43 protein-coding genes, 6 tRNA genes, 3 rRNA genes and 2 pseudogenes (1 of these 54 running past the window's edge) are annotated in these 57,671 nt (G+C 36.5%); 40 read left to right on the top strand and 14 right to left on the bottom strand.

Annotated features, from left to right (window positions below; genetic code table 11):
* The 8 genes from A9G40_RS09315 to A9G40_RS09350 form a co-directional block, all read left to right on the top strand.
* Positions 1-1,442 (top strand): 16S ribosomal RNA (locus A9G40_RS09315); the annotation flags it as partial.
* A gap of 58 nt (positions 1,443-1,500) precedes the next feature.
* Positions 1,501-1,577, top strand: a tRNA-Ile gene (locus A9G40_RS09320).
* Positions 1,578-1,629: 52 nt separating this feature from the next.
* Positions 1,630-1,705, top strand: a tRNA-Ala gene (locus A9G40_RS09325).
* 260 nt (positions 1,706-1,965) lie between these two features.
* Positions 1,966-4,864: ribosomal RNA gene (locus tag A9G40_RS09330) — 23S ribosomal RNA — on the top strand.
* Positions 4,865-5,034: 170 nt separating this feature from the next.
* A 5S ribosomal RNA gene (gene rrf, locus A9G40_RS09335) occupies positions 5,035-5,150 on the top strand.
* Positions 5,151-5,187: 37 nt separating this feature from the next.
* Positions 5,188-5,264, top strand: a tRNA-Asp gene (locus tag A9G40_RS09340).
* 9 nt (positions 5,265-5,273) lie between these two features.
* A tRNA-Trp gene (locus A9G40_RS09345) sits at positions 5,274-5,349 on the top strand.
* 132 nt (positions 5,350-5,481) lie between these two features.
* Positions 5,482-5,820, top strand: coding sequence for a DUF413 domain-containing protein (locus tag A9G40_RS09350; RefSeq protein WP_065582815.1), 339 nt, complete (start codon positions 5,482-5,484; stop codon positions 5,818-5,820).
* Between the two features lie 4 nt (positions 5,821-5,824).
* On the opposite strand, the gene A9G40_RS09355 is transcribed toward A9G40_RS09350, so the two are convergent.
* The 3 genes from A9G40_RS09355 to znuC form a co-directional block, all read right to left on the bottom strand.
* Entirely contained in the window at positions 5,825-7,348 is a 1,524-nt protein-coding gene (locus A9G40_RS09355; protein ID WP_065582816.1) for a YifB family Mg chelatase-like AAA ATPase, read from the bottom strand.
* A 122-nt stretch (positions 7,349-7,470) separates the two neighbouring features.
* Entirely contained in the window at positions 7,471-8,271 is an 801-nt protein-coding gene (gene znuB / locus A9G40_RS09360) for a zinc ABC transporter permease subunit ZnuB (protein WP_065582817.1), read from the bottom strand.
* Positions 8,268-9,047 carry a zinc ABC transporter ATP-binding protein ZnuC gene (gene znuC, locus A9G40_RS09365; RefSeq protein ID WP_065582818.1) on the bottom strand — a complete coding sequence of 260 codons (780 nt, stop codon included), beginning with the start codon at positions 9,045-9,047 and terminating at the stop codon, positions 8,268-8,270. The genes znuB and znuC overlap by 4 nt, the downstream gene beginning before the upstream one ends.
* Positions 9,048-9,140: 93 nt before the next feature.
* On the opposite strand from znuC, the gene znuA reads away from it, so the two are divergent.
* From znuA to A9G40_RS09405, 8 genes are all read left to right on the top strand, one after another.
* Positions 9,141-10,094 carry a zinc ABC transporter substrate-binding protein ZnuA gene (gene znuA, locus A9G40_RS09370; protein WP_065582819.1) on the top strand — a complete coding sequence of 318 codons (954 nt, stop codon included), beginning with the start codon at positions 9,141-9,143 and terminating at the stop codon, positions 10,092-10,094.
* 27 nt (positions 10,095-10,121) lie between these two features.
* Positions 10,122-11,477 carry a murein DD-endopeptidase MepM gene (gene mepM / locus A9G40_RS09375; protein ID WP_065567796.1) on the top strand — a complete coding sequence of 452 codons (1,356 nt, stop codon included), beginning with the start codon at positions 10,122-10,124 and terminating at the stop codon, positions 11,475-11,477.
* Positions 11,478-11,609: 132 nt separating this feature from the next.
* The gene (gene mrcB / locus A9G40_RS09380) at positions 11,610-13,952 is read left to right on the top strand and encodes a bifunctional glycosyl transferase/transpeptidase (RefSeq protein ID WP_065582820.1); all 2,343 of its coding nucleotides are present in this window, start codon (positions 11,610-11,612) and stop codon (positions 13,950-13,952) included.
* 12 nt (positions 13,953-13,964) lie between these two features.
* A complete protein-coding gene (gene mutM, locus A9G40_RS09385) occupies positions 13,965-14,774 on the top strand; it encodes a bifunctional DNA-formamidopyrimidine glycosylase/DNA-(apurinic or apyrimidinic site) lyase (protein WP_065582821.1) in 810 nt (269 codons plus the stop codon).
* A 416-nt stretch (positions 14,775-15,190) separates the two neighbouring features.
* Positions 15,191-16,486 carry a Tol-Pal system beta propeller repeat protein TolB gene (tolB, locus tag A9G40_RS09390; RefSeq protein ID WP_065580071.1) on the top strand — a complete coding sequence of 432 codons (1,296 nt, stop codon included), beginning with the start codon at positions 15,191-15,193 and terminating at the stop codon, positions 16,484-16,486.
* Between the two features lie 169 nt (positions 16,487-16,655).
* The gene (gene pal / locus A9G40_RS09395; RefSeq protein ID WP_065582822.1) at positions 16,656-17,135 is read left to right on the top strand and encodes a peptidoglycan-associated lipoprotein Pal; all 480 of its coding nucleotides are present in this window, start codon (positions 16,656-16,658) and stop codon (positions 17,133-17,135) included.
* Positions 17,136-17,199: 64 nt separating this feature from the next.
* Positions 17,200-17,916, top strand: coding sequence for a tol-pal system protein YbgF (gene ybgF / locus A9G40_RS09400; RefSeq protein ID WP_065582823.1), 717 nt, complete (start codon positions 17,200-17,202; stop codon positions 17,914-17,916).
* A 128-nt stretch (positions 17,917-18,044) separates the two neighbouring features.
* Positions 18,045-18,120 (top strand) — tRNA-Lys (locus tag A9G40_RS09405).
* 182 nt (positions 18,121-18,302) lie between these two features.
* Here the strand turns inward: A9G40_RS09405 and pepT are convergent.
* Positions 18,303-19,535, bottom strand: a complete 1,233-nt coding sequence (pepT, locus tag A9G40_RS09410; RefSeq protein ID WP_065582824.1) for a peptidase T — start codon at positions 19,533-19,535, stop codon at positions 18,303-18,305.
* A gap of 23 nt (positions 19,536-19,558) precedes the next feature.
* Complete coding sequence (locus tag A9G40_RS09415) at positions 19,559-21,118, bottom strand: AbgT family transporter (protein WP_065582825.1); 1,560 nt, start codon at positions 21,116-21,118, stop codon at positions 19,559-19,561.
* Positions 21,119-21,452: 334 nt separating this feature from the next.
* Between A9G40_RS09415 and murJ (A9G40_RS09420) the strand changes: the two genes are divergently transcribed.
* The 3 genes from murJ (A9G40_RS09420) (at position 21,453) to A9G40_RS15035 (ending at position 24,244) form a co-directional block, all read left to right on the top strand.
* Positions 21,453-22,991: a murein biosynthesis integral membrane protein MurJ gene (murJ, locus tag A9G40_RS09420; protein ID WP_065582826.1), complete on the top strand. Its 1,539-nt coding sequence runs from the start codon at positions 21,453-21,455 to the stop codon at positions 22,989-22,991.
* Between the two features lie 347 nt (positions 22,992-23,338).
* Positions 23,339-23,962, top strand: coding sequence for a hypothetical protein (locus A9G40_RS09425; RefSeq protein WP_176700477.1), 624 nt, complete (start codon positions 23,339-23,341; stop codon positions 23,960-23,962).
* A 129-nt stretch (positions 23,963-24,091) separates the two neighbouring features.
* Entirely contained in the window at positions 24,092-24,244 is a 153-nt protein-coding gene (locus A9G40_RS15035; protein WP_176700478.1) for a hypothetical protein, read from the top strand.
* Positions 24,245-24,436: 192 nt separating this feature from the next.
* On the opposite strand, the pseudogene A9G40_RS15890 reads toward A9G40_RS15035, so the two are convergent.
* Positions 24,437-24,589: pseudogene (locus A9G40_RS15890) on the bottom strand (AbgT family transporter); the annotation flags it as partial.
* 9 nt (positions 24,590-24,598) lie between these two features.
* Here A9G40_RS15890 and murJ (A9G40_RS09435) point away from each other — a divergent pair.
* Positions 24,599-25,367 (top strand): annotated as a pseudogene (murJ, locus tag A9G40_RS09435) (murein biosynthesis integral membrane protein MurJ); the annotation flags it as partial.
* 525 nt (positions 25,368-25,892) lie between these two features.
* Positions 25,893-27,557: a hypothetical protein gene (locus A9G40_RS09440; protein ID WP_141675240.1), complete on the top strand. Its 1,665-nt coding sequence runs from the start codon at positions 25,893-25,895 to the stop codon at positions 27,555-27,557.
* A 342-nt stretch (positions 27,558-27,899) separates the two neighbouring features.
* Here A9G40_RS09440 and dusC read toward each other — a convergent pair whose 3' ends face one another.
* The 6 genes from dusC to A9G40_RS09470 all read right to left on the bottom strand — a co-directional run bounded on the left by dusC (position 27,900) and on the right by A9G40_RS09470 (position 32,868).
* Positions 27,900-28,862: a tRNA dihydrouridine(16) synthase DusC gene (gene dusC, locus A9G40_RS09445; RefSeq protein WP_065582831.1), complete on the bottom strand. Its 963-nt coding sequence runs from the start codon at positions 28,860-28,862 to the stop codon at positions 27,900-27,902.
* The gene (locus A9G40_RS09450; RefSeq protein ID WP_065582832.1) at positions 28,859-29,632 is read right to left on the bottom strand and encodes a molybdopterin-synthase adenylyltransferase MoeB; all 774 of its coding nucleotides are present in this window, start codon (positions 29,630-29,632) and stop codon (positions 28,859-28,861) included. The genes dusC and A9G40_RS09450 overlap by 4 nt, the downstream gene beginning before the upstream one ends.
* A 78-nt stretch (positions 29,633-29,710) precedes the next feature.
* A complete protein-coding gene (locus A9G40_RS09455) occupies positions 29,711-31,030 on the bottom strand; it encodes an amidohydrolase (RefSeq protein ID WP_065582833.1) in 1,320 nt (439 codons plus the stop codon).
* A 20-nt stretch (positions 31,031-31,050) separates the two neighbouring features.
* Positions 31,051-31,500, bottom strand: a complete 450-nt coding sequence (locus A9G40_RS09460; protein WP_065582834.1) for a hypothetical protein — start codon at positions 31,498-31,500, stop codon at positions 31,051-31,053.
* Entirely contained in the window at positions 31,500-32,294 is a 795-nt protein-coding gene (locus tag A9G40_RS09465; protein WP_065582835.1) for a DUF3100 domain-containing protein, read from the bottom strand. The genes A9G40_RS09460 and A9G40_RS09465 overlap by 1 nt, the downstream gene beginning before the upstream one ends.
* Positions 32,295-32,322: 28 nt before the next feature.
* Positions 32,323-32,868 (bottom strand): cysteine hydrolase family protein, encoded by a 546-nt coding sequence (locus A9G40_RS09470; RefSeq protein WP_065582836.1) that lies wholly within the window; start codon positions 32,866-32,868, stop codon positions 32,323-32,325.
* Positions 32,869-33,152: 284 nt separating this feature from the next.
* On the opposite strand from A9G40_RS09470, the gene aspS reads away from it, so the two are divergent.
* The 5 genes from aspS (at position 33,153) to A9G40_RS09495 (ending at position 38,708) form a co-directional block, all read left to right on the top strand.
* Positions 33,153-34,910, top strand: coding sequence for an aspartate--tRNA ligase (gene aspS / locus A9G40_RS09475; protein ID WP_065582837.1), 1,758 nt, complete (start codon positions 33,153-33,155; stop codon positions 34,908-34,910).
* Positions 34,911-34,919: 9 nt separating this feature from the next.
* Positions 34,920-35,372 carry a dihydroneopterin triphosphate diphosphatase gene (gene nudB, locus A9G40_RS09480; RefSeq protein ID WP_065580139.1) on the top strand — a complete coding sequence of 151 codons (453 nt, stop codon included), beginning with the start codon at positions 34,920-34,922 and terminating at the stop codon, positions 35,370-35,372.
* Positions 35,373-35,383: 11 nt separating this feature from the next.
* Entirely contained in the window at positions 35,384-35,686 is a 303-nt protein-coding gene (locus A9G40_RS09485; RefSeq protein WP_065582838.1) for a hypothetical protein, read from the top strand.
* 115 nt (positions 35,687-35,801) lie between these two features.
* Positions 35,802-37,265, top strand: coding sequence for a 4-hydroxy-3-polyprenylbenzoate decarboxylase (ubiD, locus tag A9G40_RS09490; protein WP_065582839.1), 1,464 nt, complete (start codon positions 35,802-35,804; stop codon positions 37,263-37,265).
* Positions 37,266-37,643: 378 nt separating this feature from the next.
* The gene (locus A9G40_RS09495) at positions 37,644-38,708 is read left to right on the top strand and encodes an SEL1-like repeat protein (RefSeq protein WP_065582840.1); all 1,065 of its coding nucleotides are present in this window, start codon (positions 37,644-37,646) and stop codon (positions 38,706-38,708) included.
* An 18-nt stretch (positions 38,709-38,726) separates the two neighbouring features.
* On the opposite strand, the gene ppc is transcribed toward A9G40_RS09495, so the two are convergent.
* Positions 38,727-41,372 carry a phosphoenolpyruvate carboxylase gene (gene ppc / locus A9G40_RS09500; RefSeq protein WP_065582841.1) on the bottom strand — a complete coding sequence of 882 codons (2,646 nt, stop codon included), beginning with the start codon at positions 41,370-41,372 and terminating at the stop codon, positions 38,727-38,729.
* Between the two features lie 350 nt (positions 41,373-41,722).
* Between ppc and A9G40_RS09505 the strand changes: the two genes are divergently transcribed.
* From A9G40_RS09505 to A9G40_RS09560, 12 genes are all read left to right on the top strand, one after another.
* Complete coding sequence (locus tag A9G40_RS09505) at positions 41,723-42,214, top strand: NADH-quinone oxidoreductase subunit J (RefSeq protein ID WP_065582842.1); 492 nt, start codon at positions 41,723-41,725, stop codon at positions 42,212-42,214.
* A gap of 1 nt (position 42,215) precedes the next feature.
* Entirely contained in the window at positions 42,216-42,518 is a 303-nt protein-coding gene (gene nuoK, locus A9G40_RS09510; protein ID WP_065580136.1) for an NADH-quinone oxidoreductase subunit NuoK, read from the top strand.
* A gap of 107 nt (positions 42,519-42,625) precedes the next feature.
* Positions 42,626-44,362 (top strand): NADH-quinone oxidoreductase subunit 5 family protein, encoded by a 1,737-nt coding sequence (locus tag A9G40_RS09515; protein WP_065582843.1) that lies wholly within the window; start codon positions 42,626-42,628, stop codon positions 44,360-44,362.
* Positions 44,363-44,379: 17 nt separating this feature from the next.
* Positions 44,380-45,924, top strand: a complete 1,545-nt coding sequence (locus tag A9G40_RS09520; RefSeq protein ID WP_065582844.1) for a complex I subunit 4 family protein — start codon at positions 44,380-44,382, stop codon at positions 45,922-45,924.
* A gap of 6 nt (positions 45,925-45,930) precedes the next feature.
* Positions 45,931-47,637, top strand: a complete 1,707-nt coding sequence (locus tag A9G40_RS09525; protein WP_065566192.1) for an NADH-quinone oxidoreductase subunit N — start codon at positions 45,931-45,933, stop codon at positions 47,635-47,637.
* Between the two features lie 185 nt (positions 47,638-47,822).
* A complete protein-coding gene (gene yajC / locus A9G40_RS09530) occupies positions 47,823-48,152 on the top strand; it encodes a preprotein translocase subunit YajC (RefSeq protein ID WP_065566193.1) in 330 nt (109 codons plus the stop codon).
* 59 nt (positions 48,153-48,211) lie between these two features.
* A complete protein-coding gene (secD, locus tag A9G40_RS09535; RefSeq protein ID WP_081302223.1) occupies positions 48,212-50,068 on the top strand; it encodes a protein translocase subunit SecD in 1,857 nt (618 codons plus the stop codon).
* Between the two features lie 15 nt (positions 50,069-50,083).
* Positions 50,084-51,076: a protein translocase subunit SecF gene (gene secF, locus A9G40_RS09540; RefSeq protein ID WP_065566199.1), complete on the top strand. Its 993-nt coding sequence runs from the start codon at positions 50,084-50,086 to the stop codon at positions 51,074-51,076.
* 125 nt (positions 51,077-51,201) lie between these two features.
* Positions 51,202-51,277: transfer RNA gene (locus tag A9G40_RS09545), tRNA-Ala, on the top strand.
* 184 nt (positions 51,278-51,461) lie between these two features.
* Positions 51,462-52,712 (top strand): integrase domain-containing protein, encoded by a 1,251-nt coding sequence (locus tag A9G40_RS09550; protein ID WP_065582935.1) that lies wholly within the window; start codon positions 51,462-51,464, stop codon positions 52,710-52,712.
* Positions 52,713-53,470: 758 nt separating this feature from the next.
* Positions 53,471-53,869, top strand: coding sequence for a terminase small subunit (locus tag A9G40_RS09555; RefSeq protein WP_065582846.1), 399 nt, complete (start codon positions 53,471-53,473; stop codon positions 53,867-53,869).
* 417 nt (positions 53,870-54,286) lie between these two features.
* Positions 54,287-55,282: an Abi family protein gene (locus A9G40_RS09560; protein ID WP_065582847.1), complete on the top strand. Its 996-nt coding sequence runs from the start codon at positions 54,287-54,289 to the stop codon at positions 55,280-55,282.
* 241 nt (positions 55,283-55,523) lie between these two features.
* On the opposite strand, the gene A9G40_RS09565 is transcribed toward A9G40_RS09560, so the two are convergent.
* A complete protein-coding gene (locus A9G40_RS09565) occupies positions 55,524-56,252 on the bottom strand; it encodes a phage baseplate protein (protein ID WP_065582848.1) in 729 nt (242 codons plus the stop codon).
* Positions 56,253-56,437: 185 nt separating this feature from the next.
* Between A9G40_RS09565 and A9G40_RS09570 the strand changes: the two genes are divergently transcribed.
* Together A9G40_RS09570 and A9G40_RS09575 are read left to right on the top strand one after the other, a co-directional pair.
* On the top strand, positions 56,438-57,454 hold the full coding sequence (locus A9G40_RS09570; RefSeq protein WP_034914933.1) for a hypothetical protein: 1,017 nt from the start codon (positions 56,438-56,440) through the stop codon (positions 57,452-57,454).
* A gap of 204 nt (positions 57,455-57,658) precedes the next feature.
* Positions 57,659-57,671, top strand: the 5' portion of a protein-coding gene (locus tag A9G40_RS09575; protein ID WP_065582849.1) for a helix-turn-helix transcriptional regulator. 188 nt of this gene lie beyond the right edge of the window; only the first 13 of its 201 coding nucleotides appear in the window; its start codon is at positions 57,659-57,661; its stop codon lies beyond the right edge, outside the window.

Below are 57,671 nucleotides of genomic sequence, written 5' to 3' on the forward strand. Positions count from 1 at the left end.
AGTGGCGGACGGGTGAGTAAAGTATGGGGATCTGCCGAATGGAGGGGGACAACAGTTGGAAACGACTGCTAATACCGCATAAAGTTGAGAGACCAAAGCATGGGACCTTTGGGCCATGCGCCATTTGATGAACCCATATGGGATTAGCTAGTAGGTGGGGTAAAGGCTCACCTAGGCGACGATCTCTAGCTGGTCTGAGAGGATGGCCAGCCACACTGGAACTGAGACACGGTCCAGACTCCTACGGGAGGCAGCAGTGGGGAATATTGCACAATGGGGGGAACCCTGATGCAGCCATGCCGCGTGTATGAAGAAGGCCTTCGGGTTGTAAAGTACTTTCGGTGATGAGGAAGGTGTTGTATCTAATAGGTGCAACAATTGACGTTAATTACAGAAGAAGCACCGGCTAACTCCGTGCCAGCAGCCGCGGTAATACGGAGGGTGCGAGCGTTAATCGGAATGACTGGGCGTAAAGGGCATGTAGGCGGATAATTAAGTTAGGTGTGAAAGCCCTGGGCTCAACCTAGGAATTGCACTTAAAACTGGTTAACTAGAGTATTGTAGAGGAAGGTAGAATTCCACGTGTAGCGGTGAAATGCGTAGAGATGTGGAGGAATACCGGTGGCGAAGGCGGCCTTCTGGACAGATACTGACGCTGAGATGCGAAAGCGTGGGGAGCAAACAGGATTAGATACCCTGGTAGTCCACGCTGTAAACGATGTCGATTTGGAGTTTGTTGCCTAGAGTGATGGGCTCCGAAGCTAACGCGATAAATCGACCGCCTGGGGAGTACGGCCGCAAGGTTAAAACTCAAATGAATTGACGGGGGCCCGCACAAGCGGTGGAGCATGTGGTTTAATTCGATGCAACGCGAAGAACCTTACCTGGTCTTGACATCCACAGAATCCTGTAGAGATATGGGAGTGCCTTCGGGAACTGTGAGACAGGTGCTGCATGGCTGTCGTCAGCTCGTGTTGTGAAATGTTGGGTTAAGTCCCGCAACGAGCGCAACCCTTATCCTTTGTTGCCATCGGTTTGGCCGGGAACTCAAAGGAGACTGCCGTTGATAAAGCGGAGGAAGGTGGGGACGACGTCAAGTCATCATGGCCCTTACGACCAGGGCTACACACGTGCTACAATGGCGTATACAAAGGGAGGCGACCTCGCGAGAGCAAGCGGACCTCATAAAGTACGTCTAAGTCCGGATTGGAGTCTGCAACTCGACTCCATGAAGTCGGAATCGCTAGTAATCGTGAATCAGAATGTCACGGTGAATACGTTCCCGGGCCTTGTACACACCGCCCGTCACACCATGGGAGTGGGTTGCACCAGAAGTAGATAGCTTAACCTTCGGGAGGGCGTTTACCACGGTGTGGTTCATGACTGGGGTGAAGTCGTAACAAGGTAACCGTAGGGGAACCTGCGGTTGGATCACCTCCTTACGAAGAGCTCGTAAGTGTTCACACAGATTGTTTGTTTAGAAGAAAGAGTCACTTTATTGGGTCTGTAGCTCAGGTGGTTAGAGCGCACCCCTGATAAGGGTGAGGTCGGTGGTTCAAGTCCACTCAGACCCACCAATTCTACTTATTAAGCTGATTTTAGTTTGATTGGTTGATGAAGTGAGACAATGGGGCTATAGCTCAGCTGGGAGAGCGCCTGCCTTGCACGCAGGAGGCCAGCGGTTCGATCCCGCTTAGCTCCACCATTAAAGGTACCTCTACTATTCGATGATGAAAAATTATGTTTGTATTTACTTGGTTTAGTGTTTGAGTGAATAGAAAGATAAAGCTCTTTAACAATTAGGAACAAGCTGAAAGAAACGAGTTCTCGTTTTTACGGAAAGCTTTTATTTTTGGTTTAATGATATATTTGATAAAAATTGAGTTAAGCTGATTAAATTAAAAGTATTGAAGTAAAAAAGAGAAAAAAGCGTAAATTGAAAACCAAGATAACTGTGAGTTGTAAGGTTAAGAAATTAAGCGTACACGGTGGATGCCTAGGCAATCAGAGGCGAAGAAGGACGTGTTAATCTGCGAAAAGCGACGGTGAGCCGATAAAAGGCGCTATAGCCGTTGATGTCCGAATGGGGAAACCCAGTGTAGGTGACTACACTATCATATAATGAATTCATAGTTATATGAGGCGAACCGGGAGAACTGAAACATCTAAGTACCCCGAGGAAAAGAAATCAACCGAGATTCCCTAAGTAGCGGCGAGCGAAAGGGGAGTAGCCCAAGCGGGTAGCATGATGTATTAGTGGAAGCGTCTGGAAAGTCGCACGATAGAGGGTGAAAGTCCCGTACATGAAAATGCATGATGTGGAAGCTTATAGAGTAGGGCGGGACACGTGATATCCTGTCTGAAGAAGGGGGGACCATCCTCCAAGGCTAAATACTCCTGATTGACCGATAGTGAACCAGTACCGTGAGGGAAAGGCGAAAAGAACCCCGGGAGGGGAGTGAAATAGACCCTGAAACCGTGTACGTACAATCAGTGGGAGCTGTTACCGTTGGGTAATAGTGACTGCGTACCTTTTGTATAATGGGTCAGCGACTTATATTCTGTAGCGAGGTTAACCGAATAGGGGAGCCGAAGGGAAACCGAGTATTAACTGTGCGTTAAGTTGCAGGGTATAGACCCGAAACCCGGTGATCTAGCCATGGGCAGGTTGAAGGTTGGTTAACACTAACTGGAGGACCGAACCGACTAATGTTGAAAAATTAGCGGATGACCTGTGGCTGGGGGTGAAAGGCCAATCAAACCGGGAGATAGCTGGTTCTCCCCGAAAGCTATTTAGGTAGCGCCTCATGAATGACTGTTGGGGGTAGAGCACTGTTTCGGCTAGGGGGCCATCCCGGCTTACCAACCCGATGCAAACTCCGAATACTGACAAGTTGAATCATGGGAGACACACGGCGGGTGCTAACGTTCGTCGTGAAGAGGGAAACAACCCAGACCGCCAGCTAAGGTCCCGAAGTCATAGTTAAGTGGGAAACGAAGTGGGAAGGCTTAGACAGCTAGGATGTTGGCTTAGAAGCAGCCATCATTTAAAGAAAGCGTAATAGCTCACTAGTCGAGTCGGCCTGCGCGGAAGATGTAACGGGGCTAAAACTATGCACCGAAGCTGCGGCAGTGCACGAAAGTGTATTGGGTAGGGGAGCGTTCTGTAAGCCGTAGAAGGTGTGTTGTGAGGCATGCTGGAGGTATCAGAAGTGCGAATGCTGACATAAGTAACGATAAAGCGGGTGAAAAGCCCGCTCGCCGGAAGACCAAGGGTTCCTGTCCAACGTTAATCGGGGCAGGGTGAGTCGACCCCTAAGGAGAGGCCGAAGGGCGTATCTGATGGGAAACGGGTTAATATTCCCGTACTGGTTATAACTGCGATGGGGGGACGAAGAAGGCTAGGTTTACCACCTATTGGATGGTGGGTTAAGCATGTAGGCGTGTGATTAGGCAAATCCGGTCACTGAGACGCTGAGGTGTGATGACGATGCACTAAGGTGCAGAAGTAATTGATGCCCTGCTTCCAGGAAAATCCTCTAAGCTTCAGGTTATAATCAATCGTACCCGAAACCGACACAGGTGGTCAGGTAGAGAATACTCAGGCGCTTGAGAGAACTCGGGTGAAGGAACTAGGCAAAATGGTGCCGTAACTTCGGGAGAAGGCACGCTGATGGTAATTGAAGTCCCATGCGGATGGAGGTGAAATCAGTCGAAGATACCAGCTGGCTGCAACTGTTTAATAAAAACACAGCACTGTGCAAACACGAAAGTGGACGTATACGGTGTGACGCCTGCCCGGTGCTGGAAGGTTAATTGATGGGGTTATGCTTATGCAGAAGCTCTTGATCGAAGCCCCAGTAAACGGCGGCCGTAACTATAACGGTCCTAAGGTAGCGAAATTCCTTGTCGGGTAAGTTCCGACCTGCACGAATGGCGTAATGATGGCCAGGCTGTCTCCACCCGAGACTCAGTGAAATTGAAATTGCCGTGAAGATGCGGTGTACCCGTGGCAAGACGGAAAGACCCCGTGAACCTTTACTATAGCTTGACAGTGAACATTGAGCCTTAATGTGTAGGATAGGTGGGAGGCAAAGAAGCATGCACGCCAGTATGCATGGAGTCGACCTTGAAATACCACCCTTTAATGTTTGATGTTCTAACCTATACTTCTGAATCGAGGTAAGGGACACTGTCTGGTGGGTAGTTTGACTGGGGCGGTCTCCTCCCAAAGAGTAACGGAGGAGCACGAAGGTTAGCTAATCCTGGTCGGACATCAGGAGGTTAGTGCAATGGCAAAAGCTAGCTTGACTGCGAGAGTGACGGCTCGAGCAGGTACGAAAGTAGGTCATAGTGATCCGGTGGTTCTGAATGGAAGGGCCATCGCTCAACGGATAAAAGGTACTCCGGGGATAACAGGCTGATACCGCCCAAGAGTTCATATCGACGGCGGTGTTTGGCACCTCGATGTCGGCTCATCACATCCTGGGGCTGAAGTAGGTCCCAAGGGTACGGCTGTTCGCCGTTTAAAGTGGTACGCGAGCTGGGTTTAGAACGTCGTGAGACAGTTCGGTCCCTATCTGCCATGGGCGTAGGAAAATTGAGAGGGTTTGCTTCTAGTACGAGAGGACCGAAGTGAACGCACCGCTGGTGTTCGGGTTGTGATGCCAATTGCATTGCCCGGTAGCTACGTGCGGAATAGATAAGTGCTGAAAGCATCTAAGTACGAAACTAGCCTCGAGATGAGTTTTCCCTGAAGAGATTCAGTAAGGTCCGTTTGAGACTAAGACGTAGATAGGTCAGGTGTGTAAGTGTAGTGATACATTGAGCTAACTGATACTAATGAACCGAGAGTCTTAACCTTACAACTCGGAGTTGTTTTGGAGTTACGCGATTGGATGATTGAAGTTGATATATTTAGAGAGATTGACTTTAAATTGTTTAATAAATGAGAGAGCAGTTTGTTCCGGATTGAGCAATTGCTGTGGATATGAGATAATACATGGTAATTGAGAGAAGAGAAGACAGGATATGTCTGGCGGTAATAGCGCGGTGGTCCCACCTGACCCCATGCCGAACTCAGAAGTGAAACGCCGTAGTGCCGATGGTAGTGTGGGTATTACCCATGTGAGAGTAGGGTGCCGCCAGACTTTTAAATTTTATTTATATTAACATACCAAATACGGTGGAGCGGTAGTTCAGTTGGTTAGAATACCTGCCTGTCACGCAGGGGGTCGCGGGTTCGAGCCCCGTCCGTTCCGCCACTTCCATTTAGGGGCGTAGTTCAATTGGTAGAGCACCGGTCTCCAAAACCGGGTGTTGGGAGTTCGAGACTCTCCGCCCCTGCCACAAGATAACATTTATGTTTTAATTTTAGCCAATTAACCGATTTTATCTGTATAAATAAAAGAATTTTGTTTACAGATTAACTTTGTCAATTATAATTCCCGCCAACTACTTTTACAATCTAGAGGATAGAACATGGCTGAGAGTTTTATTAGTCAACAACGTTTTTTCGATAATAAGAATTATCCAAGAGGATTTTCTCGCCACGGCGATTTTACTATTAAAGAAGCTATGATTTTAGAAAAGCATGGTTGTGCTTTTAAAGATCTTGACACAGAAGCTAAAAAGCCTACCACTGCAGAAGAAAAATCATTTGTAGCGGTTTGCAAAGGTAAAAAAGAGCCATCAACTGATTTTGAAAAAACATGGTTGAAGTATCTTTCTCGTATAAATAAGCCAAAACGTTTTCATACATTATCTGGTGGAAAACCACAGGTTGATGTAACAGACGATTTTGTAGATAGTGATGACTAATTCTTTAACCAATATTTTTGTGTAATTGAATTAGTAACCGATCCATAGAGCGATAACTTAATGCTTCTGAAACATGTTTTCGTTCTATGGTTTCTGATAAATCTAAATCTGCGATTGTGCGCGATACTTTTAGTATTCGGTGCCATGAACGAGCAGAGAGACCTAATTTAATTAAAGCTTGCTCTAAATATTCATTATTTTCATTTGATAATTGGCAATAGCATTGAATTTCATTTGTGCTTAATTGGCTATTTAGTTTGCTGCTTCTTTTTAATTGAGTATTTCTTGCTGTTAGAACTCGTTGTTTTACTGTTTCAGTTGATTCTGCTGAAGTTACTTTTTGGCTTAGAGCACCTTTAGGTAGTAAAGGAACTTCAATAGAAATATCGAACCTGTCAAGAAATGGTCCTGAAAGCCGATTCAAATAGCGAATAGTTTGCTGTGGTGTTGTTCTATTATGTGTGCCTTGATAATGTCCTGTTGGACTTGGATTCATTGCCGCTATTAACTGAAATCTAGCGGGAAATTTTATTTTTGCATTTGCCCTTGAAATGATAATTTCTCCCGATTCAATGGGTTCTCTTAACGCGTCTAATACTTTTCGATTAAATTCTGGTAATTCGTCTAAAAATAATACGCCGTTATGGGCTAGAGAAATTTCTCCAGGTCTAGGGATTGTTCCTCCGCCAACAAGAGCTGCAGTTGATGCGCTATGGTGAGGCGCTCTAAAAGGTCTTTTACGCCAATTTTTTACTGATCCATATGAACTGACAAGGCTTGTTATTGCCGCACTTTCAAGTGCTTCATCATCAGATAATTGAGGTAATAAAGAGGTTAAACGCGTTGCTAACATAGTTTTACCTGTACCTGGAGGTCCAATTAATAATAAATTATGCCCTCCCGCTGCTGCAATTTCTAATGCTCTCTTGGCGTGTTCTTGCCCAATTATATCTTGTAAACTAGCTGGGTTATTGTTACCGCCTTGATATTCACGATATTGAACTGTTGGTAAATCAATTTCTTTATATAAATATTGGCATAATTCTAGTAAATTACTGGTGATTAATGTGTTGCTTTGGTGAATTAAAGAAATTTCTGATTGGTTTTCGGCGGAAATAATTAATCTGCGATTTTTCTTTTTAGAGGAAATTGCAGCTGGTATTGCGCCTTTTACGGCTCTAATATTTCCTGAAAGAGCTAATTCACCCAAAAATTCATAATGTAATAAATCTTCTGTTGGAATTTGCTCTGTTGCGGCAAGTATCGCAATAGCTATTGGTAAATCAAAGCGGCTTCCTTCTTTGGGTAAATCTGCTGGAGATAAGTTTACCGTTATTTTTTTAGCTGGAAAGGTAAAACCACTATTAATAATGGCACTTCTAACTCGATCTTTAGCTTCTTTAACGGTTGCTTCAGGAAGACCAACTAATACAAAGCCTGGTAACCCATTGCTAATATGAACTTCAACGTTTATTAATGGTGATTGTATTCCAATAGAGGCTCGAGTATAAATAATTGCAAGTGACATAGTTTTTAATTATTAATATGTTTAATTTTATTATTATCATATTAGAAAATATCGAAAAAACCATTAAAGCCATTTATTAATGGGATATAACACGCAATAAATAATACGATTTTGCAGTGATTTTAATTTGTTTTATTTAAAATGCGTTTTGAAATAAGTAATGATATAAAAAATAGACAAGTATTACTTAATACTATAGAGGGACCTGTTGGGGTGTCATAAACAAATGAGAATAGCACTCCAGCAACTACCGATAGCATCCCTACTATTATTGCAATTAACGCCATTGTTTCGGGTGTTTTTGAATAATATTTTGCTGTTGCGGCAGGAATGATAAGTAAAGATGTAATAATTAGCGCTCCAACAAATTTCATTGACAGACCTATGGTTAATGCTAGTAGTAAAGTCAAAAGCAATTTTGTGAGCTGTACATTAATGCCATGGCTAAAAGCTAATTCTTCGCTTACAGTGATAAATAAAATGTTATTCCATTGCCAAAATAATAAAGCACCAATGAATACTACACAAATAATAATCTGATAAAGATCTAAATATGTTACTGATAAAAGATCGCCAAATAAATATCCCATTAAATCGATACGGATATTGTCCATTAAACTAATTACTACTAAGCCTAGTGATAAGGCACTATGAGCTAAAATACCAAGTAATGTATCAATTGGTAATTGTTTTTGTGCTTCTAACCAAAGTAATCCGATAGCTAGTAAGAGTGTGACAAAAATGACTGCATAAAATAAATTGATATCCAACAAAAAGCCAAATGCGATACCAAGTAAAGCAGCATGTGATAAAGTATCGCCAAAATAAGACATTCTTCGCCAAACAACGAAAGTGCCTAAAGGCCCAGTTATGCTAGTTAAACATAATCCCGCTAATAAAGAAGGTAATAGTAATTCAATCATTGTTTTTTCCTTCTATAACTAGGCAAAACAATACGCTTATTTTGCTCAATAGATTGTTTACAACAATCATGTTGGTGATTGTGATGATGTTTATAAATAGCGAGTTGCGAGGTTTCATGTTGTCCAAAAAGAGAAATAAACTCTGGATCATTAGAAACAATTGCTGGTGTGCCAGAACAGCATATATGATGATTTAAGCAGATTACTTCGTCGGTTTTTGCCATGACCAAATGAAGATCATGGGAAACCATTAACACGCCACAATTGAACTGTTTTTTTGCATCAGCGATTAAATCATATAATAGTACTTGGCCATTGACATCTACCCCTTGAGTAGGTTCATCAAGAATCAGTAATTGAGGGCGCTTAACTAAAGCTTGAGCGAGCAAAACACGTTGCAATTCACCACCTGATAATTGATGCATAGATTCATTGATTAAATATTCAGCTTTTACCATTGATAATATATTAAAAATATCCTTTTTATTTAACTGTCTATTAAGACACATAAAACGTCTAACAGTAATAGGTAGTGTTGGATTTAAGTTGATTGACTGCGGCACATAACCAATCGTTAAGTTAGGTAAGCATGTGATTGTTCCTGAGGTGTATGGCATTAATCCTAAAATAACTTTCACCAGTGTCGATTTACCCGCTCCATTAGGACCAAGTACTGTAATAATTTGATTAAGATGAATGACTAACGAAACATCATATAATATTTTTTGATGGTCAATTTGCACCGAAACATTATCAAGCGAAATGAGTGGAGTCATTTTGTTAATCACCCTTGTCTATAAATATGTTATGTTATATTATAACAATAATTAACTCTATTTTACCATACATAATAAATATAGGAAAATTGTATGAAAAAATATATTCTACTAAATAGTAAAAAATTAGTTTTCTTAATGATACTTGGTTCATTAATGTTTATTCAAAGTATTGTTAATTATGCTAATGCGAAAGTTATTTCGTCTGTAAAGCCAATAGGATTTATTGTCGAAGCAATCGCTTCAGGAGTAACTGATAATGATATTTTACTTCCTGATGGCGCATCTCCACATAGTTATTATTTAAAACCATCTGATTTGGCTAAAGTTAAATCAGCTGAACTTGTGGTTTGGGTTGGCGAAGATATGGAAGCTTTTATGCCAACAATATTAAAAAGTATTGATAAGCAAAAACAAATTGAATTAATGGCAATACCAGAGATTAAAGTATTGCTTCGAACAGGTCATGAGGATCATGAACATGAAGATACTCACTCCCATCCTATACCTGCTAATGGTCATCATGGTGAATATGATGAACATATTTGGCTTTCACCTAAAATTGCCAAGGTGATTGCGCAGTCAATCCATGATCGACTTATTACCCTGTATCCAGATAAAAACGCATTGATTGATGCAAATCTAAACGAATTCATCATAAAACTTGCAGAAACAGAACAAAACATTGCAAAAAAACTCATTAACGTACAGAATAGAGGGTATTTTGTGTTTCATGATGCTTATGGGTATTTTGAATCGCAGTTCGGATTAAAGAATTTAGGCAGTTTTACTATAAATCCAGCAATTCAGCCGGGTGTTCAAAAGGTTTATGCAATTCAACAGGCGCTCAAAGAGCACCGAGCAGTATGTGTATTTCGAGAGCCACAGTTTAGCCCTGCAGTTATTGAAAAAATAGTGAATGGAACAGATGTACGTATTGGAGAGCTAAATCCATTAGGAACGGGTATTTCTCTTTCTAAAGATGCATATTCACAATTTTTAGCAAAATTAACAGAGCAACTGTTGGATTGTTTAGATAAAGACTAGTTTTAGAATAAATAGTTAAGGTTAATTTTGGCAAGACAAATAAAATCACCTGATATTGAAAAAAATAATTTTAGAAATACCTATTTTTCAATATTAGGTGTTCTTTTCATTGTTATCTTATTTATCGTTCTGTGGAATCCACTCAATTTGAATCGAACGGTTTATGTTCCTTTAACGCCTCAAGCTGAAACGACTGTAAATGATAACACCCATTCTTCTGTTGTTATCGATGATGGAAAAGTTGAGATGGTAAATGGGAAACCTTCTACAGTTACTGAATCATCAGATATTCCTGAAGATGAGATTGTTAAAGATGAATTAGATGACATTGTTGATGATAAAGATAATACTGTGCAATACACTATTGCACGAGGGGATACCCTGCATGATATCTTGATTCGTTATAACGTTAATCGAAATGACATCTATCAGTTAACGACAAAATTTAAACAACTTGCAAATTTGAGAATAGGTCAACAAATTAGTTGGACGACTGATGATAATCATAATTTGCAAACTTTTAGTTGGACAATCTCCAGTAATAATATTCGAATTTATGAAAAATCGGGCGATAAATTTGTAGAAAGTTCAGAAACAGTTGAAAGTGTACCACAAAATATTGTGATAAAAGGTGATATTAAAAGTAGCTTTGTTGCAGATGCTCGCAAAAATGGATTAACCAGTAATGAAATTGGCGTAATTACTCGTGCTTTACAATGGCGTTTAGATTTTCGTCGATTGCAAGTTGGTGATAAATTTTCAGTTGTTTTAACCAGAGAGATGCATGGCAATCGTTTATCTAATAGTCAGTTGTTAGGTGTACGCATTAAAAATGGTACCAAAGATTATTATGCTATTTTAGCAGATGATGGTAAATATTATGATATTAATGCGAACAGTTTGTCGCAAAGTTTTTTCCGTTATCCATTAGCAAAGCAAGCTAGAGTTTCCTCTGGTTTTAACCCTCGTCGCTTACATCCTGTTACCGGTGCGATAACTCCACATAATGGTGTTGATTTTGCAGTGTCTCGTGGTACACCAGTTTTATCAGTTGGTAATGGTGAAGTAGTCATTGCAAAGTATAGTGGTTCGGCTGGTAATTATATTGCTATTCGACACGGGCGTCAGTATATGACAACTTATATGCATTTGGATAAGATTTTAGTCAAACCAGGTCAGCAAGTTAAACAAGGTGATAAGATTGGGTTATCTGGAAATACAGGCCGTTCTACAGGACCTCACCTGCACTTTGAGCTACACATTAATAATAAGCCGGTTAATCCATTGACAGCAAGTTTACCTATTTCGGAAGGGTTGACAGGTAAGTCAAAAAAAGCGTTTTTGTCGAAAGTTAAAACTATTAGCTCACAGCTAGATTTTTAAATTCATACACTTGTTTTATGCTTCAAAATCGATTTTACCTGAAACTTTTTTACAAAAAGAAGACCGCAATATTCTTAAAAAATTATGTTATGATAAGCTAATTTTTATTGAATAATAAATATTAGGTGCAGTTTGAACACGTCAACTAAAACATCAAAAAAACGGTCTCCCAAAAATTCTCCAAAAAATAAAAAAAATAAGAAGTCTACACTTTGGCGCCGGTTTTTGACCTTATTATTTAAGCTATTTCTTGTCATTGTGGCTGTAGCTATTGTTTACGGCGTTTATCTTGATCAACAAATCAAGGAGCGAGTTGATGGTAACGTGTGGGAGTTGCCAGCGGCAGTTTATGGACAAATTATAGATCTTGAGCCTGATAGTGAATATAGTCTAAATGATGTAGTGACAATGTTAGAGGGTGCACAATATCGTCAGCAAGATACAAAAGCCAGCCGCCCAGGTGAGTTTATTGTAAGTAATAATGCTGTTGATGTTTATCGACGACCTTTTACATTTCCTGATGGTGAAGAGCCGTCATTTAGAGTTAGCATTACTTTTTATGAAAATCGTATAGATCGCATTACTAATCTAGAAACTGGGCGCGATTTTGGATTGCTAAAAATTGATCCTAAATTAATTACCATGATGCATTCTCCAAATGGCGAGCAACGATTATTTGTTCCATTGAAGCAGTTTCCTGATTCGTTATTGCAAACATTGGTTGCTACAGAAGATAAGCGTTTTTATGATCATCATGGTGTAAGCTTATATTCTATCGGTCGTGCTATTTTCGTTAATTTGACTACAGGCCGCATCGAAGGAGGCAGTACCTTAACCCAGCAAACTGTTAAAAACCTTTTTCTGACTAATGAACGTAGTTTAAGCCGTAAAATACGCGAAGCCTATATGGCTTTGATTTTAGATGGTCGTTATAGTAAAGAACGTATTTTAGAGCTTTATCTAAACGAAGTTTATTTTGGGCAAGCGGGAGGAGAAGAGATTCATGGTTTTCCATTGGCAAGTCTTTACTATTTTGGGCGACCAGTTAATGAACTTACATTAGATCAGCAAGCGGTACTGGTTGGTATGGTAAAAGGCGCTTCGTTATATAATCCGTGGACACAACCTCAACAAGTTATTGAGCGCCGTAACGTGGTGTTAAAACTTGCTCAGCAACAAGGCATAATTGATGATGAGTTGTATAACTTATTAAGTCAGCGCCCACTATCAGTGCTACCCAAGGGGGGGGTGATTTCACCGCAACCAGCATTTATGCAAGTTGTACGTAGTGAACTGCGAAGACAATTGGGTGATAAAGCAGATCATTTGTCAGGTATGAAGATTTTTACCACTTTTGATCCGGTAGCTCAATCTGCAGCTGAGCAAGCGGTGACTAACGAAATTGACAAATTACGCAAATCAACGAAAAAAGAATTACAATCAGCAATGGTTGTAGTTAGTCGAGAAACAGGGGAAATTCGCTCAATTATTGGTAGTGCAGACCCACGTTACCCTGGTTATAACCGTGCTTGGCTAATGCAAAGAGCGATTGGTTCATTAGCTAAACCATCAACGTATTTAACTGCACTTGGGCAACCTGATTATTACCAACTTAATACATGGCTTAATGATAGCCCATTATCGGTTAAGCTTGATAGTGGCGGGTATTGGCAGCCTAAAAATTACGATCGTAAATTCCGTGATCGTGTTATGTTAGTGGACGCTTTGGCACTTTCATTAAATGTACCAACGGTTAATTTAGGTATGGAATTAGGACTGGATGCAACGAAAAATACTTTACAAGCATTAGGAGTTCCTACAGATCGTATACCTAATTTACCATCAAGATTGCTTGGTGCATTAGAATTAACACCATTAGAAACAGCTCAGATGTTTCAAACTATCACTAATAATGGGCAACGTTCTCCGCTTACTATTTTAAGATATGTATTGACTGATAAAGGTAAGCTAGTTTATCAAAGCTATCCACAACAACTTCAGGCAGTGTCTCGACAATCAGCTTATTTGACAACTTATGCTATGCAACAAGTTGTTAGTTCGGGCACATCTCGTTCATTAAAAGCTAAATACGGTTCGTTTAATTTAGCTGCTAAGACGGGGACAAGCAATGATTCTCGTGATAGCTGGTTTACAGGCGTTGACGGCAGGAATGTTGCTGTTATTTGGATTGGTTTAGATGATCATTCACCAATGAAATTAACTGGAGCTACAGGAGCGCTGAAAATTTATAGTGAATATTTACAAAACAATCCACCAAAGAAATTGGTATTGCCGATACCGCAAAATGTTTTTATGGTACCAATTGATAGTAATGGTCAGTGGCTATGTAATGGCGATGGTGTGCGTACTTTACCCGTATGGACCATTAACCCTAAGGATTTATGTTCTGGAAATAACCAAATGATGGCCACTGAACAGGTACCCAATTGGGTTACAGACCTATTAAATAATTAAGAGGGGAATAATATGCCTGAATTACCCGAAGTTGAAACAAGTCGTAGAGGCATTTTGCCATATTTAAAAGGACAGATTATACATAAAATTATTGTTAGACAACCTAAATTACGCTGGCCTGTTGATAGCGCTATAAGTAATGCACATGGACAGGTTATTTTAGATATACAGCGTCGAGCTAAATATTTATTGCTACAGCTATCTAATAACTGGATCGTAATTCATTTAGGTATGTCAGGTAGTTTACGTATTTTACCAAAGCCTCAAAAAGCACAAAAGCATGATCATATAGACCTCATTTTAGAAAATAGTGTTACATTGCGTTATACTGATCCTAGGCGTTTTGGATCTTGGCTCTGGGCAAATTCGCTAGACGAAATACTGCAATTACAACATTTAGGTCCAGAACCGTTAAGTCATGAGTTTTCAGCTATATATTTATTCGAAAAAGCCAAAAATAGACAGGTTTCCATTAAAAGTTGGATTATGGATAACCATATTGTGGTTGGCGTTGGCAATATTTACGCTTCTGAGTCATTGTTTATGGCGAAAATCAATCCTAACCGTAAAGTAAGCTCATTACAATTAAATGAATTTGAAAGGCTTGTTGCTGCTATTAAGCAAGTTCTTAGCAAATCCATTGAACAAGGAGGGACAACGCTCAAGGATTTTCTTCAATCTAATGGAAAACCAGGGTATTTTGCACAAGAGCTACAAGTTTATGGGCGCAATGGCGAGCGATGTCTAATTTGTGGTGCAGAGATAAAATCGCAAAAAATAGGACAACGCAATACCTTTTATTGTGAATATTGCCAAATATAGCAACGTTAGCTCTACCAAATTATTATTTTTTGTGATTAGTTGCTAAGAATTTTAAATATTTTGCATGTATTGGCTCTTTTTCTTTTACAAAAATATCTTTTTAAGCCCTTTAAACCTTATTTAAATAAGATTAGTATAAGCAACTACAATTAAAGAAGTTATTTTTGTTACTGCGTTGATTACTTTATATAGTAAAACCATTAATATTACAGAGATCTTTTTATTTTAAAGGCTATGGACTTGTTACCTGTTATCAGCTATCTTTTTTCTGAATCATTGTTTATAGCTTGTAAAGTTTAATATATGGGGGGCAATTAGCTGTTGTATCTTAATTTTCAAAGGTTTTGTTTTCTTTTTTACGGGTTTATATTTTATTTAACTCAATGTGTCTTATTTTTATTAAGGAATTTAAGATGATCAAATTCGCTTTTCGCTTTTTGACAACTTGTTTTATTCTATGTTTTACCACGATGGCTAATTCTGAGGTAAGAATTATTATTACCGATGGCGTAAGCTCTGCTAAACCAGTCGCTGTTGTGCCATTTAAGTGGACAGGCTCTGGTCAACCACCACAAATTATAGAAGATATCGTTGCTTCAGATTTACGTAATAGTGGTAAATTTAATCCTGTTGAAGTTAATAGTATGCCACAAAAACCAACAACAGCTTCTGAAGTTACGCCTGCGGCTTGGAATAATCTGGGGGTTTCTGCGGTAGTTGTCGGCTCGATTCAGCCAGATGCTTCTGGGAAATACCTTATCAATTATCAATTAGTTGATATCGTAAATCGCCCAGGTGCCGTTTTAGCACAAAATCAATATTCTATTGATAAGCGTTGGCTCCGTTACGCGGCTCACACTGCAAGTGATGAAATTTTTGAATCATTAACCGGTATTAAAGGTGCTTTTAGAACACGAATTGCTTATGTTGTTAAAACAACTAAAGGACCTTTTTCACATGAATTAAGAGTATCTGATTATGACGGTTATGATCAAATTACTGTTCATCGTTCCAAAGAACCATTAATGTCTCCAACTTGGTCACCAGATGGTAAAAAAATAGCCTATGTAACATTTGAAGGAGGCCATTCTTCACTAGTTTTAAAAACATTGGATAGTGGCGCTGTTCAAACAATTGCGTCTTTTCCTCAACATAATGGTGCGCCAGCGTTTTCTCCAGACGGCAGTAAATTAGCTTTTGCCTTATCTAAAGGGGGAAGTTTAAATTTATATATGATGGATTTAAGTAGCAAAAAAATCACGCAAATTACTTCTAATCGTAATAATAATACAGAACCATCTTGGATGCCTGATAATCAAACTATTGTTTACACTTCTGATCAAGCAGGTCGCCCTCAACTCTATAGTATCAACATTAATAGTGGTGCATCTCAAAGGCTAACTTGGGATAATACACAGAATCAAAATGCGCGGGTATCACCTGATGGTTCTTTTATTGCTATGATATCAACCAATAATGGTGAACAACATATTACTCGATATGATATAAGCACAAATACCTATCAACGTTTAACAGACACCTTTTTGGATGAAACGCCAAGCATTGCGCCAAATGGTACTATGATCATTTATAGCTCATCACAAGGATTAGGTACAATTTTGAATCTAGTTTCAACAGATGGTAATTTTAAAGCAAGATTACCAGCAACAGATGGGCAAGTAAAATTCCCTTCATGGTCGCCATATTTATAAGAAGAGGTTATAATTTGCACAATATTGCAATTATTAAAATTGTGTAAAGCACAAGGGCATTATAATATATACCTCTAATCGTTCTGGTTGGTAACGGCTGTTACTTTGAAGTTGGTTAGGTGTGTAAAAATACAGGTAATAATTTATTTAAACAAAAGGAGTTAATACAATGCAATTTTCTAAATTTCTTAAAGTAGCCGCGGTTGCTTTACCACTAATTACTGTAACTGCATGTTCGTCTAATAACAGTAGCAATGTAGCTGGTGTTGCAAGTGGTTCTTTATCAAAAGAAGCTTTAGAGCAATTAAATAAATTACAACAAATCAATACAGTATATTTTGATTTTGATAAATATAATGTTAAATCTGACTATGCAACATTATTAAATGCACATGCAATATTTATTCGTGCAAATAACGTGAAAGTAATTATCGAAGGTCATGCAGATGAACGCGGTACGCCAGAATATAACATTGCATTAGGTGAACGTCGTGCTGCTGCAGTTAAATCATATTTACAAGGTAATGGTGCTTCTGGTAGCCAAATGGAAATTGTATCATATGGTAAAGAAAAACCAGCAGTATTAGGCCATGACGAAGAAGCTTATGCTAAAAACCGTCGTGCTGTAGTAACTTATGCTATCAACTAATAGCATTTTATAACGGCTGATTATTCAGCCGTTTCTTTTCTACATTCATGCTGAGTAATATAATATGCATAAAAAAACACTCGTATTGTTCTTATTTCTTTTATTCACTGGCTGTGCAGCAGGCAGTTCAGAATCGGATAGAACTATTCAGGCACAAGGCCAATTATTAATACAAAATCAGGAAAGGATTAATGATTTACAAGCTGAAGTGGATGCGCTTCGAGGGCAATTAGAAGAAACTAGACACCAACTTAATCAGACGATAGAACGTCAAAAAATGATTCTTCAACAAATGGTTGGTGGCTCGGGCGTTTCTGCAAATGCGAACACTTCTGAGGATAATACTTCTTCATCAACGGCAACAACGCCATCATCTGATTTATCTGGTTGGGAAACTTCGGGGCGTGATAAGGCTGATTATAATTTTATCATGCAGTTTGTTAACGATGGGAAAAAAAGTAATGAGGTCGTTGCGGCATTTCAAAAATTTATAAAAGCTTATCCAAAGTCAGGTTATTTAGCTAATGCTAATTATTGGATAGGTCAACTTTATTATAAGCAAGGAAATAAAGATCAGGCTTCATTTTATTATGCAACTGTAGTGAAAAAGTTTGCTACCTCTTCCAAAGCTGCAGATAGCCTATATAAAGTTGGTTTGATTCTGCTTGAGAAAGGCGATAAGAAAAATGCTAGAATCGTTTTTCAACAAGTTATAAGTAAATATTCTAAAAATAAAAACGTTGTTGATCAGGCTAAAAAAAAGTTAGCATCGCTAAAGTAAAATGTACAAATAACCATCTATTAAATAGAAATATCAATAAAAGGGTTGCGTAACATTATAATTATAAGTATTATACCAACCCGAAATTACTTGAAACCTTAAGGAATTAAGTAGTTGTTTTCTGAAATGGGTTGTTAGCTCAGTCGGTAGAGCAGCGGACTTTTAATCCGTTTGTCGAGCGTTCGAATCGCTCACGACCCACCACACTCTCTAGAAAATTCATCAATCAATCAATTATTTTTTATTAGCCCTTTATAAAGCTTGCTAAGGTGTTAATGAAATAATTTTATTTTGTATTAACAATGTAGGATCGGTGAGAGGATTGCTTCTTATCGTTATCGAAATGCTTCGTAGGTGGAAAAAGGGAGATATCTCCCTTTTTAAGGTTATTTATTCTTGGCTGCTAATTCAATAATTTTCATTGTTACTTCAAATGATTTAAGAAATGATGATAATGGTAAAAATTCAAAGCATGAATGGAAGTTATGAGCACCAGTAAAGTAATTTGGCGTGGTAAGCCCTCTAGCAGAAAGAGCAGAACCATCGGTTCCTCCACGCATTGCGATGGTTTTTGGTTGAATATTGAGTTGTTCAAATGATTGATAAATTAAATCAATACAGCGACGGTCATTACCTAAATAGTTAGCGATATTGCTATAGGTATCGGTAATGTTACACTCAATTTTTGCTTTTGGATATTTTAAGCTAATAAAACGTATAACTTCTTGTATATAAGCCTTACGCGCCTCATACTTAGCTAAATCAAAGTCACGAATACTCATTTTTAATGTTGTGGTACTTTGATTACCAACGATATCATTAAACCAAAAATACCCTTCTTTGCCTTCGGTATGTTCTGGTGTTTCAAAGCTATCAAAACAGTTAATAATGTCATTGGCAATGCCGATAGGATTGATTAAAACATTTTTAGCAGACATAGGATGAGCAGAGATGCCTTCAATTTCAATAATGGCTGAGCCAGCATTGAATGTCTCATAAACGACTTCACCTAACTCACAACAATCGATTGTGTAAGCAAAATCAGGCTTGAAACGGTTTAAATCCAGTTTTTTGGCACCATTTAAGCCGACTTCTTCATCTGGTACAAAGGCAACATAAATATCGCCATATGTATAATTTTGTTGTTGTAATTGCTCTAACATAGTCATCACAATGGCAATGGCTGCTTTATTATCAGCACCAAGTACGCTGGTACCATCAGTGACAATCAATTCATCATTGAGATATTTATTTAGTTCGGGATGCTGATCGACTTTAAACCAAATATTTTTATCTTTGTTTAATAGAATATCTTGGCCAGTAAAGGTTACTCTCTGTGGCTTAACTTTATCTGATAAGGCAACATCGACAGTATCAAGATGGGCAACATAGCCAATTTTAGGCGCTTTTGGGTTATTGCCGGGGAGTTTAGCCGTTAGAATACTATGTTCATCAAGATGAACATCTTGTAGATTAAGTTCGATTAACTCTTGTTTAAGTAATTTGGCTAATTCTGTTTGCCCTGGAGTTGAGGGCACATGTGTGCAACCAATAGCGCTTTGACTTGGAACGTTGACATAACGTAAAAAACGTTTAACTAGTTGTTCGGTAATATTCATAATATTTTGACTCCTTGTGGTGGCTAATTATTTACTGGCGGATAAACATAACCGCTATCAAAACCAATTGGTAGGCCTAGGAACCAAAAAAGCAATAAGTTTATCGTTAATGCAATAAGTAGTGCAGCGGTATAAGGAATCATCATTGAACTTAATGTACCTACACCCGTATTTTTACAGTATTGCTGGCAATAGGCAATAATCAGCGGGTAAAAAGCAAACATAGGCGTACTAACATTAACCGCAGAACTAATGCGGTAAGCGGCTTGAGTTAATTCTGGCGAGATACCAACAGACATAAGCATAGGTACAAAAATCGGCGCTAAAATAGCCCACTTCGATGATGCCGAGGTAATTAACACATTTAACATACTTGTTAGAATGATCACACCAAATATGGTTACAACTGGAGGCAGGTGCAGTGCTTTTAATAAATCGGCGCCACCAACTGCAATTAATGTTCCAATTTGTGAGTGAGAAAAGACATATAGAAATTGAGCACAAAAGAAAGCAAAAACAATGAATGGAATAAGTGATTTAGTGATATTTTCCATTGATTTTACAATATCGCGTGATGATTTAAATGCACCAGTTATAAAACCATGTATTAAGCCTGGAATAGCAAAAAATACAAATAATAATGGCACAATAATTTGCATAATTGGAGCCTTATTGCTTGTCATGCTTCCATCAGATGCACGCAATAAAGAGTTTTCTGGTAACAATAATAAAATTAAGCCAATAGCAATAATTATAAAGACAATTGAAGCTACTTTGAAAGCACGATTTTCAACGGGTGTAATCGCTGGCGAGTTGGCAATGTTATCTAATTTTAGATCACTATTTAAAGGCATGGTTGCATTTAATCGAGGCTCGACGATTTTATCGGTAACAAACCAGCAAGCTAATAATACAAAAAAGGTACCGCCAAAACTTAAGAAATAGTTACAAAGTACATTGACTTGATAAGATGGATCAATAATTTGTGCTGCACTTTGAGTAAAGCCTTGCATGATTGGATCGATAATAGATGGTGTATAGCTTGAACTAAATCCACCAGCTAATCCAGCGAATGAAGCCGCAATCCCAGCTAGCGGGTGGCGACCAATTGCATAGAACATCATAGCCGATACTGGCATTAAAATCACATAAGCTGAGTCAGCAGCAATGTGGCAAACCATACTGACAAAAATCACTGATGGTGTGACTAAATTTTTCGGGGTAATAGCCAGTAATTTTTTGAGTAGCACATGGATATAACCACTGCTCTCAGCAATACCTATACCTAATGTCGCCACAATTGTAATTCCAAGCGGTGGAAAGCTGATAAAATTAGGTACCATCTTGGTAAAAAAAGTAACAAGATGCTCAGGCGCTAACATATTAACAACAACAAGCTTATCTTGCGTGACAGGATTAATATAGTTAAAACTCACAAAAGAAAGCAATAGCGAAGCAACAAAACAGATGACTAAAGCATAGAAAAAAAGAGTGGTTACATCGGGGATTTTGTTTCCAATTCGTTCAATAGTATTTAGAAAACCCCCCGTTCTTATTGGTGACGGATTTGTTGTCTGATTCATAATAAAATTAGTGTAAATATTGTTCGGATTGACAATCTAACACATGTTTATAGTGTAGGCAAATAACGTTGTTTTATACTGAAATTATCCTTTTCTGAATATTTTTTACATCACTATTTTTTACCTAATTGATGTGGTTGGTATTGTGTCAAAAGTGCATTCCAAAGATGAACAAAAGATTAATTTTATAAGAGATAATGTTAAATTTATACGCTAGCGGTTTACCTAATAAAAGGCAAAGTTTATTGAAAAAAGCATGGTGGTTTTAAGCGATAGTTTGTAGACTATGCATCATTATCCGTTTTAGGTTGTATACTTTGTATATAAATTAAATATGAATCTTTTAAAATCTTTAGCAACCGTAAGTTCCATGACAATGGTTTCCCGTGTATTAGGTTTTGTGCGCGATGCCATTATTGCGCGTTTTTTTGGCGCAGGCATGGCGACCGATGCTTTTTTTGTTGCCTTCAAATTGCCTAATTTGCTACGGCGTATTTTTGCTGAAGGCGCCTTTTCTCAAGCCTTTGTGCCCATTCTGGCTGAATATAAGAATCAACAAGGTATTGAGGCAACACGTACTTTTGTTGCTTATATAGCTGGGCTTTTAACCTTAGTATTAGCCTTTGTTACCTTAATTGGCGTTGTTACTGCACCTTTTATTATAATGTTAACGGCTCCCGGATTTATGCAAGAGTCAGCCGAAAAATTTGAACTTGCAACGACCATGTTGCGTATAACCTTTCCTTATATCTTTTTTATATCACTGGCTTCACTTGTTGGCGCGATACTCAATACATGGAATCGCTTCTCTGTTCCTGCTTTTGTTCCAACGCTATTGAATGTAAGTATGATTCTATTCACGCTATTTTTGACTCCTTATTTTAACCCTCCAGTATTAGCGCTTGCTGCATCGGTTGGTGTAGGCGGTATTTTGCAATTACTTTATCAGCTTCCCTATTTAAAAAAAATTGGTATGTTAGTGTTGCCACGTATTAGTTTTAAAGATAGTGGTGTTTGGCGAGTCTTGAAACAGATGGGACCCGCAATTTTAGGGGTGTCAGTAGGGCAAATATCTTTAATTATTAATACGATTTTTGCCTCATTTCTAGTTTCAGGATCGGTCTCATGGATGTATTATGCAGACCGCTTAATGGAATTTCCTGCTGGCGTGCTTGGTGTAGCATTAGGTACGATTTTATTACCCTCGTTAGCGAAAAGTTTTTCTAAAAGTGATCATAAGCAATATTCTGAGGTATTAGATTGGGGATTGCGACTTTGTTTTTTACTGGCTTTGCCAAGTACCGTGGCATTAGGCGTTATTTCTCGTCCCCTTATATCAACATTATTTGAGTATGGGCAATTTACTCTAAATGATACCTTAATGACACAGCGAGCCTTAGTGGCTTATTCTATCGGTCTACTTGGATTGATTTTAATTAAAGTGTTAGCACCCGCATTTTATTCGCGTCAGGATATTAAAACTCCCGTCAAAATTGCAATTGTTACGTTAATTTTAACACAGCTAATGAATCTCGTTTTTATTGGGCCATTACAGCATGCAGGCCTTTCACTATCCATTGGTTTAGCCGCTTGCTTTAATGCTGGGTTATTGTATTGGCAACTGCGTAAAAAACAACTTTATCAACCCCAACCTGGTTGGTATTACTTTTTAATTAAAGTGATTATTGCCGTAATATTAATGTCCACAGTGTTATGGTCTGGCTCACAGCTATTACCTGATTGGTCAACAGGTTCAATGTGGGTTCGTATTGGGCGATTATTTGCATTGGTAATTGTTGGAATCGTTGTTTATTTTGCATCATTGATTGCTATGGGATTTAAGATCAAACACTTTATTAAACGAATTGATTAACAACAACCAATAATTAAAATTTTGTTAAAAATTTTAGGTAACAGGAACGTTTAAGTAAGAATTAATAAGGAAATAAGATGAATAAAGTCTCTTTTTTTACACTACCTATTATAGGTAGTATAGTTTATTTTTTATTGAGTTGTTTTTTTTCGATGTATTTCGCATTTGTGCAATACAATTACGAAACTTTTTGGGACGCATTTCGGTCACTAGATTTTGATACTTCAATTTATTTCTATCAAAATAAATTTGTAAATACATTATGGGTTTTTGGGGTGTTGTCGCTTGTTCTTCATTACGCTAATGTTCATATTGTTAATAAAATCAATGTAATACTGTTGAATTTTATGATGATGATATTTTCAATAATTGCTGCATTTATTCAACAAACTATAATTGTTTATTACTACGAGCTACCTATTTTCCCAATAATGATAATAGTTATCTCATCAGTTATTTTTTGCGCTTTGCTATACAGCTTATTAATTTACTATTTAACAAATTTCTTTGAAAAATACTTTATAAAAAGCAAACAGTCATTTGCAATTACAGAAACTAATAGCTCAAATATTCACTTCATTTTATTTTCAACGTTTATTGGTTTTATTTTGATTAAAGGGTATGAATTAATCACTAATGCTTTTGATTTAATGCTTAGTGACTTTCAAGAGTCTTTGTATATTGGTGGTATATTGCTTGGACTGTTTTTGTCTAAAAGCTGTTTTAAGCAACCCTTTAATAAAATTCAATCAGAAAAACTCATTAAAAGTATTTCTGTGTCTGCCATGATGATTTTTATTTGCGACATTCTTTATTTTACTTTCATGTACAAAATGCCGATAAGATATTATATTAACGCTGATGTATTGATACATGCAGGTTGTAGACTACTCCTATTGGTATTGCTTATTATGCTAATTTGTTTGATTATTAATAAAGTGACTAAGCATTATTTTTTAAAACAAAAATAATAGAGATCAAATAAAATCAATGGCTTTTCTGGCTGATTTTAAAAAATGATTTGTTTTGAGGGGGGCGGTCATTTTGAGCTTTGAGGATATAATAAGCGATTGATGATAACGCTTGCGCTGGGGAGGGTTATGCTGAATCACCCAGCCCGTGAAATGGTTGCCGAATGCGGCCTGCACTGTCCATCTCGTTTACTCGGTTTTACGCATCGGTACCGATTTATTCCTGACAAAATTATTCCCGATAAAATAGCCTTAGCCAAACATTCTTGTTTGACGTGCTAACCTTGCTTTGTCGATGGCACATTATGACGTCGAATAAGGTACGGCATTAACCACCGTTGTAGATAAAAAGTGGATGATTTTTATAAAAAAAGCAAAATAAAAACTTCAATAAAATCAATGTGTTTTCTGAATGTTTTTAGCGTAAAATGAAGATTATTGGGATTGTGTAGTTTCGAATGTGCTAACATTTGTTATATTTTTCGGGGTAATAGCCAGTAATTTTTTGAGTAGCACATGGATATAACCACTGCTCTCAGCAATACCTATGCCTAATGTCGCCACAATTGTAATTCCAAGCGGTGGAAAGCTGATAAAATTAGGTACTATCTTGGTAAAAAAAGTAACAAAATACTTCTAGTTTCAGGATCGGTCTCATGGATGTATTATGCAGACCGCTTAATGGAATTTCCTGCTGGCGTGCTTGGCGTAGCATTAGGTACGATTTTATTACCCTCGTTAGCGAAAAGTTTTTCTAAAGGTGATCATAAGCAATATTCTAAGGTATTAGATTGGGGGATTGCGACTTTGTTTTTTACTGGCTTTGCCAAGTACCGTGGCATTAGGCGTTATCTCTCGTCCTCTTATATCAACATTAATTGAGTATGGGCAATTTACCCTAAATGATACCTTAATGACACAGCGAGCCTTAGTGGCTTATTCTATCGGTCTACTTGGATTGATTTTAATTAAAGTGTTAGCACCCGCATTTTATTCGCGTCAGGATATTAAAACTCCCGTCAAAATTGCAATTGTTACGTTAATTTTAACACAGCTAATGAATCTTGTTTTTATTGGGCCATTACAGCATGCAGGCCTTTCACTATCCATTGGTTTAGCCGCTTGCTTTAATGCTGGATTATTGTATTGGCAACTGCGTAAAAAACAACTTTATCAACCCCAACCTGGTTGGTATCTCTTTTTAATTAAAGTCATTATTGCCGTAATATTAATGTCCACAGTGTTATGGTCTGGCTCACAGCTATTACCTGATTGGTCAACGGGTTCAATGTGGGTTCGTATAGGGCGATTATTTTTATTGGTAATTGTTGGCATCGTTGTTTATTTTGTGTCATTGATTGCTATGGGATTTAAGATTAAACACTTTATTAAACGAATTGATTAATAATAAACAACGGGTAAAGATAAATTTCATTTTTTCAAAAAAGTATCAAATAGTAAAAATCATTAATTATAAAACTAATGAGGAAATAAGATGAATAAAGTGTCTTTTTTACTCTCCCCATTATTGATGGTGTAGTGTAGTTTATTTTTATTGAGTTGTTTTTTTCGATGTATTTCGCATTGGTGCAATACCATTACCAAACTTTTTTAGACGTATTTCGGTTACTAGATTTTGGTATTTCCAATTTATTTCTATCAAAATAAATTTGTAGATACATTATGGGTTTTTGGCGTGTTGTTGCTTGTTCTTCATTACGCTAATGTTCATATGGTTAATAAAATATAATGCTATTGATTTACATAATGATGATATTTTCGATAATTGCTGTATTTCTTCAACAAAAAAGTAGCGTACTATTAATCAATAGGTTATGATTTAAGTGCTTTAAAGCAAAGGAATACTCATTAATTGAGTGATTTTTAAAAATTAAATAAAAACATAAAGTTAATTAATAGGATAATCGGAATGCGTTATCATGACTGGGCTATGGTCTGCCAAATCTACGCCCAAAATCTTTTTTATTTTCACTATAGCCAAAATCAGACTCATTTCTTATTTTTATCACCGAAGTTATCGAAATCATCACGCTTAGTAAAGTCGTCGGATATATCGGTGTTTTTTTTGTGGAGGTTGCGTTTTTTACCTTTTTCATTTTTCTTCTTTAATCTATCTAATTTATTTAGGTTACCTAAATCACATAAATTATTTAAATTAACTAAGTTCTCGCTGTTCTTTGCGCCACTGCTTTTATTGTCATATACGCAGGGGGCTCAGGCATTAACGGCGCATACATCAAGGGAAATTGAGGGTAATGCGCCGTATTTAACGTTTGATGGTGGGCGAACTAAGGTGACTTCGATGGATAATCTATTAGCTATTCAGTTGCCGGATGGTACAACCATCAAGCCATCAACTAACACATCAAGTTCGAGAAATCCGATACAGCTAGTCAATGGAACTACTTTTAATGATATACACATGGTGGTGCCATTATCGGTAAATACAGCCAGTTTAAATGACTTAATTACTCAAGGTAATTGGGGAGATGACGATGGGGATGGTCAGGGTACTAATGGTGTTACTGCGATGGGGAGTGTATCGGTGAGTTTTACTGATGCGGATAATAATACTGTAAGTCGTAGTGATGCATTAGATATTTGTAAGGCTCCTTATAAGATGACATTAAGTAGTACAGGAGGGGTTTTACAAACAAAGTACGGGTTACCTAATACAAGAAATTTTAGTAGCCAAACAGTAACGTATTATATTAATCCGTATAGTGGTCCTCGTATTTGTTTTGTCAGGCCGAGTACTCATTCTTCCACCTTCGAACCCTCTGGCATGGTTCCTGATAAGGGATTTTTAGTTCAGTCAACAAGTTCGTCATCTTATGGCCTTAATTTTCCAACAACGGGGGGGAATGGTTTGTATTTTGATTTACTCATAGCTGGGGTTGATGCGAGTCAGTTGACATGGTCTTCAGTCTCACGTGGAGGGATAACAGCTACGGTGAGTTGGAGACTGCCAAAACAAGGCGGCGAAGAAGATGCGTGGATTCATGATGAAGATAGATCCAGTTATGTAACGCGAGTAACTTTAACGGGGCCTAGGGCAAGTGATGCTCAAATGCAGTCAGATAATCCTAGCCCTTTAACCGTACCATCTTTGCCACAGACATTTGAGTTGGTGGGTAGAGATAGTAGTGGGAATGAGGTGAAGTATGGATTTGTGTTGAGGCAGTGGTTTGTCCATCGGGGTGATAAATGGGATTATTGGTCTAACCAAATATCTTGGTGTGGTCGTTTGGGTTATCGTGCGCCAAAGATCAAGGATTTAACTAACGCGAAGTGTGGTTCAGATAATCGATTTCCATGTTATGATGGCATAGATGGCGCCACGCCGTCGTCAAATACATGGTATAACACGCGTTATATAGGCGCAGGATTTTTCACGGAGTGGGACAACTTAGAATTTTATTTTGATAGCATGAACTACGACGATATGAGCTTCAGAAGAGCAAGCTGGACAAGCGACGCTACAGATAGCGGTGTCCAGTTTATTGTCTCTGGCGGTGCTGTCCGCATCAAAGATGGGTCGCACCGCGAGTACATTTATTGCACCACACCTTAGCTTTTATTTCTTAGCCCTTAATCCTTAGGTCGTGGAGGGGGGAGATGGTGCAAACAGAGGGTAATTTATTAAAGAACAGCGCCCTAGCGTAGTTGGGGCGCTTTATTGGGAGTGCGGTTGTTGTGGTTTAAATTCGAAGTTTATTTTGTTCAACAAAGCTAATACGTCCGAAACCACTGCACCCATCAATTGTAATCACAAAAAAGTATTGATTTATTGAAGTTTTTTGATGAAACGGCTTATTAAAAACTTTAATAAAATCAATGGCTTTTCTGACGGATTTTTATGCCCCCCATCCCCCTACATCGTTATAATAAATGAACATCAATTGCTATTTTGTTATTACCTAAGGAAGTTATTTGGGCTGTTCTGCGTTAAGAAATCACAGATTTCTTGCTGTGATTTGAGTGTTCTAATATTTTGTAGGACGTCTGCTGCTTGAGTATAGTGCTGTTTTAAGTAAGCAAGCCACTGTTTGATGCGTGCAGAATGATAAAGCGGTTTAACGTCATCAATGGAGGATGTCGCATAGTGGATTAAAATTTCCATCACTTGTTGCCAACTGAATGCTGATTGTTCAGTCCGAATCATATTGGCCAAGTTAGGAATCGTTAAAATACCACGGCCTAGCATAATATCGTTAGTTTGGCTTTGGTTTATGCAATTTTTTGCATCCTCAATAGCAAAAATTTCACCATTGGCAATAACAGGAATATTTAGCTGTTGCTTGACTTGACCTATTGTTTGCCAATCTATTTTTTCGGCTTTATAACCATCTTCTTTGGTTCTGCCATGAATAGCAATTTCATTGGCACCGGCAAGCTCAATGGCGCTGGCGATGTCGTGGCAATGTGATTTATTATCCCATCCTAAGCGAATTTTGACTGATAATTTATTTGTTGCCCCTATTGCTTGCCTTACTTGGCTGACAATATTAAATATCTGTTCGGGATATTGTAATAAATAAGCGCCTCCGTGACTGCCAACGACCGTTTTGGCTGGGCAACCAAAATTGATATCAATACCATAAGAGCCTAATTCAATGGCTTTAACGGCATTTTCCGCCATCCACTCTGGCGACTGGCCAAGAATTTGTACCCGAACTGGCGTGCCAGATTTAGTTTTTCCGTTATGGTAAAGCTCAGGACACAGGCGATAAAAAGTCCGATTAGATAATTTATGATGGGTTACTCTAATAAATTCAGTCACACAATAATCAAATTGGTTAATTTCAGTTAAAAGTTGCCTGACTTGATAATCAAGTACACCCTCCATGGGCGCTAAAATAATTCGGTTAATTTTCATTGCGAAACCTGATTAGTATGACTATTTCCACAAATGCGACAGTTAAATTGTTTGGTAAATTTAACTTGGTTAAATTCCATTGTCATTGTATCAATCATTAATACACGACCAATTAATGGTTTTCCATATTGGGTTAGCACTTTGATGGCTTCTAAGGCTTGCATGGTGCCAAACATGCCAACAAGTGGCGCCATGACACCCGCTTCAACACATGTGAGTTGATCTTGACCAAATAAGTGGCTCAAACAGTGATAACAAGGTTCATCAGGTTGATAAGTAAATACGCTTAATAACCCCTCCATACGGATAGCCGCTCCAGAAACTAGCGGTTTTTTTACATGAAAACAACAACGGTTAATTTGCTCTCGTGTCACTAAGTTATCAGTGCAGTCGATGACAATATTATGCTGTTTGATAAGCGAAATGAGCTTGTCATCGTCAAGTTGCTGATGCACTGTTTCAATTAACGTATTGGCATTGATATTGGTTAAGGCCTCTTTTGCCACCTCGACTTTGTATTGATTGATAGCGCTTTCAGTATATAAGATTTGTCGATTTAAGTTGGATTTTGATATGGTGTCAAAATCAATTAATGTTAATTTACCTAAACCTGATGCAGCCAAATAGAGCGATGCCGCACAGCCGAGTCCACCTAAACCGATGATCAGTGCTGAACTGTTTTTTAATATTTGTTGTTTATCAATATCAAAACCACGCAATGTGATTTGTCTATCATAACGAAACAATTCTTGATCAGTCAGTTCTTGCATAGTGGGTGTTTATTGTGGTTAATGATGAAGAAGCATTATAACAGAAACTTGGCACAATAATGTGCCAAGCCATTAAGATTATTTGTCAAAGCCAGATAGGAATGTTAAATATTCTTCTTTGGTCATGAGTGGTTTATATTCTGACATCAGTGTTTGTGCTGGTTTTGCGTCGTCATAAAGTAAATCGATAATTGTACAGGCCATCATTTGTGCGGGACGGATGTAAGCCATATCTTCATCAAATACGGTATAATCTTTACCGTGTAAAACACCTCGAACCGAACCAATCCATGGGTGACTAACAGGCATAATGTGGGATAGATCGCCAGTATCCGTGCTTCCTGTCATATGAGGGGCAATAGAAACATTTTCTTCACCAATTAATGCTTCAGCATTATGTTTTAAAAGCTCGTTAAGCGTTGGATTATTATTTAATGGTAGATAGCCAGGCAAGTCCTTAATTTCACAGGTTGCCCCAACCGCCATAGCGCCTGCTTTTAGTGCTTGATTAATTCGCTCATTGGCATCAATCATGGCGGGCACATTGCCTGCTCGTACATAGCTTTCCATTCTGACATCGCTTGGAACCACATTAACTAAATCACCGCCTTGGGTAATAATTGGGTGAAATCGAATATAATCTTTTTCTTGAAATGTTTCGCGTATGGCATGTACGCCCATCATTCCCATCATAGCTGCATTTAAGGCATTTACTCCGGCATGTGGCGCTGCTGCTGCGTGCGACGCTTCGCCTTTATATTTAATCAGTTTACCGATAAAACCATTGCTTGTTGTTGATATTTCAATAAAACCATCTTGGCGGTCATTGGGTACGCTAGTTAAGTGTATTTGTAATGCCATATCGATATCATCAAATTCACCGCGCGAGATTAGCTCTGGTTTACCGCCAATATATTTGATTTTACCTTCCTCAATAAGGCGATTACGATATGTGATTTCAACATATTCTTCAGCTGGAACCGCAAAAGGTACCACATCCCCTGCTAAAAATTGCATGGCACCAGAATCTATTAGCCCCATGGTCACAGCCATCATATTGGCAATTTGAGCATTATGACCACAGCAGTGTGCCGCGCCAGATGTTTCATCAGCAGCAGGATGATCAGCGCAAATAATGGCATCAAGCTCCCCTATAACAGCAATGCTATACTTACTGCCTTTGCCCCCTTTTAAGCGGCCTTTTACACCTGTTATTGCTAATTTATTTTTAAATGGTACGCCCAGTTTTTCAAAGCTTTCTTCAACTTTTTTGGCCGTTTTGTGTTCTTTGTAACCAAGTTCAGGCTCTGCCCAAATTGATTCGGCGACCGCCTTGATATCGGCTTTACGATTTGCAATAGCAATACAAACCTTCTTTTTAAGTTCTTCTTTTGTCATAAATTAAATCCTAATCCAAATTAGATAACACCTTCCCAATGTAAGGTGATTTGCGCAATGATTGCTGCAAAAATAAAGGTACCTGAAAACACCGCCAAAGAAACCGGAATGATTCGCCACGAGATATTTTTAAATAATGCTAAATCTTTGCCAATAGCAAGCCCTGCATAAGCAAGTACTGGGGTACAAACAGCCAATAAAGAAACCTTGTCAGTAATTGAAACAATCTGCTCATGAAAAGGGAAAATAGGTGATGAAGCGGCTGCTGCAACGACCGATACCCATAATATGACAGGAAGTTTGTTGCATAAAGGAATCTTGCTAATAATATATCCAACAATTGATATGGCAACTAAAATTGATAATGCTTCTATTGACTGCATAAAGTCAATTTTATAACCAACAGTATTACCAGCTGCCATAATAATGGCAACTAAGATCAATAAAAAAATTGTTTCTAAAAACTTCATTATAGTGCTCCTTCTTTATAACGATTACGACGTAAACGGCTAAAAGTGTTATATAAGAAAGAAGCAAAAGGTAATGAAAATAATGTATAAATATAAATACCAACAATGCTAGACATTAAGTTCGCTGTCGTGGCATAGGCTTTAATATCTTCACTTATTTCTGGATAAAGATCACTTATTGGTGCCAGTGACGCAGCCATCATACTACCACTTCCAACGCCTGCGCCCATAGCTAAGGCATAAGGGTGGAGAATATCTAATTTTGCCATCACACTGGCTAGTATACTCATCCATATAGCACCATAAAGTGTGCCACAAATATACATCGCCATAACACCTCGACCTTCGGCAGAGTCCAATCCGTATTTATCGGCAACAATTGCGATATTGGGTTCACGAGCAACAGAGTAGGTTGCTCCAACTGCTTCGCGTTTCATACCTAGCATCATTGCTAGTGGTAAACCAAGTAAAATGGTGCCAGCAAAATGACCTAACTCTTGAAAGATTAATGCCGATTTTGCATCTTCTAGAATCATTTCTATTTTTGGTCCCACAGAAAGCCCCAGTTTGGCGATAAGTAGCATTAACGTTACCATCATGATGGCACTAGCATGATTCATATTTTTTAGATTTAATATTTTAAATTTTGGTAGGCTGATTATGCCGCCAATAATCATGGCATATAACATGGGGTATAATGTGATAATCCAAATAGATTGTTTGCCAATAAACTCACAGAATAAAACGACTATCATTGCGAGTAAATGCACTTTGTAGTCTTTTAATATTTCCATTCCTGCTCCTTTTTTATTTTTATCTATTTTATACTAGGGTCGCCCCTAAGGTATTTTGAAAGTGCTTTAAAGCCCATTGATGACCGATAGGATCAAAGCTTGCAACTGCATTTTTATGAATAACTATTTTATAACCTAAGTTATAAGCATCGACCGCCGTGTGTAAAATGCAAATATCAGTACAAACACCAATTAAATGAATTTCAGTTATATGTCTCTCGCGTAAGCGGAGATCGAGATCTGTGCCACAAAATGCTGAGTAGTGGCGTTTGTTGATCCAGTAAATATTGGTTGAGTTTTGATGTTTTTGATAGATTTGATGTAAATTACCAAATAATTGTTGTCCAACTGTTCCGACAAGATTATGAGGTGGGAAGAGTGAATTTTCAGGATGATATGTATCTGAAGATTCATGAGCATCAATAGCAAAAACGATAAACTGATTATTTTTAATAAATGATTCAGTTATATTTAATATTTCGGGCTCAATTTGTTGACCGGCAGAGCCAGTAGTTAAGGCGCCATCGTTAGCAATGAAGTCATTAGTGTAGTCAATTGAAATTAAAGCTTTCATATCAAGTTAATAATATCTAAATCATACTAAAGCTTAGTAATAAATATTTGATATGACAAGTTTTAAATGAATCATTTTCCAATTTCATCAAGAAAAAAGGAATTTAATTTTGTTATCCTATTGAATTTAAAATAATTTGTAAAATTACTTATAAAGTAAAATTATTATCATCAACCGAGTATAAATAAATTAAATAGTGATTATTTTAAAACATAGGCTTTATCCCCTGATAAATTGCTCTATAATAATTGTTATTTTTGACAATTGCACACAGGATATATTTAATGAGAACAATTTATTGCGGACAACTAAACGCAAGTTATATTAATCAAGACGTCACATTATGTGGATGGGTCAATAAACGCCGTGATTTAGGTGGAATGATTTTTATTGATATGCGTGATCGTGAAGGAATTGTGCAAGTTTTTTTTGATCCTGATTATCAACAAGCATATCAATTAGCAGGTGAGTTACGTAATGAATTTTGTATCCAAATTAAAGGCAAGGTAAGAGCAAGGCCAGAAGGGCAAGTTAATAAAGATATGGCGACAGGTGAGGTTGAAATTTTAGCCACCGAGCTGACTATATTTAACCGTAGTGATGTTTTACCGCTTGATTTCAATCAAAACAACAGCGAAGAACAACGTTTAAAATATCGTTACATTGATTTGCGTCGCCCTGAAATGGCAACGATCTTTAAAACTCGAGCAAAAATTACCGCTTTTGTTCGCTCATTTATGAATGAACATGGCTTTTTAGATATCGAAACACCGATGTTGACTAAAGCAACACCTGAAGGCGCTCGTGATTATTTGGTGCCAAGCAGAATTCATAAAGGTGAGTTTTACGCACTACCGCAATCACCACAACTATTTAAGCAATTATTAATGATGTCAGGATTTGATCGATATTATCAAATTGTAAAATGTTTTCGTGATGAAGACTTACGTGCCGATCGCCAACCTGAATTTACCCAAATTGACGTTGAAACATCGTTTATGACAGCCGAACAAGTGCGTGATGTTATGGAACAGATGATCCGTGAACTTTGGTTGCATGTAAAAAATGTGGATTTAGGAAAGTTCCCTATTATGACTTTTGCTGAAGCGATGCGTCGTTATGGTAGTGATAAACCCGATTTACGTAATCCCCTTGAAATTATTGATGTGGCTGATTTGGTTAAAGATGTCGATTTTAAAGTGTTTTCAACACCAGCTAATGATCCTAAAGGGCGTGTAGCTTTACTTTGTGTACCAAATGGTGCGCAATTAACACGTAAACAACTTGATGAATATACACAATTCATTTCGGTTTATGGTGCTAAAGGTATGGCATGGATTAAGGTTAATGAACGTAGTAAGGGGTTAGATGGTGTACAAAGCCCTGTGGCAAAATTCTTTAATGAATCGCAAATGGAAGCATTACTTAATCGTGCCAATGCTAAAGATGGTGATATTTTATTATTTGGTGCTGATAGCTATAAAGTGGTGAGCGATGCACTAGGGGCATTACGTTTGAAAGTCGGTAAAGATTTAGCGTTAACCGATGAAAATAAATGGGCTGTACTTTGGGTGGTTGATTTCCCGATGTTTGAAGAAACCGATGAAGGGTTAAGTGCGATGCATCATCCATTTACGTCACCAAAAGATTATTCGCCAGAAGATCTTATTAAAAATCCTGAGAATGCGGTTGCTAATGCCTATGATATGGTCATTAATGGTTATGAAGTTGGAGGGGGATCTGTCCGTATTCACCGTAGTGAAATGCAACAGGCCGTTTTTTCAATTTTAGGTATTAACGAACATGATCAACGTGAGAAATTTGGGTTTTTACTTGATGCATTGAAATACGGTACGCCACCACATGCAGGATTAGCCTTCGGTTTAGATAGGTTAAGTATGTTATTAGCCGGAACGGATAATATTCGCGATGTGATAGCATTTCCTAAAACAACTGCGGCAACTTGTTTACTTACCGATGCGCCAAGCCCGGCAAATGCAGCAGCTTTGACTGAACTGGGTATTGAAGTAAGTAAAAAATAGTTATATTTGATGCAAAAATTTAAAAATCCTGAATCTGTTCTGGTAGTCATTTTTTGCCAGACAACAAAACGTTGCCTTATGTTACAACGCCAAGATGATCCCCATTTTTGGCAATCAGTAACAGGTAGTATGGAGGCTCATGAATCGCCACAAGAAACAGCAATTCGTGAAGTTTTAGAAGAAACAGGTATTGATATTCTTGGTCAAAATCTTGAGTTAATTGATGTAGAGCATATCGTTGAATTTGAAATTTTTCCACAATTCAGGCATCGATATGCGCCAGATGTTACGGTAAATAAAGAACATTGGTTTTATCTTCCTCTTATTGACGAGATAACGCCAATACTTACCGAACATTTAGCTTACCAATGGCTTAAGATTGATGATGCTGCCAATCTTACTTTGTCTCCCAATAATAGTGAAGCTATCGGTAACATTCATCGTTTGATTGAATCTAATTAAGGGGGTAGGAAATGAAATCGTATTTATATGCTATTGTGTTATCCTTTTTATACTTTTTTGTATCAACTAGCCATGCAGATATAGACATAAAAAAATGTCAACCTAATCAAAACGGTCATGTTATTTTTAATGATGATGATGATAAAATCGCTAAAAAAATCATTGATGATAAATTTGAACAATATCTCCTTTACCAAGTTGATCAGAATCAATTTATTGATATCGATGAAAAACAATTTGACGCTTTATCATCTAAAATTATTGAATGTAATCAAGATAAACAAACGCCTATATATAGGAAGGTTTTGCCGTAGTTAGGCTATATAGTTAGGTTATGTAGTTAGACTGATAAATAAGTGAGCATTAAGGATTAAAAATATTCTGGGTTTAGTTAACTCAAGGTTAGTTAGTAATAGAGAGCCATAATAAATGAATTTTTCAAATTTTCGGGATTTTTTAGATTATCTTGAGCAACACGGTGAGTTAAAGCGGATTTCGTTCCCTGTTAACCCTTATCTTGAAATGACCGAAATTGCTGATCGCGTTTTACGTAGTGAAGGCCCAACTTTATTATTCGAAAACCCAATTGGTTATGATATGCCTGTTTTATGTAATTTGTTTGGCACAGCTAAACGTGTTGCGATGGGAATGGGGCGCAAAGATACTTCAGCTTTGCGTGAAATTGGTGAGCTATTGGCATTTTTGCGTGAGCCCGATCCACCAAAAGGGATACGGCAATTTTTTAATGTCTTGCCTAAATATAAACAAGTACTAAATATGCCTGTTAAACGTCGTTCATCGGCGCCATGCCAAGAGATGGTTTTTAAAGATGATGATGTGGATTTGACCCGTTTACCTATTATGCATTGTTGGCCTGATGATGTGGCACCATTGCTGTCTTGGGGATTAACTATTACCAAAGGCCCTTATAAAGAACGGCAAAATGTGGGAATTTACCGTTTGCAATTATTAGGTAAAAATAAACTAATTATGCGCTGGCTTTCACACCGTGGCGGTGCACTTGATTTTGCTGAGTGGCAACAAGCGCATCCTAACGAGAGATTCCCTATTAGTGTCGCTATTGGCGCTGATCCCGCAACTATTTTAGGTGCAGTGACACCAGTGCCAGACACATTACCCGAATATGCTTTTTCAGGATTATTGCGCGGTAGTCGAACAGAGGTCGTCAAATCGTTATCAAGTGATTTAGACGTTCCTGCCAGTGCCGAGATAATTCTTGAAGGTTATATTGATCCTAATGAGCTAGCATCAGAAGGACCCTATGGCGATCACACGGGTTATTATAATGAGGTGGAACAATTTGCTGTCTTTACTGTGACGCATTTAACTCACCGTAAAGACGCCATTTATCATTCAACTTATACAGGCAGGCCACCAGATGAGCCGGCGATAATGGGACTGGCGTTAAATGAAGTCTTTATTCCAATTTTACAAAAACAGTTTCCTGAAATTGTTGATTTTTATCTACCGCCTGAAGGATGTTCATATCGTATTGCGATTGTGACAATTAAAAAACAATATCCTGGCCATGCTAAAAGAATCATGATGGGAGTGTGGTCTTATCTGCGACAATTTATGTACACTAAATTTGTTATTGTCTGTGATGATGACATTAATGCCCGAGACTGGAAAGATGTGATGTGGGCGATTTCTACTCGCATGGATCCACAGCGTGATACGACTTTTATCGATAATACACCGATCGATTACTTAGACTTTGCTTCACCAGTTTCTGGATTAGGCTCTAAAATGGGATTGGATGCTACTAATAAATGGTCTGGTGAAACAAATCGAGAGTGGGGCAAAATCATTAAAAAAGATCCTAAAGTTATTGCTCGAATTGACGAAATCTGGAATGAACTTGGTTTATAGTATTATCGTTATCACATTTTTTATTATGGTAAAGTTAAAAAACCCATTAGGTGTGATACAGAAGAATAGAATTGTAAAAGACAAAATGCGCATTAAAGAATTTATTCCTATAAATGAATAAACGGTATATTGATATAAAAATAATGCGCTAAATAAGTTTCTTTTTAAAAATGGCAATAATATTGATATCGTTGTTCAATCCTAATCAAATTTTTTGTTATCGACCTTATGTGGCATGATGATTCAACTTTATTGATTAATAATGTTTTATTTTAAAAATAGTATAAATAAAATAACCCAAATAAGTCTTAAACAAAAACTATTCCTTTTAGATGCATTTATGTATAATTATAGGTAATCTCATAAAAATTAGAAAAAATGAAAAAAATCAAGATATTATTTGTATTGTTATTATCCATTTCTTATAGTGTACAGGCCACCAGTTATAAGGCACAGCCAGATGATACTCAATTAAAGCTTAAAGAATCAGATTTATTGCTTCCCGCTTTGCGTTTATCTGCAGAAAAAGGTAATGCAGAAGCACAATATTCGTTAGGAAGTGTTTATAAACAAGGCTTGGGCGTTGAAGTTAGTGATGTTCGTGCTTTTTTCTGGTATAAAAAAGCAGCAGAACAGGGGCTAGCTAAAGCACAAAATAATCTAGCATTAATGTATCAAAGTGGCTTGGGTACCAATCGCGATTTCAACGAAGCCGTTAAATATTTCAAATTAGCGGCAGATCAAAATTATGCATTGGCTAAATACAATTTAGCTTTAATGTATCAACAAGGTGAAGGTGTTGAAAAAAACACATTGACCGCAATTGATTATTTTACACAAGCAGGTGATAGCGGGATTTATGACGCTTATTTAAATCTTGGAATTATGTATTTTTTTGGTGATGGCATAAAAGAAGATCGTATGATTGCGGCTGATTGGTTTAGTAAAGCAGCTAAAGAAAATATGCCAGAAGCGCAATATTATTTAGGACTAATGTCAGAAAAAGGAGATGGTTTAACCCAAGATTATATGGCTGCTAGTTATTTTTATACACAAGCAGCAGAACGGGGGCACGTACTTGCTATGTATAATTTAGCTATTATGTACGCAACAGGTACCGGAGCTAAACCTGATAATACGCAAGCAGCATATTGGTTTACTAAAGCTGCCGAAGCTGGCAATGTTGATGCTCAGTATAATATTGGTGTAATGTATGATGTAGGTGGTGGTGTTTCTAAAGACGATAAGAAAGCCGTTGAGTGGTATCTAAAAGCTGCAGAGCAAGGCAGTGTTGATGCACAATATAATTTAGGCATTAAATATCTAGAAGGTAAAGGCACAGATCAAGATAACGATCGTGCCATTTATTGGTTTACTAAAGCTAGCGAACAAGGAGACCAAGACGCTAAAACCTATTTAGAACACTTATTACCTAAAAAATAAAAGTGCTGTATTTTTGCTTTATCCAGAATTTCGCATACCAGCTGCAATGCCAGAAATGGTGATCATGAGTCCTTGCTCTACTATAATATTGTCATCGCCGCAGTGTTTCCGTGAACGGCTTAATAACTCTACTTGTAATAAGTTTAATGGCTCAATATAGGTATTACGCAAGGCTACAGATTGTGCGATCCAAGGCAAATCAGCCATTAAACTAACATCATCGGTGATCGTTAGCACAGTATTGATATCTTGGGTTAACAAACTCCTTAATTCTTCGCCTAGTGGCCATAAAGCAGGATCGACCAAACGTTGCTCATAATATTCGTGGATATCAGGCGCCGATTTGGCGTAAACCATTTCAAGCATGCCTAATCGAGCATTAAAAAAAGGCCACTTGTGATACATTTCTTTAAGAAGCTCTTTTTTTCCCTCCTCGATGACAGATCTCAGTGCGTTACCGGCTCCAAGCCAAGATGGTAGCATTAATCGGTTTTGTGTCCAGGCAAAAATCCATGGAATAGCACGTAAGCTTTCAATCCCCCCTCCCGTTCGACGTTTTTGTGGTCTGGAGCCTAGTGGTAATCTGCCTAATTCAACCTCTGGCGTTACCGCTCTAAAATAATCAACAAAATCAGCTCGTTCGCGTACATAACTGCGATAGCAATTGCAGGAAAGTTCCGACATTTCATCCATAAGATGGCGCCATGCTTGTTTTGGTGCTGGTGGGGGCAATAAATTGGCTTGTAAAATCGCTGAGGTATAAAGCATTAGGCTACTGAGAGCAACTTCTGGTAAACCAAGTTTAAAACGAATCATTTCACCTTGTTCGGTAACTCTAAGCCCACTTTTTAACGATCCAGGTGGTTGAGAAAGTAGAGCTGCATGAGCAGGTGCACCACCACGACCAATTGAGCCACCTCGACCATGGAATAATACTAAATTAATATTATATTTTTCAAATAAGCTAACTAGCTCTTCTTGCGATCGATACTGTGCCCAAGATGCGGCAAGTGTACCTGCATCTTTAGCCGAATCAGAATAACCTATCATCACCATTTGCTTACCTTGGATTTTGTCACGATACCAAGGTATATCCAGCAGCTTTTGCATAACCGATTTAGCGTTATTTAAGTCTTCTAATGTTTCAAATAATGGCGCAACAGGGATATACTTTTGGCAATCAACGATTTTCAATAATAAGTAAACAGCTAAAATATCTGAAGGCGCCTTAGCCATTGATATTACGTAAGAGGCAATTGATTCTTCGCCTGCTTTTTTGATAACTCGACAAGTATCTAATACTTCTTGAACTGTTTCATCTGGTTGCCAGTTATAAGGTAGTAATGGTCGGTTAGATTGCAACTCAGTTAATAAAAATACTTGTTTTTCTTCCTCTGACCATTTTGCATAGCTACCTAAATTCAGTTCTTGGGTCAACGCATCAAGTGCCTGAATATGTACGGAACTATCTTGGCGAATATCTAATCTAACCAATTGTAAACCAAAACTTTTTATCCGCCGTAAAGTATCAAGTAATGGACCATGGGCAATTGTTGACATGCCATTATCAATTAATGATTCATAACAGGTATAAAGTGGTGTCCATAACTGTTCGTTTTTAATTAAAATATCTCTTGGTGGTAGTACTTGTTCACTATTCAGTAAAGCTTCAATATAATTGTGAGTTTTTATTAAACGAGTGCGTAACTGTTTCATTACAGCTCGATAGGGCTCGGAAACGGTTTTGTTCTTTTCATCTAATAGATTGATAACAGATTGGTTACATTCTGTCATTGAAAGTTCACGGACAAGTATTTGAATATCAGATAAAAATAATTCAATTGACTTTAATCTAGCTTGTAACATTACTTTTTCTGTCACTTTTGCTGTCACATTTGGATTTCCGTCACGATCACCTCCCATCCATGAAGTAAATTTTATGGGAACATGTTCAACGGAGAGTTGTTCATCAAAAGTATCAACCAACTGGTCATTAAGTTCACGTAAGAATAAAGGCACGCCTTGCCATAAACTATCTTCAATGACAGAAAATCCCCATTTAGCTTCATCGATTGGGCTTGGGCGTTTTTTTCGGATTTCATCGGTATACCAAGCTTGGCAAACTAACTGTTTCAAGCGTCGCATAATCCGTTCTATCTCATAATCAGCTAAATCATCATGATCAAGCTGAGATAAACAGCTATTAATTGCGGTATAGGTGTTTATCATGGTTCTACGATTGATTTCAGTTGGATGAGCGGTTAATACTAATTCAATTGATAAATCATTAATTGCTTTGGTAATGGTTTCATTTGAAAAATTAAGTTTTTTTAGAGTACTAAATAATTCAGTCATTTTTTTAGGGCTACTAGAAGCTTCCCCATGCGGTGAAATACCATAATACTCAGCAGCAGTGTTAACTAAGTTCAAAAATTGGTTAAATGCGCGTGCAACATGCAATAGATCATCATCATTCAGATTTTCAATTAATTTGAGTAGCTCATTATGTGCTTGAACGTTTCCTTGTTGAGCTGATTTTGATAATTGTCTTATTTTTTCGACTAAATCGAATGTTTCATTGCCTGTGGCACGTTTAATCGCATTGCCTAGTAAAGTACCCAGCATATTGACATTACTTCGCATTGAGGAGTATTGGTTATTCATGATTTTCTCGTTTTTGATTTTATTATGCCTAAGATCCTTTAAAATGCATGAAAAAAATGGCAGTTTAATGACATCGGTATAATTGTTGGTTAACTTGCTTAAGATATATACTTTATAACAATGTTGCTTTGAATTTAAATAATAAAATTTTATGGTTTTAATTGTTTTTAATTGTTTTAATTATATTTACTTCAAAATATTAATAAGTAAAAATATTTCTTTAATTTTGAAATGTTCGTCTAAATAGTATTTAGCTGGTTTATTTTTCAGTGAACACAGTGTTGCAAACTGTATATTAATATCATTTGGGTATATACTAACAGTATTATGAATATGTATTGGATAATTAGATGATCGCTATTTTTTATATCGCGTCGATTATTGCTGTTATTGCTAGTATAAAAGTGATTAGTAGCTTGCGAGTTGATAAGGCAATTTTGTACCTTATTATTTCGCTGTTTGCTTCAGCGTCGATATTTATTCTACTTAATACCTATTTTTCTGCTGTTATATATATATTATTGTTTATTGGTGGAACAACGGCTCTTTTTTATGTTGTCGCTTCAATTTTGGCAATTCGTGTTGATAATATAGAAACAAAAAAACAAGGCATTAGCCCAAAAATTTGGTTAGGGCCATTAATTTTAGCTTTTATTTTGTTAGTCGCGCTTATTTATGGTGTAGTAACGGTCAACTATTCGGAGCTGAAAGAGTCTCATGAATTAATGCATGAAATGTCTGTATATGCATACATTTTAATGGCTGAATTAGCTATATTTTTATTATTAGGTGCAGCTGTGATTGCTTATCATTTTATGCATCGGCTGTTGTCGGAGAAATAATATGATCCCACTTATGCATTGTCTTATCTTTGCTTCTATTTTATTTGTGATCGGCTTATTAGGGGTAATGATTCGACGCAATCTCTATTTTCTGTTGCTTAGCCTGATGATTATGAATAATGGTGCAATCGTTGCGTTGTTTTCGGCAAGTAGTTATTGGCAACAATCTGATGGACAAGTACTTGCAATACTCGCGGTAATAACAGCCCTAGCAGAGATTTGTGTTGGGCTAGCATTAATGATGAAACTATTCTACCGCCGAAAAACCTTAAATATTGACTCACTGAGTGAGATGAAAGGATGAATCTACTTTATTTAACTATCATTGTTCCCTTGCTTTCTTTTTTTGGATTGATTTGCCTAGGGAGGCATATACGCTCAATTAATGTAATAATTATAGGCGTCAGTACTATGCTCATCGTTGCATTAATTACGGTATTTTCATGTATTGATTTTTATTCAAATACAGTGCCCGACATGACGCTAATCTATACTAGGCTATTATGGAATTGGATTTCTGTTGGTGATTTCGTTATACCTTTATCTTTGACACTAGATGGTTTATCACTAACTTTTTTAGTGCTAATCTCATTTTTTGGTTTCTTGATCTATTTTTTTGCAGCTTGTTATTTGACGTTAAGAAAGGATATTTATACTTTTTATGCTTACAGTAACTTATTAATTGCTAGCATGTTAACTATTATATTAGTTGATAATTTATTTGTTATGCTAATTGGTTGGGAAGGTGTGAGCATAAGTACTTACTTACTTATTGGTATTTACTATCAACAAGCGCGTAATGGCTATGCTGCAGTGAAAGCATTTATCGTTATGCATTTAACGGATATATTTTTAATCATTGGTATATTTTTACTTTATCAGACTTTAAACACATTAAATATTCATGATGTTTTGGTGCAAGCACATGATAATTTAGCGGTTGATTCAGACATTATATTCTGGATAACTTTAATGTTATTCCTTGGAGCAATGAGTAAATCTGCACTGTTTCCCATGCATTCATGGTTTGCCGAAACAACATTAGCGCCAATGCCCGCGGTAGCTTTGTTACAATCATCAACAGTCATTTTAGCTGGGGTATATTTAGTTTTAAGATTAAGTAATTTGTTTATGATGTCGAGCGATGTTTTAGCTATTATATCGATGATTTCATCATTAACGATATTATTTGCTAGTACTATTGCATTAGTGCAGTACGATATTAAACGAATTATCACGTATATCAATTTAGCGCAAATTAGTTACCTTTTTTATGCTTTTTCAACACAAAGTTGGAATTTGTCTTTGAATTGCTTAATTAATTACTCCGTAACAAGCACATTGTTAATTTTAGCCTCATCTATTGTAATTAAAAAATGCCAAGGTGAGCGTGATATAAGCAAATTAGGCGGTTTAATTAAATCTTTTCCAACGCTGTATATTGTATTTTTGTTAATTATGCTTTCACTCAGTGCTATTCCTTGGATTTCGGCATCATTTTATATCAAAGGAGATATCATTTGGGGAGTAATGGCGCAGGGTAGATTAATATCTGGAACGATTGGTCTGATAGGTATTTTATTTTCTAGCTTAGGCATTTGGCGTTTAATTTCAATGGTATTTTATCATAAACAAAAATGGTATGATTTTACAAAAATAAAATGGGTAAGCTATAGCCCAATTTTTATCTTATTGGTATTTACTACCGCTTTATTTATTCATTTTCCGTTACCGATTCATGGCATTATTCCATTAGGCAAGTTAGATACTAATGGGCAATTGCCTTTTCAACTACTATTAGCCGCAGTGACAGGTTTGAGCTTTCTTATTGCCTACATTTTATATGTGCGCCCTAATAGCGAAGTGCGAGAAGTACTTAATACACCAATGATTAAATTATTTTTACGTTTGTGTAATAGTGATTGGCGTTATGATTATTTATTAAATTGCTTATTTGTTAAACCTTATATCTATCTAGCTAAATTATTAAAAAAAGATCCTATTGCTTTATGGGATAATTGGATAATGTTGGGCATAAAAAAAATAAACGCATTTATCGTTGATCTAGAAAATGGGCAAATTAGATGGTATATGGTTTCGATGGTTATAGGCAGTATTATTATATTAATGTTACTGATTTTCATTTAATAAAGGTGTAATCATTCATGTTGTTATGGCTTGTTTTTTTACCTGTAATAGGCGGATTTGTTGGTTGGTTATGCCATGCATGTTTACAAAGGGGGGTAGTTTCCATCAACGTACAAAAGCGTTGGTCAAAATTACCCATAATTGTAGCATTTACCACAATTTGTATTACATTATCGATAGCGATCGTATTATGGATAGATGCCGCTGAAACACTAAAGCAAGGCGCAAACTGGGGAAAGGAAATTAATCTAGAGTGGATCCCATTACTAGGCATCCGTTTTCACCTTGTTTTAGATGGCTTATCAATGGTTGTTATTACCTCAACATTATTTATTGTATTATTGACTATTGTTTATTCTAGTAAAGAAAATTTAAACAATCTTGGTTTATTTTACCTGTGCCTATTATTTATGACATCAACCATTATGATGTTGTTTGTCGCCACTGACTTATTTTTAATGTTCTTTCTGTGGGAAGCTGTGGCAATACCGGTCTATTTTTTGATCTCCTTATGGGGGCGCCGAGATTCGAGCTCGCAATTACGCTTTAATGGGGCAAGCAAATTTTTGATTTATACCCAATTAAGCAGTTTGCTGATGCTAATTTCAATCGTTTCATTGGCACTAATTAACTGGAACTTAACAGGTCATTGGACATTTGATTCTCAGGAATTAATAAAAACACCAATATCAAGCCATACTGAATTTTTACTGATGTTAGGCTTTTTAGCTGCTTTGATAGTACGCATTCCTTTTGTTCCCTTTCATGGTTGGCTTGTTGAAGCCCATATTGAATCTTCAACAACTGGCTCAATGATGATTAGTGGATTATTACTCAATACAGCAGCATTTGGTTTATTACGTTTTGTTATACCACTATTTCCTAATGCTTCAATCATGATTATGCCATTGATGTTAGCTTGTGCACTGGCTACCGTTGTTTATGCAGCATTGCTTGCATTCAACCAAACCGATATTAAAAAACTTGTTGCTTATATTCATATCGCTTTAATGGGATTTGTTACTGCAATAATCTATAGCGGTTCTATTATTGCTTATCAAGGTGTAGTTATCCAGATGATAGCCATCAATTTAGCAATCGTTGGTATGTTTATAATTAGTGGGTTATTGGTTGAAAGTTATTCCACTCGGAATATAAACCAGTTCACTGGGTTAAAAGGACGAGTGCCTTATCTATCTTCGTTAACTTTATATTTTATATTAGCTGTGTTAGGTATTCCAGGTACAGCTAATTTTGTTGGTAATTATATGATGTTACTTGGTAGTTATAACACATTTTCTTTTTATACCATTTTGCTAGTAATTGGCTTATTATTATTGTCTATTTCATTTATCGTGCGTATGCAGCCAATATTCTATGGCGCCGCAGATAAAGAGGCTTCCACAAAACATCTACTTAGTAAAAAAGATATTTTGTTATTATCAAGCATCTTAATTGTCCTTATTTTTATTGGTTTGTATCCACAACTGATTTTAGATATGTCTTATTCTATCATGAATCAAACACAACAATACATAACCACAGAACGAGTGGGAGAGTAATAATCTATGATAGCTTTATCGCCTATTTTTGTACTAAGCATTGCCATCATTGTTGTGTTATTTTCATTATTTGTTTTTAAAATAAGCACTAAAGGATGTACTATTTTAACTATTTGTGGATTAACATGTGCGTTAGCTTGTTCCGCGGTAGTTGGCTATAAAATTTCATTTAATGCACAAGCTATTGCAGATATCAGTAGTGATAATATGCAATTATCGGTATCAGTTTCAGATGCCAATAAAGAACTAACTCCATCAACTGAAGAAACGATAGCAATTGATACTGTGTCTACTGATGATGTGGACAAACAAAATGAAAACATTGATGACAACGTCAACAACAGTAAGATTGATAAGACAAATATTGATGCTAATTCAAACACTGATAATAGTTCAATAGATGAGTGGAAAGCGCACCATATCACCGCACTTTTTACTTGTGATGGTTATGGGTTGCTTTATACCAGTTTGATTTTAATGATATCTATTGCTGTAGCCTGTTTTGCTTATCGTTGGTTCCGGCAAGAAAAGATTCATCACGGACTATTTTATTTAATCCTACTTTTCATGACATTAGGTGGAGTAACACTCTTATACGCAAGCCATCTCATTGCATTTTTTATTGGGATTGAACTGTTATCTATTCCATTTGTAGGGTTAATTGGCTATCAATATACACAGACTCATTCATTAGAAGCAGCAGTTAAATACATGATTTTATCTGCTATTGCCAGTGTATTTTTATTGATAGGGATTGCATTTTATTATGCAACTACTGGTGAGCTAACATTCAGTGGGCTAAGTTATCAACTCTCAACGATGACTTACCCAAGTACATTATTACTGATGGGTGTTTGTTTGATGTTAGTTGGTATTGGTTTTAAATTATCTCTCGTTCCATTCCAACTTTGGCTACCCGATGTTTATCAAGGCGCACCAACGGTTGTTGCTTTATTATTATCAACAGTTGGAAAGGTAGCAGTTTTTTGTGCCATTGCTAGGCTGTTTTTATTGGCACCGATTGTGAACAATGAAACAATCCGTATTATTTTAGTTATTATGGCTTTTTGTTCTATTTTATGGGGCAATCTATTGGCATTGATGCAAAGTAGCTTAAAGCGAGTACTTGCTTACTCCTCAATTGCACATTTTGGCTATTTATTTACAGCGTTAATTGCTGTGCAATATCAAGTACTTGCATTAGAAACTATTGGCGTTTATCTCATTGGCTATATTTTAGCTAATATCTGTATTTTAGGCACAATCAGCTTAGATTCCCATTCAGATGAACTACAAGATCATGAAAATGAGATCGATCTTTCAGGTCTATTTTGGCGAAGACCAATTCTTGCGCTAGCTATGGGGATTGGTTTTTTATCTTTAGCTGGTACACCATTAACCGCAGGTTTTGTCGGTCGATTTTTACTGGTGCTATTAGGTGTTACAGCAGAATTATGGTGGTTAGTTGCTGCTGTAGTGATTGGTAGTGCATTAGGACTTTATTTTTATGCTCGCTTAATTATCAATCTTTATATAAAACCAATTAACTGTGATGGAAAAATGTTAAGTGGAGCCTCGATTAAGTTAAAATGGACTAATATTAGAATAAGCGAATTAATCATCGTATTATGTGCCTTATTGACGATGCTTTGCGGAATTTACCCTAAATGGTTATTTAACTTAGTTAGCATGGCTCAATATTTAACCACATAATGAGCCTATATCAGCTTCCTTTAATTCAATAGTGGAGTCATATTAACTAAAATAAATAAAACCAGCATTTTATCCTAAAGCATATGTTTTCCTAAGGCTTTTTGACAAGAAATAGTTAATAACAGATTTATTTATTATGTTATAATTCTGACCTTTAAAAATTTATTTTAATCAAGAGGACCAGTATGGACTTTTTAATCTCTAATGCTTATGCTGCAGATGGTAGCCAACCCGGTGGCGATTTTTTCATGCCAATTATGTTAGTTGTGTTTGGTTTATTTTTCTATTTTATGATCATGCGTCCACAACAAAAACGCGCAAAGGCACATCGCGATCTTATGGCTTCTATCTCCAAAGGCGATGAAGTATTAACCAATGGCGGACTTATTGGTCGTGTATCAAAAGTCAACGAAAATGGCTACATAGCGCTAGAATTAAATGATACTACTGAAGTTGTGATCAAGCGTGACTTTATCACATCAGTTTTACCAAAAGGGACAATGAAATCGCTATAATAGGGATCATCTATTATTGTTCATTGTATTGATTATCTAATTCCACAAGAGAATATGTCGTGTTAAACCGCTATCCTTTGTGGAAGTACATTATGTTGGTCGTTGTAATTTGCCTCGGCCTTCTTTATGCACTTCCAAATATTTATGGTGAAGATCCTGCTATACAGATTTCAGGCTCAAATACTGCTGAAATTAATGTTGCTACGCAAGATAAAATCAGAAAACTTTTAGCTGATAATCACATCGAGACTAAATCATTAATTTATGAAAATAAGTCAATTTTAATTCGCGTTGGTGATAATGATACACAGCTTAAAGCAAAAGAGCTCATATCAGAAGCATTAGGTGAAGAATATATCGTTGCATTGAACTTAGCACCAGCAACACCAACGTGGCTGACAGCATTAGGTGCTGAGCCTATGAAACTCGGTCTTGATTTACGTGGTGGCGTTCACTTTTTAATGGAAGTCGATATGACAACCGCATTAAGTAAACTCACTGAACAATCTATTGAAAACATAAAAACTGAATTTACAAATAGCAAATTAAATTATAAAAAAATCAGCAAAAATAGTAATCAACAAATTGTATTACAATTTGATAATACGGATGATCGCAATAAAGGTATTACTAAAATTAATGGATTGCGAGATTACAAAGTAGCTTCTCAAACAGACAGCAGTATTGTTGTCGATATCAGTGAACAACGTTTACAACAAACTAAAAATGATGCTGTGCAACAAAATACCGCTATTTTACGTAATCGTGTTAATCAACTAGGCGTTGCCGAACCTATTGTTCAACGCCAAGGTGCTGATCGTATTGTAGTTGAATTACCAGGTATTCAAGACACCGCGTTAGCTAAGCGCATTTTAGGGGCTACAGCGACACTTGAGTTTAGGCAAGTTAACGAAGAAAGCACACCAAACTTACCGGCCATTATCAATGGTGATATGCGCGTTCCTTATGGTTCAGAAATTCAGTATATGGAAAATGGACGTCCTGTATTACTTTATAAACGTATTGTATTAACAGGAAATCATATTACTGATTCTTCATATCGTGTTAATCCATATGGATTACCTGAAGTTGCTATTACGCTTGATGGTGCAGGCGGTAAAAAAATGTTTGATTTTACCCAAAAAAATCTTCATAAATCGATGGCAACCTTATTTGTTGAATACAAAGATACAGGAAAACGCGATGAAAACGACAAGCCGATTCTTGAAAAACAAGAACGAGTTATTAACGTCGCGACTATTCAAGGTATTTTTAGTGATCGTTTCCAAGTAACGGGTATAGGTAGTATTGATGAAGCTAAAAATTTATCACTATTATTACGTGCAGGGGCATTAATTGCACCGATCCAAATTATTGAGGAACGAACTGTTGGGCCATCCATGGGGCAAGAAAATATCACCCAAGGCTTAGAATCTTGTGTATGGGGTTTGGCGGTTTCAGTTATTTTTATGTTAGTAATGTATCGCCTATTTGGTGTGTTTGCTAGCCTTGCATTAGTTGCAAACTTAATTTTAATTGTTGGTGCAATGTCTTTACTTCCTGGGGCAACGCTAAGCATGCCGGGTATTGCTGGTATTGTATTGACCGTAGGTATGGCTGTTGATGCTAATGTACTGATTAACGAAAGAATAAAAGAAGAGCTGAGTAATGGTCGAAGTGTGCAACATGCAATTAATGAAGGATATGCAGGAGCTTGGAGCAGTATTTTTGATGCCAATCTTACTACTTTAATTACTGCGGTTATTCTTTATGCAGTTGGTACTGGTTCAATTAAAGGCTTTGCTATTACGTTAGGTATCGGTATCGTTACATCAATGTTTACATCGATTGTTGGTACTCGCGCATTAGCCAATCTTATTTATGGCGGTCGTCGCGTTAATAAGTTATCAATTTAGAGGTTTATTGTGATTATTAATAAAAAAGAAAATCATGATGTTAGAGAATTAAATCATGGTCGCAGAGTCCTCGACTTTTTAAAATTTGGCTTCGTTGCTTTTGTTATTTCTATGCTCTTAGTTGTAGCGTCTTTTGTCGTTATTTTTGTTAAAGGATTCAATCTAGGGCAAGACTTCACTGGCGGAACAACAGTCGAGCTTACCGTAACAAAAAATGTTAATCTTGATGATATTCGTAATAGTTTACGCGATGCAGGCTATCATGAGCCGATAGTACAATATTACGGTAGTAGTAAAGATATCATCATTCGGTTACCTTCGGCTAAGCAAGAAGACAATACCTCATCGGCTATTGATAATGCGCTAGGTACAAAAATTTCCAATTTAATACATAAAGATATTGATGCAGATGCTCAAATCAAACGTATTGAATTTGTAGGTCCAACTGTTGGCGCTGAACTTGCTCAAGATGGTATTTTGGCAATCTGTGCCGCATTAGTTTGTATTTTAATCTATATTGCATTCCGTTTTGAGTGGCGATTTGGTACTGGAGCGGTTGTTGCTTTAGCGCATGATGTCGTCATTACTGCAGGTTATCTATCACTATTTGAACGAGAATTAGATTTAACGATTATTGCTGCAATGTTATCCATTATTGGTTATTCACTCAACGATACTATTGTTGTCTTTGATAGAATTCGTGAAAATTTTAGAAAGATACGCCGTGCAGAACCTTATGATGTAATTAATATCTCATTAACGCAAACGTTGCATCGTACTTTAATGACATCTGGGACAACACTTGTTGTGGTGATTATTCTATATATCTTTGGTGGTTCAATGTTAAAAGGATTTTCTGAAACATTAGGGGTGGGTATTGTGCTTGGTACCATCTCATCAATTTATGTGGCGGCTTATATGTCACTTAAATTAGGCGTAAAAAGAGAACACTTTATGCCACCAAAAATTGAAGCAGAAGGAGCTGATCAACCTTCAATATTACGCTAATTGTTTAAACTCTGCCATTAATTGGCAGAGTTTCATTAGACTATTTTTAAAACAAATGATACCAAATTGATTGACACCTACCATTTAGTTGCATATTATTAGCCACAGTTTTATCCCTTTCTTTTGGGGCCATAGCTCAGCTGGGAGAGCGCAACGCTGGCAGCGTTGAGGTCAGGGGTTCGATCCCCCTTGGCTCCACCAATTCAATAAACAGTAACATTCTTTAAAGCCCATTAAAGTACACTAAACCCAATAACAACAAGCCTTAAAAGCAATTTTATTATCCAGTAAGTATCATTAAGGTACATTTACAACCAAATTTTTTAGGTATATGCTTAGGTTATACGGGCGCAGTATACTTATATATCGTATACCTAAAATAGTTATGGCAAGGAAAACGCACCCATTAATAGACACCCAAATAAAAGCCACCAAACCAAGAGATAAAGATTACTCTTTATTTGATGGCGGTGGTATGTATCTCTTAGTTAAATCGAATAATTCTAAAATCTGGCGTTTTAAGTATACGCGTCCATATACCAAAAAGGGCGCATTAATTAGCTTCGGTAGTTATCCTGAGGTTTCACTACAGCAAGCGCGAAAACAACGAGATGAAGCGCGAGAATTAATAAAGCAAGGTGTAGATCCTCAAGAGCACAAAGCAGAACAAGAACAACGTAAGCATGACGAAATTACTAGCACCTTTAAAAAGGTAGCCGCTGATTGGTTTAAAGTTAAAAGTGGCAAAGGACTAACTGAAAGCACCTTAAAAAGAACGTGGGAATCGTTAGAGTTACATTTATTTCCTTATATTGGTGATAAATCAATCTTTAAATTAAAAGCAAAAGAATTTATTAAGGCCATGGAGCCACTAAGAGCTAATGGTAAATTAGAAACAATTAAAAGACTTTGCCAACGTATCAATGAGATTATGTTTTATGCGGTGAATATAGGCTTGATTGATGCTAACCCAGCAGCCAAGATAAAAGATGCTTTTGAAAGCCCTATAAAAGGGCAAATGCCAACAATAAACGCGCAAGAGCTGCCCCAATTTATGCAATCCCTTGCTATGGCCAGAATCGAATTACAAACGCGTTGCTTGATTGAATGGCAATTATTAACAATGACACGCCCAAATGAAGCGGTAGGGGCAAAATGGCAAGAGATTGATCTAGACAATTGCTTATGGGTTATTCCTGCCGAAAAAATGAAAATGAGGCGAGAGCATACTATTACACTCAATAAGCAGGCTATGGCTATATTATCAATTATGAAGCCTATAAGTGGGCATAGAGAGCATATTTTCCCAAGCATGAAACCGCCTTATACAACCCCGATGAATAGTAGTACTGCTAACATGGCAATAAAACGAATGGGGTATAAAAACAAACTAGTCGCACATGGATTACGAGCCTTAGCTAGTACAGTATTAAACGAGCAGGGATTTGACCCTAATATTATTGAGGCAGCACTTGCATACGTCGATATCAATAGCGTAAGGCGAGCTTATAACCGAGCTACTTACCTAGAACAACGTAGAATCATGCTTGATTGGTGGGGTGACTTTGTCGAGCAAGCAAGCCAAGGAAATGTCTCACTATCAGGTAACCGCAATTTAAAGCTAGTTAATCATTAACCATATCACGCTATTCATACCGTGCCCCATATTTGGGTTATTCACTTCAATTCTCCATAATAACCACTCCTCATATCTGAGGGGTGCTTTTTTAAATGTCATCCTTTACCTATACCAATTATTAAGTTGTTTTTATGCTTACCTCCCCATAATCTTAAACTTTTAATATAAAGTGTTCACTACTATTCACCAACCTAATATTAATTTATATATATCAATATATTATATACTTATTATATATATTTTTTGGTATTCACTAGTATTCACTACTGTTCACTACTATACACATTTAAAAATAATCTTGATCCTGTAATTAACTAATTGAAATATAAATATATTTAAATAGCGTTATTTTTTTATTAAAATAAAATAATTATTAATCATAATGTTAAGCTAGGATGATTTTAAGGTTGATCTAGGGCTATTATTAGAGGAAAAGAATAAATGCTCTATGGTGATTTCCACCATACAGGTATTACATTTGCAATCTGCTAAAAAGCCAGCAGGTTTATTAAATTGAATTACTCAACCATAGCTATTTATGGTTACCCATTTAGTAATAGCAGTCAAAAAAATTATTTCAATTCGCGGTTTTGCATAAAAAGGAGGCTAGGCGGTTTAGAGCGTATAAGGTCGTAGGAATTTACTCCCCCCTCCTCTTGGTTGGTTTAGTGAATTTTTGGACACGTTAGAAAGCAATCTAATAATTCGCCTTATTGGATTATAATAGCCTTATTATTAGTAAGTTAGGTGGTAATATGGCAGGGCGAAAATCAAAGATAAAGGACATGTTAAAACTAGGGCAAGAGTATTTGCATAAACAGGGCTATATCAAAAATGGCGAAATCATTCCCTCTATGGCTGGACTGGCTTTATATGCTAACTGTTCAAGGTCAAGTTTATATAATTATGCGAGTTCAAGCGAAGAATTTAAGGACATGTTAGAACTTATCAAAGCACGCCAAGAAGTCGAGTTAATTAATAAAGGCTTAAAGGGTGAGTTTAACGCGAGTATTGCTAAATTGATGCTTGCTAATCATGGTTATTCTGAAAAGCAGACATTAGATCATCAATCTATGGGTAGTAGCATTATAGCCAAATCTAAACCAGTGCGCATAGAACTAGTATCGCCATCACCAAAGGATTTAACCGCCTGAAATCCCCCTGCTCCAAATTAGCTACTACTTATGGAATTTAAATATCTTAAAATCCGTTTAATTAATGAGAACTAAATACAATTTCTTCAATAAAAAGATAAAAGGTGGTTTAAGAGTTTATTATTAATTAGATTGAAAAATGAGCAATCAAAACTAAGATTAATTTTATTGAAAACACAATATCTACTTAGCTTTTATGTAAAAATAACTACATATAGTGTTTTTAGAAAACTCTTTCATGTTAAGCGTCAATAAAGGTCAATAAACATTAGTAGACATGTTACAAAAAATAATTATACTAGCTCCTAACAGTGCCCCTTTATACCTCTACATTTTTTGGTCGTTAATCTTTAATTTTGATTAATGCCTAAAACTTGATACGTTTGGGGCTTTCTTTTTTCTACTACATAATATTTTATGGCTAACTTAAAACCACATCTTTCATATGAAGATCAGCTAATAAAGTTAGAAAATCGGGGGATGATTTTCTCTGATTTAGACCGCAAACAAGCCCAAAAGAAGTTGGCCAATGTTGGATATTATAGGTTATCGGGTTATTGGTACCCTTTTCGAAAATTAAAAATCCCACCGCCTTCTGATAAACTTGAATCACGAAGAAATGAAAATTTTATAGAAAATACTCTATTCAGCAATATCTATAAGCTATATTTGTTTGATGTTAAGCTTAGAAATATTATTTTTTTGGGGCTGGAACGAATAGAAACATATTTAAAAGCGATTATTGCTTATGAGTTAGGAAAAATTTCACCAACTGCATATAAAGATAAAAAAATAATAGATAATAATTCACATGACAAACATGATAATTGGTTAAATAATTTAAATATTTTAATAGATAAAAATAAATCTAATGATTGTATAAAATGGAATATAGAAAAGTATAACGAAATTCCTATATGGGCTATTGTCGAAATATGGAATTTTGGAACAATGTCTAAATTTTATGGAATCCTTGATGATAAATATAAAGTTGCTATATGTAAATCGATGAAATTTCTCAGACCAAATAGCAAAAATGTGAAATTATCACTTAAGACATCATTAGAATATTTAAATATCATTAGAAATAGGTGTGCTCACCACGTTCGGTTATGGAATACCTCCGTGTCAAATAATAAAATTAATTTAGAAATGTTTGATAATTTAGATCTAAATGTCGCTAATTTAAATAATGATAGCCCTGAACTATATAGAATAGCAGGAATTATTTATATGATTTGGAGTTTTACATTACGTATTTCAGAGCATTCAGATTGGTTAGAAACAATTGTAAATCATATAAATGATCCTTATTATGTTAACGCTGTTAAATATTCTCAAATGGGGTTTAATAATGGAAGCTTAATTGGCATAAATAATTTGCTAAAATTGTATAAACAGCAAACTACATAATTTATCTCAATAAAATCTCACATCTAAAACAAATTTCATTTATATAATTACTAGTACTTATATAGGTATCCATTCAGGTATCCAGTGAAACTACTTTAAATTAATGGATACTAATCTAAGCAAAAGCGGTAATAATTGCTAATGCTTGCTTTCACAGAAAAATGGAAACCATTGCTTAAGTAAACCATACCCGATTAAGGTTCAAAAGGCAGTTATCTTCATTATGAAGACAGCTAAAAACTTACCTATTTGCTAAACTTGCTAAAATAGCCTTTTTTTCTTCATCAGTGACTTCCCTTGGCTGAGTTCTGCCTAGATTTCTAACTTTCGGCTTAGACATTTTAAAACCGTTAGCAATTTGCGTTTCAACTATGAAAATTTCACGAAACGTTAAAACAAATTCACCACTTGTGTTTTGCTTTTGAGTAAGCCCAACAGACGTAAGTATCATGTTTTTATACTGCCGTGTGTTAGTCTGTAGTGTGACAGGCTCACCGCTTCGCTGTATTGCTAACAGTTTTTCATGAGCATCAGCAATACGATCTGATGATGAGCTGTTTAAAAATGGAGATTGGTAGTCAAGTAAAAAATCAGCCACAACTTGATTTTTGACTTTCTCTTTTGTTTCATTTATGGATGCATAATAACGCTGAATCATTTTTTCCGCTTGTTCAGTGATTGGGCTAATTTTCATTGGCGCAGGGTATTCCTCAAAATTATAACCTGTCATCCGCTCAATCGAATTAGCTTTAGGCTCATAACTGACAACTAACCCGTACACCGTCACTTCTTTCGGGTCTAATACTGCGTGGTCCGCAATATTAGCCCCATTTTCAATTGGGTTTTCCGTTACTCTTAATTTTGATGTGTGTTGTTCAACAGTGTTGATATCAAGATTAAACGTGAAATTATCACTGATAATTAACCCAAAATTATTTGATGATTTATTTAATATAGATTTAAACGCCATTTTTCTATAACCTCTAAGTATTATTTTAATCCTGTAATTTTATCATAATTAATTCCATGTATATAAACACAGTGCTATAATGTACCTAACTGTATATTAATGTATTATTTGCGTCTAGGCTGATCCCCGAACATTCGCAACCCTAGCGAACTGGCGCAAATATCTATTAGGGGCGTGAGGGGCGTATGGCATTGAATCCAAAATTACCACCAATTCCATTTGTTAAACTAGAAAGAGCCGCTAGAATTCTAGATTGTGATGTAGATGATTTTTTATTTTGGAATAGTGAGGGGATGATTGCTTTGTATGCTTTCGTTAATAAGCTTGAATGTTCTTTGTGTTTTTGTGCAAAGAAAAAAGAATATAACGAACAATGTGAAACATTCATAGAAAAATTTAATAATGTCAATAAAATTGAAAATAGTATTAGGGTATTGGGGCAATTTACTACCAATATTTTAGGAAGAGCTAGTCGCTACCCACACCCACGTAAGTATGACTATCTTATTGAAACACCAGACAAGATAAAACCCGATAATTTCCCGAGACTTTTTAGAGCAACATACTTTGGTAAAGCTTACGGGATTTGGCGAATTAAAAGATTTAGCCATTGGTTGCAATTAAGACAAAACATGCGTACATGTGGAAATAAAAAAGGGTTCACTCCTCATGAAGTTTCTATTCAAACCCTACTGCCAATGACCAAAATTGGCGACATGGATGAAATTTTTGATTACTATTTAAAAATTAGGGGTGACAATGAGTTTATTTTTAATGCTAATGAATTACTTATTTCGACAGAAGATATCATTTTACTACAATCCGCAAATAACGAATTCTTACCTGATTTATTTATTGATGAACTGGGCTTATGCCCATCTTTCATACGTTGGGGAGATGTAATAGACTCTGGTGAAAACAAAGCAAATGTTAAAATAATGAGAAAACCCGAAAATTTTTACAAGCCATTTGCTATTGAAACAGCTTTATTAACAAGAGAAAAATTTCCACATTGTAAAGTAGTCTCCTTATCCAGAAAAATACTCTCTAAAATTGCTAATGATTTTAATGCTACAAATCCACCAACCGAAAAAACCATTTCAAATTGGTTATATGAAATCAAAATAGGTAAACCCTCCGTTACAAATAATAATGATTTTGAGTTGGTTATACCAGATGAATGGCAAGAATTTTCTGAATAAAATGGAAACTAATTTAGTAAAATGGGAATTATATCATTTTAATATATAGCGGTATTCAATGCTTAGTTATTGATAGTTAATCAGCTAATTTATTAGGTTTTTTCCCATTTTATTAAATGGTAAATTTTAATATTTAATGTAATGCATGTTTGTTTATACAGTTATATTCTTATAGCATCTTTTAGATACAGGAGAATATAACTAATGACAAACCAAA

Source organism: Gilliamella sp. Nev3-1 (genome assembly GCF_001690435.1).
GTDB classification, from domain to species: Bacteria; Pseudomonadota; Gammaproteobacteria; order Enterobacterales; family Orbaceae; genus Gilliamella; species Gilliamella apicola_C.

Bases quoted from the DNA above. Each gene is read 5' to 3' on its own strand.
- ppc (WP_065582841.1), bottom strand. From the start codon at position 41,372: ATGAATAACCAATACTCCTCAATGCGAAGTAATGTCAATATGCTGGGT.
- A9G40_RS09525 (WP_065566192.1), top strand. From the start codon at position 45,931: ATGATAGCTTTATCGCCTATTTTTGTACTAAGCATTGCCATCATTGTT.
- A9G40_RS09440 (WP_141675240.1), top strand. From the start codon at position 25,893: ATGCGTTATCATGACTGGGCTATGGTCTGCCAAATCTACGCCCAAAAT.
- pal (WP_065582822.1), top strand. From the start codon at position 16,656: ATGCAATTTTCTAAATTTCTTAAAGTAGCCGCGGTTGCTTTACCACTA.
- A9G40_RS09550 (WP_065582935.1), top strand. From the start codon at position 51,462: ATGGCAAGGAAAACGCACCCATTAATAGACACCCAAATAAAAGCCACC.
- A9G40_RS09350 (WP_065582815.1), top strand. From the start codon at position 5,482: ATGGCTGAGAGTTTTATTAGTCAACAACGTTTTTTCGATAATAAGAAT.
- A9G40_RS09495 (WP_065582840.1), top strand. From the start codon at position 37,644: ATGAAAAAAATCAAGATATTATTTGTATTGTTATTATCCATTTCTTAT.
- nuoK (WP_065580136.1), top strand. From the start codon at position 42,216: ATGATCCCACTTATGCATTGTCTTATCTTTGCTTCTATTTTATTTGTG.
- A9G40_RS15035 (WP_176700478.1), top strand. From the start codon at position 24,092: ATGCTGAATCACCCAGCCCGTGAAATGGTTGCCGAATGCGGCCTGCAC.
- ybgF (WP_065582823.1), top strand. From the start codon at position 17,200: ATGCATAAAAAAACACTCGTATTGTTCTTATTTCTTTTATTCACTGGC.
- znuA (WP_065582819.1), top strand. From the start codon at position 9,141: ATGAAAAAATATATTCTACTAAATAGTAAAAAATTAGTTTTCTTAATG.
- murJ (WP_065582826.1), top strand. From the start codon at position 21,453: ATGAATCTTTTAAAATCTTTAGCAACCGTAAGTTCCATGACAATGGTT.
- A9G40_RS09520 (WP_065582844.1), top strand. From the start codon at position 44,380: ATGTTGTTATGGCTTGTTTTTTTACCTGTAATAGGCGGATTTGTTGGT.
- aspS (WP_065582837.1), top strand. From the start codon at position 33,153: ATGAGAACAATTTATTGCGGACAACTAAACGCAAGTTATATTAATCAA.
- A9G40_RS09560 (WP_065582847.1), top strand. From the start codon at position 54,287: ATGGCTAACTTAAAACCACATCTTTCATATGAAGATCAGCTAATAAAG.
- znuC (WP_065582818.1), bottom strand. From the start codon at position 9,047: ATGACTCCACTCATTTCGCTTGATAATGTTTCGGTGCAAATTGACCAT.
- pepT (WP_065582824.1), bottom strand. From the start codon at position 19,535: ATGAATATTACCGAACAACTAGTTAAACGTTTTTTACGTTATGTCAAC.
- A9G40_RS09570 (WP_034914933.1), top strand. From the start codon at position 56,438: ATGGCATTGAATCCAAAATTACCACCAATTCCATTTGTTAAACTAGAA.
- A9G40_RS09515 (WP_065582843.1), top strand. From the start codon at position 42,626: ATGCTCATCGTTGCATTAATTACGGTATTTTCATGTATTGATTTTTAT.
- A9G40_RS09470 (WP_065582836.1), bottom strand. From the start codon at position 32,868: ATGAAAGCTTTAATTTCAATTGACTACACTAATGACTTCATTGCTAAC.
- nudB (WP_065580139.1), top strand. From the start codon at position 34,920: ATGCAAAAATTTAAAAATCCTGAATCTGTTCTGGTAGTCATTTTTTGC.
- A9G40_RS09505 (WP_065582842.1), top strand. From the start codon at position 41,723: ATGATCGCTATTTTTTATATCGCGTCGATTATTGCTGTTATTGCTAGT.
- A9G40_RS09555 (WP_065582846.1), top strand. From the start codon at position 53,471: ATGGCAGGGCGAAAATCAAAGATAAAGGACATGTTAAAACTAGGGCAA.
- dusC (WP_065582831.1), bottom strand. From the start codon at position 28,862: ATGAAAATTAACCGAATTATTTTAGCGCCCATGGAGGGTGTACTTGAT.
- A9G40_RS09425 (WP_176700477.1), top strand. From the start codon at position 23,339: ATGATGATGATATTTTCAATAATTGCTGCATTTATTCAACAAACTATA.
- A9G40_RS09450 (WP_065582832.1), bottom strand. From the start codon at position 29,632: ATGCAAGAACTGACTGATCAAGAATTGTTTCGTTATGATAGACAAATC.
- A9G40_RS09455 (WP_065582833.1), bottom strand. From the start codon at position 31,030: ATGACAAAAGAAGAACTTAAAAAGAAGGTTTGTATTGCTATTGCAAAT.
- A9G40_RS09355 (WP_065582816.1), bottom strand. From the start codon at position 7,348: ATGTCACTTGCAATTATTTATACTCGAGCCTCTATTGGAATACAATCA.
- A9G40_RS09485 (WP_065582838.1), top strand. From the start codon at position 35,384: ATGAAATCGTATTTATATGCTATTGTGTTATCCTTTTTATACTTTTTT.
- A9G40_RS09465 (WP_065582835.1), bottom strand. From the start codon at position 32,294: ATGGAAATATTAAAAGACTACAAAGTGCATTTACTCGCAATGATAGTC.
- znuB (WP_065582817.1), bottom strand. From the start codon at position 8,271: ATGATTGAATTACTATTACCTTCTTTATTAGCGGGATTATGTTTAACT.
- ubiD (WP_065582839.1), top strand. From the start codon at position 35,802: ATGAATTTTTCAAATTTTCGGGATTTTTTAGATTATCTTGAGCAACAC.
- yajC (WP_065566193.1), top strand. From the start codon at position 47,823: ATGGACTTTTTAATCTCTAATGCTTATGCTGCAGATGGTAGCCAACCC.
- mutM (WP_065582821.1), top strand. From the start codon at position 13,965: ATGCCTGAATTACCCGAAGTTGAAACAAGTCGTAGAGGCATTTTGCCA.
- A9G40_RS09565 (WP_065582848.1), bottom strand. From the start codon at position 56,252: ATGGCGTTTAAATCTATATTAAATAAATCATCAAATAATTTTGGGTTA.
- A9G40_RS09415 (WP_065582825.1), bottom strand. From the start codon at position 21,118: ATGAATCAGACAACAAATCCGTCACCAATAAGAACGGGGGGTTTTCTA.
- A9G40_RS09460 (WP_065582834.1), bottom strand. From the start codon at position 31,500: ATGAAGTTTTTAGAAACAATTTTTTTATTGATCTTAGTTGCCATTATT.